The organism is Pseudomonas sp. ATCC PTA-122608 (assembly GCF_001952855.1).
GTDB lineage: Bacteria > Pseudomonadota > Gammaproteobacteria > Pseudomonadales > Pseudomonadaceae > Aquipseudomonas.
The window spans coordinates 111986-163568 of sequence record NZ_LPNO01000019.1 but is presented as its reverse complement, the minus strand read 5'-3'; the positions used below and the strand labels follow the sequence as shown (position 1 = coordinate 163568).

The 51583-nt window shown below is 60.6% G+C and carries 51 protein-coding genes and 2 pseudogenes (1 of these 53 only partly in view); 25 read left to right on the top strand and 28 right to left on the bottom strand.

The annotated features are described in order from the left end of the window. Nucleotides 1-18: 18 nt before the first annotated feature. From AU074_RS18185 to arcD (AU074_RS18175), 3 genes are read right to left on the bottom strand one after another with little or no spacing between them, the layout of a single operon-like run. Complete coding sequence (locus AU074_RS18185) at nucleotides 19-1029, bottom strand: ornithine carbamoyltransferase (protein ID WP_010169901.1); 1011 nt, start codon at nucleotides 1027-1029, stop codon at nucleotides 19-21. A gap of 11 nt (nucleotides 1030-1040) precedes the next feature. Then, a complete protein-coding gene (arcA, locus tag AU074_RS18180; RefSeq protein ID WP_017475703.1) occupies nucleotides 1041-2297 on the bottom strand; it encodes an arginine deiminase in 1257 nt (418 codons plus the stop codon). Nucleotides 2298-2321: 24 nt separating this feature from the next. After that, nucleotides 2322-3749: an arginine-ornithine antiporter gene (gene arcD, locus AU074_RS18175; RefSeq protein ID WP_076015889.1), complete on the bottom strand. Its 1428-nt coding sequence runs from the start codon at nucleotides 3747-3749 to the stop codon at nucleotides 2322-2324. Between the two features lie 450 nt (nucleotides 3750-4199). On the opposite strand from arcD (AU074_RS18175), the gene arcD (AU074_RS18170) reads away from it, so the two are divergent. Together arcD (AU074_RS18170) and AU074_RS18165 are read left to right on the top strand one after the other, a co-directional pair. Next, nucleotides 4200-5627: an arginine-ornithine antiporter gene (gene arcD / locus AU074_RS18170; RefSeq protein WP_076015888.1), complete on the top strand. Its 1428-nt coding sequence runs from the start codon at nucleotides 4200-4202 to the stop codon at nucleotides 5625-5627. 2 nt (nucleotides 5628-5629) lie between these two features. Further along, nucleotides 5630-6493, top strand: coding sequence for a DNA-3-methyladenine glycosylase (locus AU074_RS18165; protein WP_076015887.1), 864 nt, complete (start codon nucleotides 5630-5632; stop codon nucleotides 6491-6493). A 114-nt stretch (nucleotides 6494-6607) separates the two neighbouring features. Here AU074_RS18165 and AU074_RS18160 read toward each other — a convergent pair whose 3' ends face one another. The 7 genes from AU074_RS18160 to AU074_RS18130 all read right to left on the bottom strand — a co-directional run bounded on the left by AU074_RS18160 (nucleotide 6608) and on the right by AU074_RS18130 (nucleotide 12225). Continuing rightward, nucleotides 6608-7957 (bottom strand): CoA transferase, encoded by a 1350-nt coding sequence (locus AU074_RS18160; RefSeq protein WP_076015886.1) that lies wholly within the window; start codon nucleotides 7955-7957, stop codon nucleotides 6608-6610. Nucleotides 7958-7997: 40 nt separating this feature from the next. Beyond that, nucleotides 7998-9341, bottom strand: coding sequence for a HAMP domain-containing sensor histidine kinase (locus AU074_RS18155; protein ID WP_076015885.1), 1344 nt, complete (start codon nucleotides 9339-9341; stop codon nucleotides 7998-8000). Between the two features lie 65 nt (nucleotides 9342-9406). Further along, a complete protein-coding gene (locus AU074_RS18150; protein WP_076015884.1) occupies nucleotides 9407-9871 on the bottom strand; it encodes an LTXXQ domain protein in 465 nt (154 codons plus the stop codon). Between the two features lie 257 nt (nucleotides 9872-10128). After that, a complete protein-coding gene (locus AU074_RS18145) occupies nucleotides 10129-10806 on the bottom strand; it encodes a response regulator transcription factor (protein WP_076015883.1) in 678 nt (225 codons plus the stop codon). A 7-nt stretch (nucleotides 10807-10813) separates the two neighbouring features. Further along, nucleotides 10814-11221, bottom strand: coding sequence for a hypothetical protein (locus AU074_RS18140; RefSeq protein ID WP_003220067.1), 408 nt, complete (start codon nucleotides 11219-11221; stop codon nucleotides 10814-10816). Nucleotides 11222-11327: 106 nt separating this feature from the next. After that, a complete protein-coding gene (locus tag AU074_RS18135; protein WP_076015882.1) occupies nucleotides 11328-11627 on the bottom strand; it encodes a YciI family protein in 300 nt (99 codons plus the stop codon). Between the two features lies 1 nt (nucleotide 11628). Beyond that, complete coding sequence (locus AU074_RS18130) at nucleotides 11629-12225, bottom strand: septation protein A (RefSeq protein ID WP_076015881.1); 597 nt, start codon at nucleotides 12223-12225, stop codon at nucleotides 11629-11631. Nucleotides 12226-12312: 87 nt separating this feature from the next. On the opposite strand from AU074_RS18130, the gene AU074_RS18125 reads away from it, so the two are divergent. From AU074_RS18125 to rluB, 6 genes and pseudogenes are all read left to right on the top strand, one after another. Beyond that, on the top strand, nucleotides 12313-13176 hold the full coding sequence (locus tag AU074_RS18125) for a PHP domain-containing protein (protein WP_076015880.1): 864 nt from the start codon (nucleotides 12313-12315) through the stop codon (nucleotides 13174-13176). 13 nt (nucleotides 13177-13189) lie between these two features. Next, the gene (locus AU074_RS18120) at nucleotides 13190-13819 is read left to right on the top strand and encodes an L-threonylcarbamoyladenylate synthase (RefSeq protein ID WP_143503604.1); all 630 of its coding nucleotides are present in this window, start codon (nucleotides 13190-13192) and stop codon (nucleotides 13817-13819) included. A 120-nt stretch (nucleotides 13820-13939) separates the two neighbouring features. Further along, a complete protein-coding gene (locus AU074_RS18115) occupies nucleotides 13940-14638 on the top strand; it encodes a ScpA family protein (protein WP_173860391.1) in 699 nt (232 codons plus the stop codon). A gap of 12 nt (nucleotides 14639-14650) precedes the next feature. Then, nucleotides 14651-15610 (top strand): SMC-Scp complex subunit ScpB, encoded by a 960-nt coding sequence (scpB, locus tag AU074_RS18110; protein ID WP_076015877.1) that lies wholly within the window; start codon nucleotides 14651-14653, stop codon nucleotides 15608-15610. Further along, a pseudogene (locus AU074_RS34560) lies at nucleotides 15598-15720 on the top strand (outer membrane lipoprotein carrier protein LolA); the annotation flags it as partial. The gene scpB and the pseudogene AU074_RS34560, both read left to right, overlap by 13 nt. A gap of 177 nt (nucleotides 15721-15897) precedes the next feature. Then, the gene (gene rluB, locus AU074_RS18105) at nucleotides 15898-17148 is read left to right on the top strand and encodes a 23S rRNA pseudouridine(2605) synthase RluB (protein ID WP_076015876.1); all 1251 of its coding nucleotides are present in this window, start codon (nucleotides 15898-15900) and stop codon (nucleotides 17146-17148) included. 211 nt (nucleotides 17149-17359) lie between these two features. Here the strand turns inward: rluB and AU074_RS18100 are convergent, their stop codons facing one another. Both AU074_RS18100 and AU074_RS34185 read right to left on the bottom strand, forming a co-directional pair. Beyond that, nucleotides 17360-18319 (bottom strand): leucyl aminopeptidase, encoded by a 960-nt coding sequence (locus AU074_RS18100; protein WP_076015875.1) that lies wholly within the window; start codon nucleotides 18317-18319, stop codon nucleotides 17360-17362. Nucleotides 18320-18396: 77 nt separating this feature from the next. After that, on the bottom strand, nucleotides 18397-18534 hold the full coding sequence (locus tag AU074_RS34185; protein WP_003175756.1) for a hypothetical protein: 138 nt from the start codon (nucleotides 18532-18534) through the stop codon (nucleotides 18397-18399). A gap of 419 nt (nucleotides 18535-18953) precedes the next feature. Here AU074_RS34185 and AU074_RS18095 point away from each other — a divergent pair, with 419 nt between their 5' ends. Together AU074_RS18095 and arfB are read left to right on the top strand one after the other, a co-directional pair. Continuing rightward, the gene (locus tag AU074_RS18095) at nucleotides 18954-20366 is read left to right on the top strand and encodes an amino acid permease (RefSeq protein WP_076015874.1); all 1413 of its coding nucleotides are present in this window, start codon (nucleotides 18954-18956) and stop codon (nucleotides 20364-20366) included. A 908-nt stretch (nucleotides 20367-21274) separates the two neighbouring features. Further along, nucleotides 21275-21688, top strand: coding sequence for an alternative ribosome rescue aminoacyl-tRNA hydrolase ArfB (gene arfB, locus AU074_RS18090; RefSeq protein WP_042945196.1), 414 nt, complete (start codon nucleotides 21275-21277; stop codon nucleotides 21686-21688). Here arfB and AU074_RS18085 read toward each other — a convergent pair. The 3 genes from AU074_RS18085 to AU074_RS33455 all read right to left on the bottom strand — a co-directional run bounded on the left by AU074_RS18085 (nucleotide 21685) and on the right by AU074_RS33455 (nucleotide 23517). Further along, nucleotides 21685-22884: an MFS transporter gene (locus tag AU074_RS18085; RefSeq protein WP_076015873.1), complete on the bottom strand. Its 1200-nt coding sequence runs from the start codon at nucleotides 22882-22884 to the stop codon at nucleotides 21685-21687. The two genes, arfB and AU074_RS18085, sit on opposite strands and share 4 nt — an antisense overlap. 85 nt (nucleotides 22885-22969) lie before the next feature. Next, nucleotides 22970-23143: a hypothetical protein gene (locus tag AU074_RS34180; protein WP_173860390.1), complete on the bottom strand. Its 174-nt coding sequence runs from the start codon at nucleotides 23141-23143 to the stop codon at nucleotides 22970-22972. A gap of 80 nt (nucleotides 23144-23223) precedes the next feature. After that, a complete protein-coding gene (locus AU074_RS33455) occupies nucleotides 23224-23517 on the bottom strand; it encodes a hypothetical protein (RefSeq protein WP_143503602.1) in 294 nt (97 codons plus the stop codon). A 190-nt stretch (nucleotides 23518-23707) separates the two neighbouring features. On the opposite strand from AU074_RS33455, the gene AU074_RS18080 reads away from it, so the two are divergent. Further along, complete coding sequence (locus tag AU074_RS18080) at nucleotides 23708-24982, top strand: MFS transporter (protein WP_076015891.1); 1275 nt, start codon at nucleotides 23708-23710, stop codon at nucleotides 24980-24982. On the opposite strand, the gene AU074_RS18075 is transcribed toward AU074_RS18080, so the two are convergent. Then, nucleotides 24979-25563: an HD domain-containing protein gene (locus tag AU074_RS18075; protein WP_076015872.1), complete on the bottom strand. Its 585-nt coding sequence runs from the start codon at nucleotides 25561-25563 to the stop codon at nucleotides 24979-24981. The two genes, AU074_RS18080 and AU074_RS18075, sit on opposite strands and share 4 nt — an antisense overlap. A gap of 32 nt (nucleotides 25564-25595) precedes the next feature. Next, nucleotides 25596-25907: a DUF962 domain-containing protein gene (locus tag AU074_RS18070; RefSeq protein ID WP_076015871.1), complete on the bottom strand. Its 312-nt coding sequence runs from the start codon at nucleotides 25905-25907 to the stop codon at nucleotides 25596-25598. 161 nt (nucleotides 25908-26068) lie between these two features. Between AU074_RS18070 and AU074_RS18065 the strand changes: the two genes are divergently transcribed. Then, complete coding sequence (locus AU074_RS18065) at nucleotides 26069-27124, top strand: AraC family transcriptional regulator (RefSeq protein WP_076015870.1); 1056 nt, start codon at nucleotides 26069-26071, stop codon at nucleotides 27122-27124. Here the strand turns inward: AU074_RS18065 and AU074_RS18060 are convergent. The 7 genes from AU074_RS18060 to AU074_RS18035 form a co-directional block, all read right to left on the bottom strand. After that, on the bottom strand, nucleotides 27081-28535 hold the full coding sequence (locus tag AU074_RS18060; RefSeq protein WP_076015869.1) for a TrkH family potassium uptake protein: 1455 nt from the start codon (nucleotides 28533-28535) through the stop codon (nucleotides 27081-27083). The genes AU074_RS18065 and AU074_RS18060 overlap by 44 nt on opposite strands. Nucleotides 28536-28796: 261 nt before the next feature. Continuing rightward, on the bottom strand, nucleotides 28797-30134 hold the full coding sequence (locus AU074_RS18055; RefSeq protein ID WP_076015868.1) for an imelysin family protein: 1338 nt from the start codon (nucleotides 30132-30134) through the stop codon (nucleotides 28797-28799). 163 nt (nucleotides 30135-30297) lie between these two features. Then, entirely contained in the window at nucleotides 30298-32355 is a 2058-nt protein-coding gene (locus AU074_RS18050) for a bifunctional diguanylate cyclase/phosphodiesterase (RefSeq protein ID WP_076015867.1), read from the bottom strand. 219 nt (nucleotides 32356-32574) lie between these two features. Next, nucleotides 32575-32751 (bottom strand): hypothetical protein, encoded by a 177-nt coding sequence (locus AU074_RS34175; protein ID WP_167665475.1) that lies wholly within the window; start codon nucleotides 32749-32751, stop codon nucleotides 32575-32577. A gap of 153 nt (nucleotides 32752-32904) precedes the next feature. Then, nucleotides 32905-33501, bottom strand: coding sequence for a superoxide dismutase (locus AU074_RS18045; RefSeq protein ID WP_003212997.1), 597 nt, complete (start codon nucleotides 33499-33501; stop codon nucleotides 32905-32907). Between the two features lie 187 nt (nucleotides 33502-33688). Beyond that, a complete protein-coding gene (locus tag AU074_RS18040) occupies nucleotides 33689-34291 on the bottom strand; it encodes a LysE/ArgO family amino acid transporter (protein ID WP_076015866.1) in 603 nt (200 codons plus the stop codon). Between the two features lie 5 nt (nucleotides 34292-34296). Next, entirely contained in the window at nucleotides 34297-34698 is a 402-nt protein-coding gene (locus tag AU074_RS18035) for an ACT domain-containing protein (RefSeq protein WP_076015865.1), read from the bottom strand. Nucleotides 34699-34797: 99 nt separating this feature from the next. On the opposite strand from AU074_RS18035, the gene AU074_RS18030 reads away from it, so the two are divergent. The 10 genes from AU074_RS18030 (at nucleotide 34798) to AU074_RS17985 (ending at nucleotide 45898) form a co-directional block, all read left to right on the top strand. Beyond that, entirely contained in the window at nucleotides 34798-35691 is an 894-nt protein-coding gene (locus AU074_RS18030; RefSeq protein WP_076015864.1) for a LysR family transcriptional regulator ArgP, read from the top strand. A gap of 52 nt (nucleotides 35692-35743) precedes the next feature. Beyond that, a complete protein-coding gene (locus tag AU074_RS18025; protein ID WP_076015863.1) occupies nucleotides 35744-36742 on the top strand; it encodes an NAD(P)-dependent oxidoreductase in 999 nt (332 codons plus the stop codon). Nucleotides 36743-36860: 118 nt separating this feature from the next. Continuing rightward, nucleotides 36861-37688, top strand: a complete 828-nt coding sequence (locus AU074_RS18020) for an ATPase (RefSeq protein WP_076015862.1) — start codon at nucleotides 36861-36863, stop codon at nucleotides 37686-37688. A gap of 156 nt (nucleotides 37689-37844) precedes the next feature. Beyond that, nucleotides 37845-39104, top strand: coding sequence for an AGE family epimerase/isomerase (locus tag AU074_RS18015; RefSeq protein ID WP_076015861.1), 1260 nt, complete (start codon nucleotides 37845-37847; stop codon nucleotides 39102-39104). A gap of 106 nt (nucleotides 39105-39210) precedes the next feature. Continuing rightward, the gene (locus AU074_RS18010; protein ID WP_076015890.1) at nucleotides 39211-40497 is read left to right on the top strand and encodes an ABC transporter substrate-binding protein; all 1287 of its coding nucleotides are present in this window, start codon (nucleotides 39211-39213) and stop codon (nucleotides 40495-40497) included. Nucleotides 40498-40587: 90 nt separating this feature from the next. Next, entirely contained in the window at nucleotides 40588-41496 is a 909-nt protein-coding gene (locus tag AU074_RS18005) for a carbohydrate ABC transporter permease (RefSeq protein ID WP_010169866.1), read from the top strand. Next, on the top strand, nucleotides 41489-42334 hold the full coding sequence (locus AU074_RS18000; RefSeq protein WP_076015860.1) for a carbohydrate ABC transporter permease: 846 nt from the start codon (nucleotides 41489-41491) through the stop codon (nucleotides 42332-42334). The genes AU074_RS18005 and AU074_RS18000 overlap by 8 nt, the downstream gene beginning before the upstream one ends. A 2-nt stretch (nucleotides 42335-42336) precedes the next feature. Continuing rightward, nucleotides 42337-43497, top strand: a complete 1161-nt coding sequence (locus AU074_RS17995) for an ABC transporter ATP-binding protein (protein ID WP_076015859.1) — start codon at nucleotides 42337-42339, stop codon at nucleotides 43495-43497. A 105-nt stretch (nucleotides 43498-43602) separates the two neighbouring features. Further along, nucleotides 43603-44949, top strand: a complete 1347-nt coding sequence (locus AU074_RS17990) for a carbohydrate porin (protein ID WP_063027703.1) — start codon at nucleotides 43603-43605, stop codon at nucleotides 44947-44949. Between the two features lie 103 nt (nucleotides 44950-45052). Further along, entirely contained in the window at nucleotides 45053-45898 is an 846-nt protein-coding gene (locus AU074_RS17985; RefSeq protein ID WP_076015858.1) for a D-hexose-6-phosphate mutarotase, read from the top strand. 169 nt (nucleotides 45899-46067) lie between these two features. Here AU074_RS17985 and AU074_RS17980 read toward each other — a convergent pair whose 3' ends face one another. After that, nucleotides 46068-46928 (bottom strand): MurR/RpiR family transcriptional regulator, encoded by an 861-nt coding sequence (locus AU074_RS17980; protein WP_173406104.1) that lies wholly within the window; start codon nucleotides 46926-46928, stop codon nucleotides 46068-46070. Nucleotides 46929-47146: 218 nt separating this feature from the next. Between AU074_RS17980 and zwf the strand changes: the two genes are divergently transcribed. From zwf to AU074_RS17965, 3 genes are read left to right on the top strand one after another with little or no spacing between them, the layout of a single operon-like run. Further along, nucleotides 47147-48613, top strand: coding sequence for a glucose-6-phosphate dehydrogenase (gene zwf / locus AU074_RS17975; RefSeq protein ID WP_076015857.1), 1467 nt, complete (start codon nucleotides 47147-47149; stop codon nucleotides 48611-48613). Beyond that, nucleotides 48600-49313 carry a 6-phosphogluconolactonase gene (gene pgl / locus AU074_RS17970; protein ID WP_076015856.1) on the top strand — a complete coding sequence of 238 codons (714 nt, stop codon included), beginning with the start codon at nucleotides 48600-48602 and terminating at the stop codon, nucleotides 49311-49313. The genes zwf and pgl overlap by 14 nt, the downstream gene beginning before the upstream one ends. A gap of 17 nt (nucleotides 49314-49330) precedes the next feature. Next, the gene (locus AU074_RS17965) at nucleotides 49331-49996 is read left to right on the top strand and encodes a bifunctional 4-hydroxy-2-oxoglutarate aldolase/2-dehydro-3-deoxy-phosphogluconate aldolase (protein ID WP_076015855.1); all 666 of its coding nucleotides are present in this window, start codon (nucleotides 49331-49333) and stop codon (nucleotides 49994-49996) included. A gap of 99 nt (nucleotides 49997-50095) precedes the next feature. On the opposite strand, the pseudogene AU074_RS34555 reads toward AU074_RS17965, so the two are convergent. From AU074_RS34555 to AU074_RS17955, 3 genes and pseudogenes are all read right to left on the bottom strand, one after another. After that, nucleotides 50096-50185 (bottom strand): annotated as a pseudogene (locus tag AU074_RS34555) (outer membrane lipoprotein carrier protein LolA); the annotation flags it as partial. An 8-nt stretch (nucleotides 50186-50193) separates the two neighbouring features. Next, the gene (locus AU074_RS17960; protein ID WP_076015854.1) at nucleotides 50194-51375 is read right to left on the bottom strand and encodes an aminotransferase class V-fold PLP-dependent enzyme; all 1182 of its coding nucleotides are present in this window, start codon (nucleotides 51373-51375) and stop codon (nucleotides 50194-50196) included. Nucleotides 51376-51387: 12 nt separating this feature from the next. Next, a protein-coding gene (locus AU074_RS17955; RefSeq protein WP_003213031.1) for a DUF3820 family protein crosses the window boundary here: on the bottom strand, nucleotides 51388-51583 show its 3' portion. It continues 41 nt past the right edge of the window; only the last 196 of its 237 coding nucleotides appear in the window; the start codon falls outside the window, past its right edge — the gene reads right to left on this strand; the stop codon is at nucleotides 51388-51390.

Genomic DNA, 51583 nt, shown 5'->3' with positions numbered 1-51583 from the left:
GTGGGAGCGGTGTGAGGTTTAGATATCCGCCAACGCCGACACCAGGATCGCCTTGATGGTATGCATGCGGTTTTCCGCCTGCTCAAAGGCAATGTTGGCCGGGGACTCAAACACTTCTTCGGTCACTTCCACACCGTTGGCCAGGTTCGGATAACGCGCGGCGATGTCCTTGCCGACCTTGGTTTCGCTGTTGTGGAACGCCGGCAGGCAGTGCATGAATTTCACGCGTGGATTGCCCGAGGCCTTCATCATCTTGGCGTTGACCTGGTACGGCAGCAGTTGCTCGATGCGCTCGTCCCACGCTTCCACCGGTTCGCCCATGGACACCCAGATATCGGTGTGGATGAAGTCGACGCCTTTCACCGCTTCCTTCGGGTCTTCGGTGATGGTGATGCGCGCGCCACTTTCCTCGGCGAATTCCTGGCACTGCTTGATGAAGTCAGCATGGGGCCACAGGGCTTTCGGCGCGCCGATGCGCACGTCCATGCCCAGCTTGGCGCCGATCATCAGCAGCGAGTTGCCCATGTTGTAGCGGGCGTCGCCCAGGTAGGCGTAGCTGATGTCATGCAGCGGCTTGTCGCTGTGCTCGCGCATGGTCAGGGTGTCGGCGATCATTTGGGTCGGGTGGAATTCGGCGGTCAGGCCGTTGAACACCGGCACCCCGGCGAACTTGGCCAGCTCTTCGACGATTTCCTGTTCAAAGCCACGGTACTCGATGGCATCGAACATCCGGCCCAGGACGCGGGCGGTGTCTTTCATGCTTTCTTTGTGGCCGATCTGCGACGACACCGGGTCGATGTAGGTGACGTGGGCACCCTGGTCGTGGGCTGCGACTTCGAACGCGCAACGGGTGCGGGTCGAGGTTTTTTCAAAGATCAGCGCGATGTTTTTGCCCTTCAGGTGCGGACGCTCGGTGCCGGTGTATTTGGCGCGCTTGAGGTCGCGGGACAGGTCCAGCAGGTAGTGCAGTTCGCGGGTGGTGTGATGCATCAGCGACAGCAGGCTGCGGTTGCGCATGTTGAAAGCCATGATGGATCTCCTTAGTAGTCGATTGGGTCGCGAATGATCGGGCAGGTCATGCAGTGGCCGCCGCCACGGCCGCGGCCGAGTTCGCCGGCGCTGATGGTGATGACTTCCACACCGGCCTTGCGCAGCAGGGTGTTGGTGTAGGTGTTGCGGTCGTAACCGATCACTACGCCAGGCTCTACGGCCACCACGTTGTTGCCGTCATCCCACTGCTCGCGCTCGGCGGCGAAGCTGTTGCCACCGGTTTCCACCACGCGCAGGGCCTTGAGGTTCAGGGCGGCGGCGACGGTGTCGAGGAAGTTGGTTTTTTCGCGTTGGATATCGATGCCGCCGGGCTTGGTCTCGTCCGGGCGCAGGGTGAAGGCGACGATCTGGTTGACCACTTCCGGGAAGATCGTGACCAGGTCGCGGTCGCAGAAGCTGAACACCGTGTCGAGGTGCATCGCCGCGCGGGATTTCGGCAGGCCGGCGACGATTACGCGTTCTACGGCTTTGTGCTTGAACAGGTTCAGGGCGAGTTGGCCGATGGCCTGGCGCGAGGAACGCTCGCCCATGCCGATCAACACCACGCCGTTACCGATCGGCATCACGTCGCCGCCTTCCAGGGTGGCGTTGCCGTGTTCCTGGTCCGGGTCGCCGTACCACACCTGAAAGTCGGCGTTGGTGAACTCGGGGTGGAATTTGTAGATGGCGCTCGCCAGCAGGGTTTCCTGGCGTCGTGCCGGCCAGTACATCGGGTTCAGCGTCACGCCGCCGTAGATCCAGCAGGTGGTGTCGCGGGTGAACTGGGTGTTCGGCAGCGGCGGCAGAATAAAGCTGGAGTGGCCGAGAAAGTCGCGGAACATCTCGATGGTCTTGCCGCCGAAGCTGCTCGGCAGGTCATCGGCCGACACGCCACCGATCAGGAACTCGGCGACCTTGCGCGGCTCCAGGCTGCGCAGCCACGAGCTGACTTCATTGACCAGCCCCAGGCCGACCTGGTTGGCGGTGATCTTGCGCGCCAGAATCCAGTCCAGCGCTTCGGGGATGGCGACGATGTCGGTCAGCAGGTTGTGCATTTCCAGCACATCGATGTCGCGTTCGCGCATCTTGGTCACGAAGTCGAAGTGGTCGCGCTTGGCCTGGGCCACCCACAACACGTCATCGAACAGCAGTTCATCGCAGTTGTTGGGGGTCAGCCGCTGATGGGCCAAACCTGGGGAGCACACCATGACTTTGCGCAGTTTGCCGGCTTCGGAATGTACGCCGTACTTCACTTTTTCCGTGGTCATTACAGATCCTCCAGTGAACAATAATTACAGGGTCAGGAAGCCGTCGTAGAGCCCATAGGCCGCCACCAGGGCGCCAATGACTACTGCGGCGAAAATCAGCTTCTCGACATTGGTGAAAATCGGTTTGCCCAGTTCGTGCTTGGCCTTGGCGAACAGGATCGCGCCAGGTGCATAGAGCAGGGCGGAGAGCAGCAGGTATTTGGTGCCGCCGGCGTAGAGCAGCCACACCGCGTAGATCAGTGCGATCGCGCCGATGAACAGGTCTTTCTTGCGTTCGGCCAGGGCGTTTTCGTAGGTCTCGCCGCGCACCGCCAGCAGCAGCGCATAGGCCGCTGACCACAGGTAAGGCACCAGGATCATCGAGGTGGCGAGGTAGATCAGCGACAGGTAAGTGCTGGCGGAAAATAGCGTGATTACGAGGAAGATCTGCACCATCGCGTTGGTCAGCCACAGGGCGTTGACCGGCACATGGTTGGCGTTTTCCTTACGCAGGAATTCCGGCATGGTGTGGTCCTTGGCGGCGGCGAACATGATCTCCGCACACAGCAACACCCACGACAGCAGCGCCCCGAGCAAGGAAATGATCAAGCCGACGCTGATCAGCACCGCGCCCCAATGCCCCACCACATGTTCCAGCACGGCGGCCATCGACGGGTTCTGCAGCTTGGCCAGTTCCGGTTGGGTCATGATCCCCAGGGACAGCACGTTCACCAGCATCAGGAACAGCAGCACGGTGATAAAACCAATCACGGTGGCCTTACCGACGTCGGAGCGTTTTTCGGCACGGGACGAGAAGATGCTCGCGCCTTCGATGCCGATGAACACCCAGACGGTGACCAGCATCATGTTGCGCACCTGGTTCATCACGCTGCCCAGGTCCGGGTTTTTCACGCCCCAGATGTCAGCGGTGAAGATGTCCAGCTTGAACGCGAACACCGCGATCAATACGAACAGCACCAGCGGCACCACCTTGGCGACGGTGGTTACCAGGTTGATGAACGCGGCTTCCTTGATCCCGCGCAGTACCAGGAAATGCACGGCCCACAGCAGCACCGACGCGCCGATCACCGCCGCCGGGGTGTTGCCTTCGCCGAAGATCGGAAAGAAGTAACCGAGGGTGCTGAACAGCAGCACGAAGTAACCGACGTTGCCCAGCCAGGCACTGATCCAGTAGCCCCAGGCAGACGAGAAACCCATGTAGTCGCCAAACCCGGCCTTGGCGTAGGCGTAGACCCCGCCGTCGAGGTTAGGCTTGCGGTTGGCCAGGGTCTGGAACACGAACGCCAGGGTCAACATGCCCACGGCGGTGATCACCCAACCAATCAGTACCGCGCCGACATCGGCGCTGGCCGCCATGTTTTGCGGCAGTGAGAAGATCCCGCCACCAATCATTGAACCCACGACAAGTGCAACCAGTGCGCCTAATCGAAGTTTTCCGGGAGATTCAGACATCGCATGACTCCAATGCAGGAGAAGAGAGACCACAGAATAAATCCGTGGGCTAATCAAACAGCTGACTCAGATCACTTCATTGGCACATTCCATTGTGAATTAATGACTTATGATGAAAGGTCCGGGCGCTCTAGCGCCACGCAGAGGCTCGTTGTAGAGCGTTTCTACGTTTCAATCAGCAGGTTTTCTCATTAGCATGGACGTTTGAAGCTAGTTCGATTTTTCAGATATGCAAACTTTTTGGAAAGGGATTGCGCATCGCTTCACTGTCTGGAAAGTTCAATCATTATTTAAATTATAAATTTGCTCGAAGGTTGTTTACTGTCATGCCTTTAAGTTATGAGGCGTTAGGGTTTATTAGCTATATCTAATAAACGCTGCTGGCGTTAGATAAATTAGTTGAGTGCACGCTTGTTGCCTCAACAGCTGTTTCTTTATTCAGGAATACCCATGCCCCAAGCGTCAGAAAAGCTTCGCCTCAACGCCTTGATCGCCTTGGTCGTGGGCTCGATGATCGGCGGCGGGATCTTCTCGTTGCCGCAGAACATGGCGGCGCGGGCTGAAGTGGGCGCGGTGTTGATTGGCTGGGGAATTACCGCGGTGGGCATGCTGACCCTGGCCTTCGTGTTCCAGACCTTGGCCAATCGCAAGCCAGAACTGGATTCCGGGGTGTATGCCTACGCCAAGGCCGGGTTCGGCGACTACATGGGCTTTTCTTCGGCCTGGGGCTACTGGATCAGCGCCTGGATGGGCAACGTCGGTTACTTCGTGTTGCTGTTCAGCACCCTTGGCTACTTCTTCCCGGTGTTCGGCCAGGGCAATACCCCGGTGGCCATCGGCTGTGCGTCAGTATTGCTGTGGGCTGTGCATTTTCTGGTGATGCGCGGGATCAAGGAGGCGGCGTTTATCAATCAGATCACCACTGTGGCCAAGATCGTGCCGTTGGTGATGTTTATCGTGATCGCCGCCGTGGCATTCAAGGCCGACATCTTTACCCGGGATATCTGGGGCCTGAGCAACCCGAAGTTCGGCGGCGTGGTGAACCAGGTGCGTAGCATGATGCTGGTCACGGTGTTTGTGTTTATCGGCATCGAGGGCGCCAGTGTCTACTCGGCGCGGGCCGAGAAGCGCTCGGACGTGGGGCGGGCCACGGTGATTGGCTTTCTTGGCGTGTTGGCGCTGCTGGTGTTGGTCAACCTGCTGTCGCTTGGGATCATGAGCCAGCCGGAACTGGCCAACCTGCAAAACCCGTCCCTGGCCGGGGTGCTGGAACATATCGTCGGCCCGTGGGGTGCGCTGTTGATCAGCATCGGGCTGGCGGTTTCGTTGCTGGGTGCGCTGCTGTCGTGGGCGTTGCTCTGCGCCGAAATTCTCTACGCCACCGCCCATGACAAAACCATGCCCGCATTCCTGAAAAAGGAAAACGTCAACCAGGTGCCGGTCAACGCGTTGTGGCTGACCAATGTGATGATCCAGCTGTTCCTGGTGATCACGCTGTTTTCGGAAAGCACCTACACCACCCTGATCTACCTGGCGTCGTCGATGATTTTGGTGCCCTACCTGTGGTCGGCGGCTTATGCGGTGCTGTTGAGCGGGCGCGGTGAAACCTACGAAGGCGCTCATGGCGAACGCATGAAGGACTTGCTGGTGAGCCTGATCGCCCTGGCTTACGCGGTGTGGCTGCTTTACGCCGGAGGTTTGAAATACCTGCTGCTGTCGGCGCTGCTGTATGCGCCGGGGGTGATCCTGTTTGCCCTGGCCAAGCGCGAGCAGGGCCGGCCCTTGTTTACCCACCTGGAAAAAGGCATCTTCGCCTGCGTGTTCGCCGGGGCGAGCCTGGCGGCGTATGGGTTGTACAGCGGGGTGTTGTCGTTGTGAGGATGCAACTGGCGTATCAGGCGCCGTATGACTGGGCGGCGATGTTGGGCTTCTTGTCGGCGCGGGCGATCAGCGGGCTGGAGACGGTGGACGGCGGCGTGTACTCGCGCAGTATCAGTGTCGACGGTCAGCAGGGTTGGCTCAGTGTGTCGCCCGGGGCCGGTGATTGGCTTGAAGTAACGGTGGACGTCCCCGACCCGGCAGCGTTGCCGGAAATTGAGCGACGGTTACGTGACATGTTTGACCTGTCGGCTGACCCGACGCTGATCAACCGGCAACTGGCGAATGATCCCTTGATGGCGAGATTGATTGCGGCGCGTCCTGGCTTGCGGGTGCCTGGAACCTGGGATGGATTGGAGTTGGCGATCCGCGCGGTGTTGGGCCAGCAGATTACCGTGGTGGCGGCGATCAAGCTGGCGGGCAAGCTGGTGGCGCAGTACGGCACGCCGCTGGTGACGCCCCATGCCGGGGTGAGCCATGTATTTCCTTCAGGCGAGGTGCTGGCAGCAGCAGATTTGGCGACCCTCGGCATGCCGAAAAGTCGCGGGCGCACCTTGTCGGGTGTGGCCCAGGCCTTACTGGATGACCCGCAGATTTTCCAGCCGAAGGCGAGCCTGAAGGAAGGCGTGGCGCGGTTGGTCGCATTGCCCGGGATTGGAGACTGGACGGCGCAGTACATCGCCATGCGCCAGATGCGCGAGCAGGATGCGTTTGCCTCGGGGGATATCGGTTTGATCAATGCGCTGGTGGCGCTGGAAGGCGGGCCGGTAAGCCCACGCCAGTTGCTGGCGCGGGCCGAGGCCTGGCGACCGCTTAGAGCTTATGCGGCGCAGCATTTGTGGACATCACTGAGCCGGGTGGATTGATTCTGCATACCTGTGGCGAGGGAGCTTGCTCCCGCGGGGGCGCGAAGCGGCCCCAATAGCAGGGCCTGCTGCGCAGTCCAGCGGGAGCAAGCTCCCTCGCCACAGGATCTTCGCTCACCACTGAGGGCGGTGTGAGCCCAATTCCCCAGCGGGCAAATCCCATTGCAACGGTGTCCCGCTGATGGTCACCGGGGGCAGCAACCGGTGGGCCGGGCCCCAGGCTGTTTGCTCCACCACCAAGCCTTGATCGCCCGGTTCTTCGGCCCGCAGCGGTAGTTGTTCCGGGACTTGCCCTGCGTCCACCAACAGTTTTGCCGTGCGCGCGAGGGACAGCAGCGCCGAACCGCCGCGCCCGGATTTCAATCGTTCACTCAATGCCTGGATTGCACTGGCCGCCATCAAATACCCGGTGGCGTGATCCAGTGCCTGCAATGGCAGCGGCACCGGCTTGTCCGAGTTTTTCCACTGCTGGCCGGCCTCGGCAATCCCGGTACTCATTTGCACCAGGCTGTCGAACCCTCGCCGATTGCGCCACGGGCCGCTCCAGCCGTAAGCGTTCAGGCTGGCGTCGATCAGGCCGGGGGCGAGGGCTTGTAACGCGGCCTCACCGTAGCCCAACTGCTCCAATGCATCGGCGCGGTAGCCGTGCAGCAGAATATCGGCGTCCTTGAGCAGGTTTTCGAAGATTTGCCGGTCGTCGGCATTTTTCAGGTCCAGGCGGGCGCAGCGTTTGCCCAGGGTCATTTCCGGTACCACGCCGGGTTCGTTCCAGTCAGGGGAATCGATGCGCAGTACATCGGCGCCAAGGCCTGCCAGGAAACGACTGGCAGTGGGGCCGGCCAATACACGCGTCAGGTCCAGCACCTTGATGCCCGCCAGCGGCCTTGCCACCGAGCCCAGCCAGGTTTTGTCGCTGAGGGCTGCAAAGGTCTGGCGATGGACCAGCGGTTCCTGATTGACCGCCAAACCTTGTGGATGCACCTGCCAGTCTTGCCACGAGCGCATCTGCGCCGCACAGCCGTTGGCTTCGACGATCGCCTGTTCCAGCTCGGCAGCGTTCCATGGTGCAACCTTCGCGGCCATCGCGTTACGGTCAGCGACCTGACCGAGTACGCGCTCGGCGGCGGCGCGGTGATGCGGTGCATTGGTGTGCAGGCGAATCCAGCCGTCGGCGCAGGCGTAGTCGCCGGCAATCGGGTCCCACAGCGGCGGTGTGGTCCAGCCATCGGGACGCAGGGACGAGGAGAACCAGAATGAGGCGAGGCGCCGGTCTACGGTCACCGAGGGCAGGCGCCCGGTTTGCTGCAGCAGCAACTGGGCAACTGCCTGGCCCGCCGCACCGATGCTGGCGCTGGCCAGTTCGGTGACGGCAAAGGTCGAGGGCAGGGCGCCGGCCTCGGTGAAGGTCAGCGGGGTGATGGGTAAGTCGAGTGCTTCCTGGATGGGGGTGAGCAGATCAGTCATCAAAGGCCCTCCTTATGAGAAGGACCATCATAGAAGATCATCAGGGTTGAATGACAACCCCGGGCTCCAGCGGCAAATCCACACTGGCGATAAAACCGCCGTCAGGATGATTCGCCAGGATCAGGCTGCCGCCATGCCGTTCTGCGGCGCGCCGCGCGATGGCCAGGCCCAGGCCGTGGCCTTGGGCGGTTTGCCCAGGGGCGCGGTAAAACGGCTCGCCCAGTTGCTTCAGGTGTTCGGCGTCCACACCCGGGCCGTGGTCGCGCACGCTGATCACAATGCGTTCGCCCTGGTGTCTGGCGTCCAGTTCAATCGGTTGGCCCGGCGGGTTGAAGCGTTGGGCGTTGCGCAGCAGGTTGTCCACCGCGCGTTCGATCATGGTCGGCCAGCCCTTGAGGTGCAGCCCGGCCTCGGCATTGAGCTGTACGGGTTGGTCCGGCGCGCCGAGCAAGGCATCTTTTTGCAGGGTTTTGAGCAGTGGGTTGAGGTCGATGTCTTCGGCGCTGGCGTTGTCGGCATCCACCCGGGCGAGTACCAGGATCTCGCTGATCAGTGCTTCCAGGCGGTCGCATTCGCGGGTCAGGCGCGGCCAGAGTTTCTCCCGTGCCTCGGGTGTGGCGCGTTCTGCCAGGGCCAGGGCAATCCGCAGGCGGGCCAGGGGCGAGCGCAGTTCGTGGGACACGTCCCGCAGCAATTGGCGCTGGCTGCCGATCAGGCTTTGCAGGCGGGCGCCCATGCGGTTGAAGTCGGTAGCGAGCACGCCGAATTCATCGCGGCGGTTGGCCAGCCGCGCCAGGCTGTTTTGCTGGTAGGTAGTCTGGCCCAGGTCATGCACTGCGCTGCGCAGGCGGCTGAGGGGGCGGGTGATGGACAGCGTCACCAGCAGGCTGAACAGGGTCAGCACCACCAGCGCGATTGCCAGGGCACTCAACGGCCAAAGCAGGCTGCTGCGGTGCCAGGCGTCCAGCTCCGGGTGGGGAATGCGGTAGATCAGCAGGTAAGTGTCGCCGGTTTTTTCGCTGGTGTACTCGGCGGTCAGGCGTCGCCAGGGCAGGTGGCGGTCCTGGCTGTCGTTTTGCCGGGCTTCGAGGGCGGCGGCGCGGCGCGGGAAAGTGCCGCGTACCACGGGCTCGCCACTTTCATTAAGCACTTGCACGTCGATGTGGTACTGACGCTTGCGCTGCTGCAGCAACTCCTGGGCGGCGTCCTCACCTTGGGCCTCATAGAGCTGCGTCCATTCCTGCGCGAGGTTATTGAGCCCGGGGTGGCGGCTGAGAATCCAGGCGTCCTGGTTGAGCATATGCCCAAGCAGGATCGACAACCCGGCAACCAGGGCGATGGCCAGCCAGAAGCTGGCTAGGACGCGCCAGAACAATGAACGCACAAGAAACCCTCAAACAGGAAAAGCCCAGCGGCGTTGGCCACTGGGCTGGGAGTGAAGCTAGATCATTATTGCGCTTTTTGCGGCTGCTGGGCTTTCCAGGCCTGGAATTCCTTCCACTCGGCGCGGCGCTCGGCTTGTTTCTTGGCGATCTCGTCGAATTTCTTCTGTTGATCGGGTTTCAGCACGGCACGGATGTCGGCCTGGGTTTTCTGTTTGCCGGCAGCCATTTCGTCTTGCATGGCTTTCTGGTCAGCGGCCGGGAGTTTATCCAGGTACTTCTTGACCAGCTCTTTGCGAGCGTGCCACTGCTGGCCCATCAATTTGCCGATCTGCTGACGCTGTTCAGGGCTCAGGTCCAGCTGGCTGAAAGGGCCACCTTTGCCCCGCATGCCGTGTTCACCACCGTGGCCTGGGCCACCCATCATGTGGCCTTCAGGGCCGCCCATCGGGCCCGGGCCTTCTGGCATGGCCGCCATGGCAACGGTGGGCAGGGCAGCGGCGAACATCAGAGCGATAAGGGTCTTGCGCATGGTGATTCTCCTGTCTCTATTCCGGTGAGTCCGGATGTGAGTAGATTACGGAGAACAAGGTCAGCGGCAGTCAGGGGACGGTAAAGCTTGGGTAAAGAGGATTTTGGGCAGGGCTGACAAAACTATTGGCGACCGTAGCAGCTGTGAAGCCTTGGCGAGGCTGCGATGCAGGCACCGCGGTCTATCCGTTGCACCGGGGTGATGCCATCGCAGCCTCGCCAAGGCTCGACAGCTCCCACAGGGGACAGGTGTTGTGCTTAGAGGCTGTAGTAGTAGCCGCGGCTACGCAGCGCCACGATCCGTGGCCGGCCATCCGGGTGCGGGCCGATCTTCTTGCGCAGGTTGCTGACGTGCATGTCCAGGCTGCGGTCATACAGGGTCAGCTTGCGGCCCAGGGCGATTTGCGCCAGGTCCTGCTTGTCCAGCGGCTCGCCCGGCTGGCGCAACAAAGCTTCCAGCAGACGGCTTTCGGAAACGGTCAGGGCAAACTCCTGTTCATCGATAGTGACCACGCCACGCACCGGGCTGAAGCACAGGTCACCCAGCTCCAGCTGTGTAGACACAGCGGCCGGGTGACTGCGGCGCAGCACGGCACGCAGGCGGGCGGTCAGTTCGCGAGGGTCGCAGGGCTTGGCCAGGTAGTCGTCGGCGCCCAGCTCCAGGCCGAGGATCCGGTCCAGCGGTTCGCCGCGAGCCGAGAGCATCAGCACTGGCAGCTCCGGGTGGTCGTTGCGCAATTGCTTGAGCAGCTCCAGGCCGCTGCCGTCGGGCAGCATCACGTCGAGCACTACGGCCGCCGGGGCGGCTTCGGCCAAAGCCTTGCGGGCGCTCAAGCCGTCATGGCAGGCGCGCACCTGGAAACCTTCCTGGCTCAACCAACTGGTCAGCAGCTCACAGAGCTCCTGGTCATCATCTATCAGTAACAGCTCGCTCATGACTCACTCAATTTAGCCATTGTCGACGGCGCCGGTGCCCGCCACTGGCGAAGATCCCGCACAGCAGGGCGATCAGCGCGACTGCTCCACCGGTCACGAACCATTGCTGTTGCTCGGTAAGCCAGCGTGGCAAGGCACTGCCCTGTGCTTCTTTGAGTTGCTGGACCAGGCGTTGGTTCTCCTGGCGCAGTTTACTCAGTTGGGTACTTTCCCGGGTGGCGTCAGCACTTTGCAATTGCTTGCTCAGTTCATCCCGCTGCCGTTCGCTTTCTTTCAAACGTTGCTGCAAATCGGTGATCTGGCTGCCGGCACTCAAGGACAGGGGCGTGGAACTGCCGGTGTTCGAGGTTTCTTCAGCGTGGGCCGTAGCCCCGATCATTAACACTGCCAACAGACACAACTGACGTAAGCGCATCGGAACTCCTGATTCCACACGAATATTCAGAACGTTGTCGGCAGGTTACCGGGAATAATGAGCGTTTAGGAGTGCGCTGAAGCCATTTGGTTCAGCGCGCAACGAATCAAGGCAGGACTTGCTTGAACGGCTTGACCAGAACATGGGCATACACGCCGGCCGCGACATATGGATCAGCGTCGGCCCAGGCCTGCGCCGCCGCCAGGGAGGCGAACTCGGCGACGATCAGGCTACCGGTGAAACCGGCGTCTCCCGGGTCATTGCTGTCGACTGCCGGGTGCGGGCCGGCGAGCACGATACGGCCTTCGGCTTGCAGTTGCTTCAGGCGCTCAACGTGGGCCGGGCGCACGCCCAGGCGTTTTTCCAGGGAGTTGGCGACGTCGGTGGCAATGATGGCGTAGAGCATGTCAGTCCTCGGTTTTCGGCGTGGTAGGGTCGGTGTCATGCAGGTGGCGCGACAGGTAGATACCCTGGCCGACCAGGAACAGCACGGTCATGCCCAGGCTGCCGAACACCTTGAAGTCCACCCAGTAGCTCTGGAAGGTGAAGGCGACGAACAGGTTGGCGGCGCCGCAGAACAGGAAAAACACGATCCAGGCGATGTTCAGGCGCACCCAGATCGGGTCCGGCAAGCTCAGCGCGTGGCCCATGATCCGCTTGATCAGCAAGCGGTCACCGATAAAGTGGCTGCCGATAAAGGCCAGGGCGAACAGCCAGTTGACCACCGGGGCTTTCCATTTAAGGAAGGTTTCGCTGTGGAAGGCCAGTGTCAGGCTGCCGAAGACGAGGCAGGCGATCAGGGTCAGCCATTGGCTTTTTTCCAGCTTGCGCTGGGAGATGAAGAGCGCGCCGTAGACCACCACGGAGCTGATGATCAGCACCGCCGTGGCACTGTAGATGCCACCGACTGTCAGCTCGTGGCCGGCAATATCGATAACGCGAGGGTCGATTTTGTAAACGATGAAAAACAGCAACAGCGGGATGAAGTCGATGAATTGTTTCACAGTAAGAGCCAGAAGCTGGATGTGGCGGCATAATAACAAACATCCTTGGTAGCGAAAGCGCCAGCTGACTTGAGGTTACACACTCCCGTGAATGTTGATTTGCACTGCCATAGCACAGCCTCCGACGGCGCCCTGGCGCCCGCGGTCCTGGTTGCGCGTGCGTTTGAAAAAGGCGTGCGAGTCCTGTCGTTGACCGACCACGACACCCTCGAAGGCCTGGCAGAGGCCCGTGAAGCGGCGGATGCGTTGGGCATGCAACTGGTCAACGGGGTTGAATTGTCCTGCACCTGGGGCGGCGCAACCATCCACGTATTGGGCTACGGTTTCGACGTCAACGCGCCGCCGCTGGTGGAGGCCATCGCCAAATTGCACGATGGCCGCTGGCTGCGGTCCGAAGAAATAAGCCGCAAGCTGGCCCTCAAGGGCATGCCCAACGGTCTGGAAGGCGCCCGCGCGATCCAGCAGGAGCTGGGCGACAGCGGCAACGCCCCGGCCCGTCCGCACTTTGCCGACTGGATGGTGCGTGAAGGTTTTGTAAAGGATCGCGCCGAAGCGTTCCGCAAATGGCTGGGTGCCGGCAAGCTGGGGGACGTCAAGCAACACTGGCCAACCCTGGAAGACACCGTCGGCACATTGCGGGCAGCAGGTGCCTGGGTCAGCCTGGCGCACCCGTGGCATTACGATTTCACCCGCAGCAAGCGCCGCAAGTTGATTGGCGACTATATTGGAGCGGGCGGCCACGCAATTGAAGTGGTCAACGGGCATCAACCCGCCGAACAGGTGGGTAGTTTGGCGATTCTTGCCCGCGAATTTGGTCTGCTGGTCAGCGCCGGCAGTGATTTTCATGGCCCTGGCGGCTGGTCCGAGATTGGCGAGTACCGCGCCGTCCCGGAAGATTTGCCGCCCCTTTGGTGTCGCTTCAAACATGACCCCATTATTGCCACCGTCTGAACAGGTAGAACACGTGAGTCAATTCTTCCAGATTCATCCGGAAAACCCGCAGGCGCGCCTGATCAAACAGGCCGTGGAGATCATCCGTGCCGGTGGCGTGGTGATCTACCCCACGGACTCCTCCTACGCAATCGGTTGCCAGATCGGCGACAAGAATGCAGTTGAGCGCGTAAGACGCTTGCGTGACCTGGACAAGAACCATAACTTCGCACTGATTTGCAGCGACCTGTCCCAACTGGGGCTATTCGCCAAGGTCGACACCGGCACCTTCCGCCTGCTCAAGGCCCACACGCCGGGGCCCTACACCTTCATCCTCAACGCCACCCGTGAAGTGCCGCGCCTGCTGCTGCACCCGAAGAAGCGCACCATCGGCCTGCGGGTGCCGGAACACCCGATCGCCCTGGCGCTGCTGGCCGAACTCGGTGAGCCGCTGATGAGCGTGTCGCTGATCCTGCCGGGTGAAACCGAGCCGTTGTACGACCCTTACGAAATGCGCCGCCTCCTGGAAAAGCACGTCGACCTGATCATCGATGGCGGCTACGGCGGCAACAAGGCCTCCACCGTGATCAACCTGGCCGACGGCGAGCCGGAAGTGGTGCGCGTGGGTTGTGGCGACCCGGCACCGTTCATGGTCGAGGCCTGAATGTCGGCCGTGGAAGCCGTCGACAGCCAGGCGGGCGCCCAGCAGGAACTGCCATTTGCCATGGTCTACGGCCAGGCCGTCATGGAAATGCCGCTGGACCTGTACATCCCGCCGGACGCCCTGGAAGTCTTCCTCGAAGCCTTCGAAGGCCCGCTGGACTTGCTGCTGTACCTGATCCGCAAACAGAACATCAACATCCTCGACATCCCGGTGGCGGAAATTACCCGCCAATACATGGGCTATGTCGAGTTGATGCAGACCGTGCGCCTGGAACTGGCCGCCGAGTACCTGGTGATGGCCGCCATGCTCGCGGAGATCAAGTCGCGCATGTTGCTGCCGCGCTCGGAAAGCATCGAGGCGGAAGAGGATGACCCGCGCGCCGAACTGATCCGCCGCCTGCAGGAGTACGAACGCTTCAAGGCCGCTGCCGAAGGCATCGACGGCCTGAGCCGGGTCGGTCGCGATGTGGTGGTGCCCAAGCTCGACGCTCCGGAAGCCCGGGCGCGCAAACTGCTGCCAGACGTAAGCCTGGAAGAATTGCTGATGTCCATGGCCGAAGTACTGCGCCGTGGCGATATGTTTGAAAGCCACCAGGTCAGCCGTGAGGCGCTGTCCACCCGCGAGCGCATGAGCGATGTGCTGGACCGCCTCAAGGGCGGCGGGTTTGTGCCTTTCGTCGAACTGTTTACCAAGGAAGAAGGGCGCCTGGGGGTGGTGGTGACCTTTATGGCGGTCCTCGAACTGGTCAAGGAATCCTTGGTCGAGCTGGTCCAGAATGAGCCTTTTGCGGCTATCCACGTGCGGGCGCGAGCCGAATAAAGAGCTGAATCGATGAATCTGACTGAACCCCGCGAACTGGCCCCGCTGCTGGAGGCCTTTCTCCTGGCCTCGGGCAAGCCGCAATCCCTGGAACGCCTGTTCGAACTGTTTGAAGAAGCCGAGCGCCCTGAGCCGCCGGTGTTCAAGAAGGCGTTGGAGATTCTGCGCAAGTCCTGCGACGGCCGTGCTTTTGAGCTGCGGGAAGTGGCTTCCGGGTATCGCCTGCAAATCCGCGAGAAGTTTTCGCCGTGGGTTGGCCGCCTCTGGGAAGAGCGCCCGCAACGTTATTCCCGGGCGATGCTGGAAACCATGGCGCTGATCGCCTATCGCCAGCCGATCACCCGGGGCGAGATCGAAGACGTACGGGGCGTGGCGGTCAATAGCCATATCGTCAAGACGTTGCTGGAGCGTGAGTGGATTCGTATCGTTGGCTACCGCGACGTGCCCGGTAAGCCGGCGATGTTTGCTACCACCAAGGTGTTCCTCGACCACTTCAACCTGAAAAACCTCGACGACTTGCCCCCGTTGGCCGAACTGCGGGAGATGGAGCCGGACCCTGTCCTGGACTTCGACGATGCCCCGGTGCCGGCCAGTTTGCAGGAGCTGGCCGACGCCAGCGCCGAGCCGGAAGAGCCGAAGGACGAAACCAGCTTCCATACGCTGTTGCTGGAACTGGACGACATGGAGCAAGGCATCAAGACCGACTTCGACGATTTGCTGCGTGATGGCGCGGTGGGTGAGGGTGAGCCGGAGCCTGCGCTGCAACTGAACGTTGAGGTTGAGCCGCCAGTCGAAGTTGAAGATGAGCCCGAGCCTGAACCCGAGGAGGACATCCTTGGCGTCGCCGAAGCCCGTACCAAACTCCTGGCCGCCGTCGCGGCGCTCAAACAACCGCCGCTGAGCGACGAAGAAGACGAAGCCCGCGCCCTGGCCGAAGCCATCGAAAACGAACGCCGCCAATTCGAAGACTGACACGCTGCCCTGTAGGAGCGAGCTTGCTCGCGAAGGTCGTGAACGATAACGCGGGGAATCAGATGCCCAACGGCGCCCTCAGGTTTTTCGCGAGCAAGCTCGCTCCTACATATGGGCACCACTGGTCGGCGCAATGCCGCGTGAGCCACTACTTATCGACTAGTCTCTGATGCGCAACGCGCGGCTTACGCGTATGATTCGCGACCCTTTGGCGATGCGTTCGCCAAAAGCCCAGCTTTTACTATCTTCAGGCCAAGCCTGAATCGACACACCGGGAGGTGCTTAAGATGAGTGACCAAGACCAGAAAGACAGCCAGGAAATCGGCCCCGCAGGTGAAAAACTGCAGAAAGTCCTCGCCCGTATCGGCGTAGGTTCGCGCCGCGACGTAGAAGCCTGGATCACCCAGAAGCGCATCAAGGTCAACGGCGTTGAAGCCACCCTTGGCCAGCGCGTCGACCTGCACGACGCCATCACCATTGATGGCAAGGTCATCAAGCGTGAAGAGGCCGCCGAATCGGTGCGCCGCGTCATCATGTACAACAAGCCTGATGGCGAAATCTGCACCCGTGACGACCCGGAAGGCCGTCCAACCGTATTCGACAAGATGCCGCGCCCTAAAGAAGGCCGCTGGATCAACATCGGTCGTCTCGACATCAACACCACCGGTTTGCTGATGTTCACCACCGACGGTGAACTGGCCAACCGCCTGATGCACCCTTCCTACGAGATGGACCGTGAATACGCCGTCCGTGTGCGTGGCGAAGTCGATGACGAAATGATCGAGCGCCTGAAAGCCGGCGTCGTGCTGGAAGACGGCCCGGCCAAGTTCACCGACATCAAGCAGGCTCCAGGCGGCGAAGGCTTCAACCATTGGTACCACTGCGTGGTGATGGAAGGCCGTAACCGTGAGGTACGTCGCCTGTGGGAATCCCAGGGCCTGGTGGTCAGCCGCCTGAAGCGCGTGCGTTTCGGCCCGGTGTTCCTCAACTCCGACCTGCCGATGGGCCGCTGGCGCGAAATGAGCCAGTTCGAAGTCGACATCCTGAGTGCCGAAGTTGGCCTGACGCCGGTGGCCATGCCGCAGATGAACGCCAAGAGCAAAGACAAGCTCGAGCGTATGCAGCGTAAATCGTCGCGTCCTGTGGCACGTACCGACCGTGTTGCCCGCACCCTGCGCCCTGCGCTGGATGCACCGGCCACTGGCGGTCGTATCTCCCGCGAGCCGCACATCGAAGGCGAGCGTCGTCCTTCGGCCCCGGCTCGTCAGGATGGCGAACGTGCGCCGCGCGCACCGCGTCCAGCGGGTCGTGGTGGTGATGCCCCAACGGGCGGTCGCGGTAACCGTGGCGAGTCTGGCCGTGGTGCTCCGGCTGCGGGCCGTCCCGACGACAGCGCCAGCACCAAACGCCCAGCCAAGCCATCGCCGAAAAAGCGCCCGGGCTTGAAACTGGTCGATGACGCGCCATCGGGCAAGCGTCGTGGTGCACCGGCCGGTTCCGGCCAGCGTCCAGGTTTTGGTCGCAAGAAGCCGCAGTGATTCGTTAAGCGCTGCATAAAAACGCCAACCCTCGGGTTGGCGTTTTTTTTGGTCTGGATTTGGAACCTGCTCTATAAAGCAAAGCAGGTCCATTGTGGGAGCGGGCTTGCTCGCGAATACGGTGTGTCAGTTGATACATCTGATGACTGACCCACCGCATTCGCAAGCAAGCCAGCTCCCACATTTGATCTTCATTGTTTTGGCGGACGTGTCAGAACATGAAAGCCCCATCGAACACGGGTTTATCGTCGAGGGCTAGCACGCCACTGGCGAAGATCAGGTCCAGATGATGGCTGCCTTTCTGCCCGCCACCCAAGCCCAGGTGCAGCCCGCAATGGCGCTCTTCAAAGCCGGCATTGCGCGCATACAAATCCTTCACGCCTTCATTGGTGCCAATGCCCAGTTCCTCCACCCGACGGTTGGACGGGTTGGCATTCAGGTATTTGTTGAAGTCATCCGCCAGCCCCGGCACTTCACTGGCCACGGTGCAGATGGTCGAGTTCTCGATCCACAGTTCCAGCGGTGATTGCAGCACGCCGTATTTGCGCGCAAAGGGAATGGTGCTGAGGAAGGTGCCTACAAACCGCACCTGGCCATTGATGGCTTCGCTATGGGTCGCGATCTCGCCGGGCGCCAGGTCGTGGTTGCCGACGCCGTTGATATTGGTCCACTTCTTGATGCTGCTCATGGGCGCTTCAAGGCGCGAGCCATGCTGGTCGGTGAAACTCAACATGCTGGCCTGGGACATGCGCCGGATCAACGTGGCGTTAAGGTCGGCAATCCGCTGTGGGGCGACGCTGAAGGTGTCGTAGAAATAGTCGCCGTAGTCCTTGAGCAGCAGGGATTTTTTCCAGTGCTCGGCCATCACGCCTTGCAGCGCGCGGATAAAGTCCGGGCCCTCGGCACGTGGGTTGGGCAAGGTCGAGGAATCGTAGAGAAACATGTACAGGTCGCAGTCTTCGATGGCCTTGGCCAGCGCTTCGCTGGGGGCATGGTCCAGGCGTTGTACCTGGAAGTCAAAACGGGCGGCGCTGCCTTGGGTGATCGATTGCGCGATGGCGTCGTAGCGTTCGGTATGGCCGAGCAGAATGGTGGGGCGGTGCAGGCCGGTGAGGGCCGGGTGATGGGCGAGGTAATAGAGAAAATGTTCGACGGCGCGGGCCTTGTCCATGACGTCCTTCCTTCAAAGCCTTCGGTAGGAGCAGTGGCAGGTGCGGCGTCCCGCACCTGCCGGGGTGCCTGATCAGATTAGAAAGGCCACATCGCGGTGCCGAACGGCACAACGGCATCGGCTTGCATCATTTCAACGGCGGCCTCGTGGGTCGGCGCTTCAAACCAATCGTCGAGTTGCAGTTCGGTTTCCAGGTCATTTTCCAGTGCTTGCATGGTGAATCTCCTAGATGACGGTGTCTGAGACGAATTTGCCAGCGGGCTGCGCTGGGCAAGTGGATGAACCTAGAAGAGTGTGTTTGGGAATGCAAAATTTTTATTGACACGGTTTCATTTGGATTTTTTATTCTGTTTTGATGGCGATTTGGTTTATGTCGACGAAACAGTCAGTTGGTTGCGTCTTCCTGTCGGAAAGGTCTCACCGTCAATTTCTCGATATCTGAAAGAATTTTCCCAATGTCCCTGCTCTCCGCCGCATCGCATCCTGTCGGCCCAGACAGGTTTGGCGGTGTACAATGCCCCGCGTTTTACTGTGATCCCACTATTCAGGGCTATCCGCCCCGTGCACTCCGCCTGGCCACAAGCCAGCCGGCTTCGATTTCGTCACAGATCAAACCTTGCGTGAGACCCTTTCCATGAGTGAAGCCAACTCGCATTCAGGCGAGCTGAAGCGCGGCCTGAAAAATCGTCATATTCAACTTATCGCCCTCGGTGGCGCGATTGGCACCGGGTTGTTCCTGGGTTCGGCTGGCGTGCTGAAATCCGCCGGGCCGTCGATGATCCTCGGTTATGCCATCTGCGGTTTTATCGCCTTCATGATCATGCGTCAGCTGGGCGAGATGATCGTCGAAGAGCCGGTAGCCGGTTCCTTCAGCCACTTTGCCCACAAATACTGGGGCGGTTTCGCCGGCTTTCTGTCGGGCTGGAACTGCTGGATCCTGTACATCCTGGTGGGCATGTCGGAGCTGACGGCCGTCGGCAAGTACGTGCATTACTGGTGGCCCGAGATCCCGACCTGGGTGTCGGCGGCGGCGTTTTTTGTGCTGATCAATGTGATCAATCTGTCCAACGTCAAAGTCTTCGGCGAGGCCGAGTTCTGGTTTGCGATCATCAAGGTGGTTGCCATTGTTGGCATGATCGCCCTGGGCAGTTATCTGCTGGTGAGCGGCACCGGCGGGCCGCAGGCTTCGGTGACCAACCTGTGGGAGCACGGTGGGTTCTTTCCCCATGGTGTGGGTGGTTTGGTGATGGCCATGGCGATCATCATGTTCTCGTTTGGTGGTCTGGAGATGCTCGGGTTTACCGCGGCTGAGGCGGACCAGCCGCGCACGGTGATTCCGAAGGCGATCAATCAGGTGATCTACCGGATTCTGATTTTCTACATCGGTGCGTTGGTGGTGCTGTTGTCGTTGACGCCTTGGGACAGTTTGCTGGAGACCCTGAACGCTTCGGGTGACGCTTATAGCGGCAGTCCGTTTGTGCAGGTGTTTTCGATGTTGGGCAGTAATACGGCGGCGCACATTCTCAACTTTGTGGTGTTGACGGCGGCGTTGTCGGTTTACAACAGCGGCACTTACTGCAATAGCCGGATGTTGTTGGGGATGGCCGAGCAGGGTGACGCGCCTCGCGCATTGGCGAAGATCGACAAGCGTGGGGTGCCGGTGCGGTCGATCCTCGCTTCGGCGGCGATTACGTTGGTGGCGGTGTTGATGAATTATCTGATTCCGCAGCATGCGCTGGAGTTGCTGATGTCGCTGGTGGTGGCGACCCTGGTGATTAACTGGGCGATGATCAGCTTTTCGCATTTCAAGTTTAGGCAGCATATGGACCGTACCGGGCAGGTGCCGTTGTTCAAGGCGCTTTGGTATCCGTATGGCAATTATGTTTGCCTGGCGTTTGTGGTGTTTATTCTTGGGGTGATGCTGCTGATTCCGGGGATTCAGGTGTCGGTGTATGCGATTCCGGTTTGGGTGGTGTTTATGTGGGTTTGCTACGGGATCAAGAACAGGCGTAAGGCTCGGGATGGGGTGGCCTTGGACCGGGGGTGATCTTGAGTACATATCCGTTGCTGCGGTAACGGCTACTTATGGTTCCGCTCTTACAGCGGGTCACTTTTGGCAAACGCCCCAAAAGTAACCAAAAGGTCTTTGCCCCACCACTCGGTGCCTCGCCCAGGCTCGGCATGCCCGCACTCCGGCCCGGTTCCGCGGGCCGCCGCGACGGGCCATCCATGGCCCGGCGCGGCTAAATCGGCTTCCCTGCCGATTTACCCGCTCCACCGTGCCTGCTTGCGGCCATCGTGGTTGACGGGGCCCGCAGATCAAGATCACAAGCAGATCAAAAGCAAGAGCACAGCGGCCTCCCGGCCGGCTTGAGTGTTAGAAGCAGAGGCAAGATCCAGAGCGAAAGCAGAGCTGCTTTTCTGTGGGAGCGGGCTTGCTCGCGAAAAACCTGAGACCGCCGCGTTCATCCAGAATGCCCGAGTCATCGTTAACGACCTTCGCGAGCAAGCCCGCTCCCACATTTGGACTGTACCCGCTCTTGATTTCGCTGTTGCTCCTGCTGTTGCTTCACCACACTCAAGCCGGCCTGTAGGCCGCTGTGCCCTTGATCTGCTTTTGATCTTGATCTTAGGCGCCCCGTTAAACCACGCTGGCCGAACGTAGGCAGTACGGAGCGGGTAAACCGGCAGGACGCCGGTTTAGCCGCGACGGGGCAGGGACGCCCCGTCGCGGCGGCCCGCTTCGTGCTGCCGGAGTGAGGGCACTCCGAGCCTAAGCGAGGAGCCGAGTGGTGGGGCAAGAGCGTTTTGCTTACTTTTGCGCTTTTCAAAAGTGAGCCGCTGTAAGAGCGGAACCCATAGTCGCCATTACAAAAATAACGGATATGCCCCCAGGCCCAGCAGCCCACCACATTGGCGTATCCTTACCCACCACCCCCAAGGCCCGATCAAAAAATGCTGGTGATTTCCAACAACGTGCACCTCCCCGACGCCGAGATCGAGCTGACAGCCATCCGCGCCCAAGGCGCCGGCGGTCAAAACGTCAACAAAGTCTCCAGCGCCGTGCACCTGCGTTTCGACATCCCGGCCTCGTCCCTGCCTGACTTCTACAAGGAACGCCTGCTCGCCCTGCGCGACAGCCGCATCACCAGCGACGGCGTGCTGATCCTCAAGGCCCAGCAATACCGCACCCAGGAACAAAACCGCGCCGACGCCCTCGAGCGCCTGGTCGAGCTGATCCTCAGCGCCACCAAGGTCGAAAAGAAACGCCGCCCCACCAAACCCACTCTGGGCTCAAAGAAGCGCCGCCTCGAATCCAAAACCAAACGCGGCAGCATCAAGGCCGGCCGCGGCAAGGTTGATTTCTAAGCCGCCTCCCGCTCCTCGCGGTATTTAGGCGCCTGCCGATACAAATACAGACTCAACAGCAACCCGCCAAACGCCGCGATCGCCGCAAACAGGAAGATCGAGGCAAACCCGAACCCCGCCGCAATCGCCCCGGCCAACGGCCCGGTGATCCCCAGCGACAAATCAATAAACAGCGAATACGCCCCCACCGCCGCGCCTCGGCTCGAGGCGGGCACCAGGTTGACCGCCTCCACACCCAAGGCCGGAAACACCAGGGAAAACCCAAACCCGCTCAACGCCGCACCCGCCAACGCCAAATGAGGATCCGGCGCCAGCCACAACAGCAGCAGGCCCAGGGTCTCCACCGACAGGCAGGCAATCGCCACGCGAAACCCGCCAATACGGTTGATCAAATTCCCGAACAACAACCGCGCCCCGATAAAGCTGGCACCGAACAGGCTCAGGCACAGCACTGCGTTGTCCCAGTGCTGGGTCGCGTAATACAGGGTGATGAAGGTCGCAATGGTGCCAAAGCCGATCGAGCCCAGCGCCAGGCCGCAGCCGTGTGGCAGCACACGCCCGAGCACATGCATGAACGGCAGACGCTCGCCCACCACGATCGGCGCGGCGACTTTCGGCCAGGCCAGCAGCAGCCCCAGCACCGCCAGCAGGATGATGCTGACACCCATGCTCCACAGCCCGAAATGACTGACCAGCAACACCCCCAGCGGCGCGCCGATGGCCAGGGCGCCGTAGCTGGCGATGCCGTTCCAGGAGATGACCTTGGCGGTATTCGCCGCGCCCACCCGGCCGATGCCCCAGCCAATGGAGCCCGAGCCCACCAGGCTTTCAGCGCTGCCCAGTACCAGGCGGCCGATCAGCAGGCTGGTCAGGCTCAATGCCGGCAAGTGCGAAAACCACGCCGAGAGCAACATGAACACGCCGCTCAACCCGCAACCCGCCAGGCCGTACATGACGGCGCGCTTGCTGCCGCGGTTATCGATGATGCGTCCGGCATAGGGCCGGCTCAGCAGGGTGGCCAGGTATTGCACGCTGATCACCAGGCCCGCGATCACGGCGCCAAAGCCCAGGTCGCTGTGCACATAGCCCGGCAACACGGCCAGGGGAATGCCGATATTCAGGTAGCCGATGAAGGTGAATAGAACGATGGAAACGACTTGCAGCGTGACCGCCATGGGGCGCTGGGTATCTGGCATGGGAGAGGTCCACTGTCGCAGCAGGAAAAGATAGGCTGCTTATGATACCGATGCTGGGCGCGTGCGGGGGCGGGAAACCAAACTTTTAGCGATCGGCGGGGCTGAGCAGTTGCGTGGTCACCAACGCGGCGAGGGCGTTTTCCTGGGTGCCGAAGCGCTTGAGCAGGAGTGCCTGTTTTTCCGGGGTGAGGCGGTTCCATACGTCGACCATCTGCAGGGCAGTGTCGAGCAGGGCGGTATCGGGGGTGGTGTCGGTCATGGCGGGGCTCACGGTGTTCAGGCGGTGTGGAAAGCGCGCAATGTCACGCTTTCCACACGGTCTGGGTACGGCTCTCAGTCTTAGCGCTTGCGGTCGACCGGTTTTGCCTCTTTGGGCTCGGGCTTGGTGGCGCCGGCCTGTTGCGGGGTTGGCTGCTCAGTTTCGTGCAGGCTTGGGAAGGGGAGATTAGGGATTTCGTGCATCGTCGTCGCTCCTCGCAAGATCTGTTTATCAATCGCAGGTGATTCCGCGCGTTCAAAAAGCTTGTGCAGGATACAGCACTGTAAATGACAGAAAGATTTTATCTCGAAAAATGAACACCCCTTCATCCCGCCGCGCAAGTGACGTGGCGCCACAGGTGGATCAATTGTCATCGTACAACATCACCCATAACGGATTGACATCGCGCTGCGGACTGAATATAACGCTATCAGTTGTATGACGACATATGTCGTTACAGTTTTATAGCGCCCGTAATACGGGTGCTGCTGGTCGCAGAACGTACGCCTCAAATCTAAAAATAATTAAGGTGAAGCGATGAAAATCAAAGGCATCCGTTGGTGGATGGTCGGGCTGATGACGGTCGGCCTGATTATTAACTACCTGGCCCGCAACACGCTGTCCGTCGCAGCCCCCACGCTGATGACCGACCTGAGCATCTCCACTGAGCAGTACTCCCATATCGTTGTTGCCTGGCAGGTGTGCTATGCCCTGATGCAGCCGATCGCCGGTTATGTGATTGATGCAATTGGCACCAAGATGGGCTTCGCGATCTTCGCCATTTCCTGGTCGGTAGTGTGCGCGCTGGCGGCGTTCGCCACTGGCTGGCAGAGCCTGGCCGTGGCTCGTGGCGCGCTGGGACTGACGGAATCGGCGGGCTTCCCCGGCGGCGTCAAGGCGATTACCGAGTGGTTCCCGGCCAAGGAGCGCTCCGTCGCCATCGGCTGGTTCAACTTTGGTTCGTCGTTTGGTGCGTTGCTGGCGCCGCCGCTGGTGGTCTGGGCGATTCTGCACAGCGGCTGGCAGTTGGCGTTCTTGATTGTCGGTGGTATCGGCCTGATGTGGAGCGGGCTGTGGCTGCTGCTGTACAAGCACCCGCGTGACCAGCGCCTGCTGGCTGAGGCCGAACGTGAGTACATCGAAGCCGGCCAGGAAACCCACCTCAAGGAAGGCGTGCAGAAGAAAGCCAGCTGGAAGCGCATCCTCAAAAGCCGCAACTTTTTCGCCATCGCCTCGGCGCGGATGCTCTCGGAGCCGGCCTGGCAGACCTTCAACGCCTGGATTCCGCTGTACCTGATGACCGAGCGGCACATGAACATCAAGGAAATGGCGCTGTTCGCCTGGCTGCCATTCCTGGCCGCCGACATCGGCTGCGTGCTGGGTGGCTACCTGAGCCCGCTGTTTCACCGCTACTTCAAGGTCTCGCTGTTCACCTCGCGCAAGCTGGTGATGTTGCTCGGCTGCCTGTGCATGATCGGCCCGGCGTGTATCGGCCTGGTGGACAGTGCCTACACCGCGATTGCCCTGCTGTGCGTGGGCGGTTTCGCGCACCAGACCTTGTCGGGCGCGCTGTTTTCCATCGCCTCGGACTCATTCGGCAAGAACGACGTGGCCACCGCGACCGGTGGCGGGCAGATGTGCGGCTTTATCGGTGCCGCGGCGTTTACCGCGGTGTTCGGTGTGCTGGTGACCAAGGTCGGCTACAGCCCGCTGTTTGTGGTGCTGGCGATTTTCGACATCATCGCGGCCATCGTGATCCTGACGGTCGCCCGGGAGATTGTTAAAGACCCGGAGCCGGCCACTCAAACCGGTCACGGCGGCACCTTGTTGCCGGTTTAACCCTGGCGCTCCATCGCCGCCTTGTAGAGCGAGTTCTTCGGCTGGGCAAACACCCGCGCCAGCATCGGTTCGAAGAAGCTCAACGGTAGGGTGTCGTAGGACGGATCGAACGCTGCCGCGTCGTATTGCGCGCAGAACTCGATGGTTTGCCGGTACTGCGGATGGTCGCCAAATTGCTCACGCAGGTGGCGGTCCATCCCCAGGTGATGGAAGAAGTAGTAGCCCTGGAAAATCCCGTGCTTCTCCACCATCCACAGATTTTCGGGGCTCACAAATGGCTTGAGGATCGCGGCGGCGATGTCCGGGTGGTTGTAGGAACCCAGGGTGTCGCCGATGTCGTGGAGCAGGGCGCACACCACGTACTCTTCATCCCGGCCATCGTGCCAGGCGCGGCTGGCGGTTTGCAGCGAGTGGGTCAGGCGGTCCACCGGGAAGCCGCCAAAGTCGCCCTCCAGCAGTCGCAGATGCGCCACGATCCGGGTTGGTAGTTGCCGGGCATAGGCGCTGAAATCCTTGGCGATGATCGCCCAGTCTTCCTGGGTGCCGTCCTGCATATGGGTAAAGCGGGCCTGCTGGTTCATCAAAGGCGCTCTTATTGTTTTTGAAGGGCAGGCTAGAACGGCACTTTGCCCAGAATCATGTCGCGGTACATCACAAAATCCCCCAACAGGCTGTAAAGCGGATGCTGGAAGGTTGCCGGGCGATTCTTTTCAAAGAAGAAGTGGCCGATCCAGGCAAAGCTATATCCTGCCACTGGCACCGCCAGCAGCAGCCACCAGGCGCCTTTGCCGATCGCGAACGCCAGAATGAAGATCACCAGACTGGTGCCGATAAAGTGCAGGCGACGGCAGGTGCTGTTGCCGTGTTCGCTCAGGTAATACGGGTAGAAATCAGCGAAGCTATTGAATTGTCTGACATTTTCCACAGTATCCGGCCCTCTGATTATTGTTCTGCCCGACAGATGTTCGGCGGGGAGCTTATTTGAGTCTAGAGTCATCAGTGGTAACAGCCAGTGACAATAGATGCCACTTTAGTATCCTTCGGATTCCTGGCTGTCGTTTCAGCCTTCCTTGTTAAGAAAACGCCATGAGCGAACGAACGACTTCTGCAAGCTGGGCGATGGGGATAGTCAAGGCGCTGGAGATGGACGGCCTGGATTGCCGCGCCTTGTTCAAGCAGCTTGGCCTGGAATACGCCGCGCTGAATGACCCGGATGCGCGCTTCCCCCAGGACTCCATGACGCGCCTCTGGCAGCGCGCGGTCGAGCTGTCGGGCAACCCGGCGATCGGCTTGAACATGGGCAAGGTGGTGCGCCCGGCGTCGTTTCATGTGGCTGGCTACGCCTTGATGTCCAGTAACACCCTGGCCGAAGGTTTCATGCGGCTGGTTCGTTATCAGCGAATCATCGCTGAAAGTGCCGACTTGAGTTTCCGACTGTTACCCGAAGGTTATGCGCTGATTCTTACCGTGCACGGCGACCACCTGCCGCCCACCCGGCAAAGCGCCGAAGCGTCCCTGGCGAGTGCCCTGGCGTTATGCGGCTGGCTCACCGGACGTACCCTGCAACCGCGCAAAGTGCTGGTGCAGGGCGATCAACCGGCGGATCTGGCGCCCTACAAGCAGGCCTTCCATGCACCGTTGGTGTTCAACGCTCCGTATGACGCGCTGATCTTCGAGCGGGCGGATATGGAGGCGCCGTTGCCCACGGCGAACGAGGCGATGGCGTTGTTGCATGATCGTTTTGCCGGGGAGTATCTGGCGCGGTTTTCCGAGAGCCGGGTGACCCACAAGGCGCGGCAGGTATTGTGCCGATTGCTGCCGCAAGGCGAGCCCAAGCGCGAGGTGGTTGCGCAGACCTTGCACCTGTCCCAGCGCACCTTGCAGCGCCGCTTGCAGGAGGAGGGCACCAGTTTCCAGACCTTGCTCGACGACACCCGCCGCGAACTGGCCGAGCAATACCTGGCGCAGCCGAGCATGACCCTGCTGGAAATTGCCTACCTGTTGGGGTTTGCCGACCCGAGCAACTTTTTTCGCGCGTTCCGCCGCTGGTTCGATGCCACGCCCGGCGAGTACCGGGCGCGGTTGCAGGAAACTCCGGTCAGTGACGCCAAAACGCCGGAATGCACAGCACAAACACCGTAATGATCTCCAGCCGGCCCAGCAGCATGCCGAGGGACAGGATCCACTTGGCGGCGTCCGGCAGGGTGGAGAAATTCCCGGCCGGGCCGATGGTTTCCCCCAGGCCCGGGCCCACGCCGGACACGGTGCTGGCGGCGCCGGTCAGCGCGGTCATCCAGTCCAGGCCCAGCAGTGACAGGGCCAGGGCGATGGCGCAGATGGTGATGGCGAAGAAAAACGAGAAGGTCAGGATCGAGCGCACGATTTCTTCATCGAGGCGATGGCCGTTGTACTTCTGCTTGATCACCGCCCGTGGGTGAATCAGCTGGTTCAAGTTGGCCTTGAGCAGGATATAGGCGACCTGGAAACGGAAAATCTTGATCCCGCCAGCCGTGGAACCGGAGCAACCGCCCACAAAGCCCAGGTAAAAGAACAGCATCAGCGAGAAATTGCCCCAGATGCTGTAGTCCCCCAGCGCAAAACCGGTGGTGGTCACGACCGACGTGACGTTCACCGCTACGTGGCGCAGCGCCTCCAGCCAATGCAGATTGGTGGTCCACCAATACCAGGTGCCGAGCACCAGCCAGGTCACCACCAGCAAACCGAGCATGCCCTGCACCTGCTGGTCCTTGATCAGCGCCCGGCGGTTGCCGCGCATCGTGGCCACATACAGGGTGAACGGCAGGCTGCCGAGAATCATCACTACTACCGCCACCCAGTGCACGGCTGGTTGTTTCCAGTGAGCCAGGGATTCATCGGAGGTGGAGAAACCGCCGGTGGAAATTGCCGACATCGCATGGTTGATCGCGTCAAACAGGCCCATGCCCGCCCACCAGAACGCCAGGCTGCCGAGGATGGTGATGCCCACGTACGCCGCCACGATCAGGCGCGCCACCATGTGGGAGCGGGGCATGACCTTTTCTGAGCGGTCGGAGGACTCGGTCTGGAACAGGCGCATGCCACCGATGCGCAGCAGCGGCAGGATCGCCACCGCCATGCCGATAAAGCCGATGCCGCCGAGCCAGTGCAGCAGCGAGCGCCAGATGAGGATGCCCGGGGACATGGTGTCCAGGCCGCTGAGCACCGTGGAGCCGGTGGCGGTGATGCCGGACATGCTTTCGAAGAACGAGTCGGTGTAGCTGATGTGCTGGGTCAGCAGGAACGGCAGTGCGGCGAAGATGCACACTACTAGCCAGCTGGAGACGGTCAGCAGGTACATGTCCCGCGGGCGCAGGTGCACGTGTTCCGGGCGGCCGGGGATCACCAGCGCCAGGCCGGCAATGAAGGTGATCATGCTGGCCCAGAGGAACGATGGCAGGTCGCTGGTGCGTTCGAAAAACACCAGGGTCGCCATGGGGATGACCATGGCGATCGCTAGGGTGATCAGGAAGATGCCGATAATGAAACCGATTATCCGTAAGGTCGGCAACGCCATGAGGTCCGCTCGGTGTGACAGGAAAGGCGCCATTCTACCTGCGGTGCAGGGCAAGTAAACCGGGGGCTGGAAGGCGACGCCGGGCAAATGTGGGAGCGGGCTTGCTCGCGAAGGCGGTGTTCCAGTCAACGGATGCATTGGCCGACCCACCGCTTTCGCGAGCAAGCCCGCTCCCACAGGGGTTTTTCGGTGGTTAATGGACCTTGAAGGGCAGGCACAAAAAAGGCGACCCGAAGGTCGCCTCATTCAACGCGGCACGGATCAGAAATCGTGATCAGCGTTATCCGGGTTCAAGTCACTGATGCCCAGCTTGCCAGCGGCCTGTTCGATCGAACCGGTCTGCTTGACCAAGGCTGCGATCGCATCACGCACGATCTGGTTGCCTTTGTCGTTACCGGCAGCGATCAACTGGTCGTAATGCTCGCCGTTGTTGGCGTGGTCGACCATCACCTGGATCTTCGCTTCGGTCGACGCCAGGTCGGCTTTCAGCGTTGCGTCGGCAGTTGGGTCAGCCTTGGCCACCAGGGACGACAGGCTGGCGCCGGTCATCTTGGTACCGTCGGTGCGGGTGTACTCACCCAGGTAAACGTTACGAATACCCTTGGCGTCATAGAAGTGCGAGTTGTGGGTGTTGTCGCTGAAGCAATCCTGTTCGTCTTCCGGCGAGTTGGCTTCCAGGGAAACCTTCATGCGCTCACCGGCCAGTTCGCCCAGGGACAGGCTACCCATGCCGAACAGCATTTTGCGCAGGCCATCGGTCGGCGCCTCGGCTTCCAGGGTGGCGCGGTAGTTGTCTTCGACGTTGGGTTTCCAGTTGCCGACCATTTCTTCCAGGTCGCTGACCAACAGTTGAGTCACGGCGCGCAGGTAGGTGCGGCGACGCTCGTTGTGGCCGCCAGTAGCACCATCACCGGTCATGTAGTCCGATGCTGGACGGTTGCCGGCGCCCGGGCCGGTGCCGTTCAGGTCCTGGCCCCAGAGCAGGAATTCAATCGCGTGGTAACCGGTGGCCACGTTGGCCTCGGAACCGCCCAGCTCGTTCAGGCTGGCGAGTTTTTCCGGGGTGATGTCTTTCACATCGACCTTGTCTTCGCCGACCTGGATTTCGTTGTTGGCGATGATGTTGGCGGTTGCGCCAGGGTTGCCCAGGGCGTGTTCGTAGGTCTTGTCGACGTAATCGATCAGGCCTTCGTCCAGGGGCCAGGCGTTCACTTGGCCTTCCCAGTCGTCAATGATGGTGTTGCCGAAGCGGAACACTTCACTCTGCAGGTACGGCACGCGAGCGGCGGTCCAGGCGGTACGGGCCGCTTTCAGGGTGTCGTCGTTCGGGTTGGCGAGGAAGGTGTCGATCGCGGTTTGCAGGGTTTTCGCGGTGGACTCGGCATCGCTGTATACGGCGAAGACCATGTCAGCGTAATGCGCGACCACGGCCTTGGCAGCGGCCTCGTCGACCTGGCCTGCCGGTGCAGCCGCGGGGGCTGGAGTGCTGGCGGCGGCCGGGGCTTGAGGCGCGGCGGCCTTGTCTTTGCCTTCACCGCAACCGGCAAGAGAAATGGCAATGGCGAGAAGGCTGGCGGTGGCCAGGGGCATACGAATCATGGCGAACATCCTGCTTCGGTTGAGGGTGGGTCACGCGGGGGGACGCGCAAAACTGCGACATAATGCGAAAGATTTGCATTTTGTGTAAAGGGATATAAGCAGGAAATATTTTGTATCGGTGTGCCGGCCGCCGGCGCGGGTGCTCGCGGTGGCCAGCATTGTTTCAGAGAATGGCGGCGTTATTGCGTTGGGCCTGTTTCAAGTAGGCCACCAACTCCCGTGCCGGCAGCGGTTTGCTGTAGTAGTAACCCTGACCTTCGTGGCAACCCTCGGAGATGATGTACGCCTCCTGTTCGGCGGTCTCCACACCTTCGGCGATCACCTGCATGCCGAGGCTTTTGCCGAGCTGGATGATCGCCCGCACGATGGTTGCGTCGTCGTCATCATCCAGCAGGTCCTGGACGAAGCTCTTGTCGATCTTGATCTTGTCCAGCGGCAGGCTTTTCAGATAGCTCAGGGACGAATAGCCCGTGCCGAAGTCATCAATTGCAATCAGCGCCCCGGAGCGGCGCAGGCTCAGCAGGTGCTGGGCGGCGGTGCTGATGTCTTCCATCAGGCCGGTCTCGGTGACTTCCAGCTCCAGGCTGCGGGGCGGCAGGCGGTAGATTTGCAGCAGGTTGTTGACCACCCGTGGCAGCTCGGCGTGGTGCAACTGTACGGTCGACAGGTTGACCGCCATGCGCAGTTCGGTGAAGCCCAGGTCGTGCCACTCCCGAAGTTGCCGGCAGGCCTGGTCCAGCACCCATTCGCCGATGGCAATGATGGTGCCGTTCTGTTCCGCCAGGGGGATAAACAGGTCGGGCGGCACCAGACCGTGTTCCGGGTGCTGCCAGCGAATCAAGGCTTCGACACCCACCACGCGATGGTCGAGATAGCTGATCTGTGGCTGGTACACCAGGTGGAACTGCTCGCGGCTCAAGGCGTCGCGCAAATCCTTTTCCAGCTCGCGGCGGCGGCGCATTTCGCTGTCGACGCTGGCGATGTAGAACTGGTACCGGTTGCGCGAACGGCTCTTGGCCAGGGTCATGGTCTGTTCGGCTTTTTGCAGCAGCTTCTCGGTGCTGTCGCCGTCTTCCGGAAACAGGGTGATGCCGATGGTGGCGCGCAGGCGGATCTGCTCGTGCCCATCGTCGAGGGCGAATTCCGCTTCCAGGTCATCAAGAATGCTTTGTGCCAGCTCGGCGGCTTCGTAGGGTTGCTCGATATCGGCTTGCACCAGGGCGAATTGGTCGCCACCCAGGCGGGCGAGGGCGCCGAGGCGGCCGCTGTGGGCCCGCAGACGGTCGGCCAGAGCCAGCAGCAATTGGTCGCCGGCCTGATAGGTGAACTGCTCGTTGACGCTTTTGAAGTCATCCAGCCCCACGCACAGCACTGCGACGCTACGTTGGCGTCGGCCGGCGTCGATCAGGATCTTGTCCAACTGCTCCTGCAGCTTCTGGCGGTTCGGCAGGCCAGTGAGAAAGTCGTACTGAGCCATGCGCAGCAGGCTGTTTTCCGCCTCATGGCGCAAGTGCGTGTTGCGCTCGATGGATTCGAGCAACTGGTTGGCGGTGTTGATCCAGAGCCCCAGTTCGTTTTTCTCGTGGCCCCTGAGCTGCGGGATCTTGTGCTCGCTGGGGCGGTCGGGGTTGATCGAACTCAGGTGCTCGATGATGCGCGACAGCGGCTTGGTCAACAGCCAGTGATAGACCAGGTACAACACCAGGCCCATGGCCAGGGCCCGCAGTACGCCGGAGATGAAAATGATCACCGAGCTGACGAGAAACCCTTTGCCATAGGTGGCGGTGTCGAGGGTGATGCTCAGGTCGCCGTAGTACTCGCTATAAGGCCCGCGCCCCACCAGCGGCGTGGTGAAGGTGCGTTCCTGGCCCAGGATCAGGTCAGTCAGCCAGCGGGTCGGGGATTGCTGCAGGTCGCGGGTTTTTTCCGCGAGCATGGTTTCGTTGGGGTGGCCGATGGAGGCCATGCGCACGGCATCGTCCTGGAACAGACCTTCGATGACCTGCATGCCCATCTCCCGGTCCAGGCTGTAGACGGCCTGGGTGGACGGGTCGCGAAACATGTCGAGGATACGCTGGGCATCGCCAGCCACGGCCTGACGCGTCTTGTAGGCGTCAAAGACGATCTGCGCCGCGCTAAGTACCACGCCCACCGCCAATGCCGAAAGCAGCACCACCCGTAGCAACTTCACCGACAAGCTGTTTTTGAGTTCCAGCTTCAAAGGGGTATTCCTTGTTCCATGCGGGTAGCCTCAATATGCCATGAGTATTGGCAATCCCGTGAGGGCAGTCAAAGGAACATTGGGCCCGCAGAGCCTGAATATTAACAAGTGAAGGTCGGGAAGGAGGAGGGCGGACCCAGTCCGCCGTCCTCTGGTACTGCGCGGGGAGCGTAGGCGAATGCCTTTTTTATAGCTCGCGAGAGGTTGCCGAGGGTTTTGTTAGCCGAAAGTAATCTGCGCGGAGGATTTCTGGTGGGCATCTTCGCCGATTTTGCCCGGCTCCTCACCAGCTCCCTGACTTTTTGAATCCATGAGCTTGCTCAGCAGGTCCATGCCTTTTTCTGCCAGCGGCATGGCTGTTGAAGCGGCTGACATTCCCATCGATAAAGGATCCATTGCGGACTCTCCTAACTGAAATGAGAGAGTTATTTCTCTCACTTGTTGGGTGGCCAGTTCATCGCCTTGAGTTCCACGCGTCCTGCATTACGCTTTTGTAACCCCCACAAAAAAGCCCGGCAATCGCCGGGCTCTTTCTACTGCAAGTAGTACTTAAGCAGTGAAGGTTTTGCCTTCGAACTGCTCAGCCACGAACTTCCAGTTGACCAGGTTCCAGAACGCTTCCACATACTTTGGACGCACGTTGCGGTAGTCGATGTAGTAAGCGTGTTCCCAGACGTCGCAGGTCAGCAGCGGGGTGTCGCCGCTGGTCAGCGGGTTGCCGGCGCCGATGGTGCTGGCCAGGGCCAGGGAACCGTCAGCCTTTTTCACCAGCCAGCCCCAACCGGAACCGAAGGTGCCGACGGAAGTCTTGGTGAATTCTTCTTTGAACTTGTCGAACGAACCGAAGGCTGCGTTGATCGCCTCAGCCAGCGCGCCGGTAGGTTGACCGCCGGCGTTTGGCGCCAGGCAGTTCCAGTAGAACGTGTGGTTCCAGACCTGAGCGGCGTTGTTGAAGATGCCGCCCGAAGAAGACTTGACGATTTCTTCCAGGGTCTTGCCTTCGAACTCGGTGCCAGGCACCAGGTTGTTCAGGTTCACGACATAGGTGTTGTGGTGCTTGTCGTGGTGATACTCCAAGGTTTCCTTGGAAATGTGCGGCTGCAGGGCATCGTGTGCGTAGGGCAGCGGCGGCAATTCGAAAGCCATGATGATTCTCCTAATCAGGTCAGTTGCGGTGAGCGCAAGGCCGATCACGGGCGGCCAAACAAGCGCCGGGGAGTTTGTACTCTTTGCGGCGCAGGGGCTGGATCATAGCACCGGGGGTGCGGCAAAACCACGCAACAACTGTGTGGGATAGAGGTTCCAGAGGGTTTTGGCTTCTGTTGAAAAAAGTTTATGCGGCGCTGATTAATTGATAAGCCACGCTGAACATCATGGCGGCCACCAACAGGTCCAGAATTCGCCAGGTGGCAGGGCGCGCCAGCCACGGTGCCAGCCACGCGGCGCCCAGGGCCAGGGTCATGAACCACAGGAATGAAGCGCTTGCGGCACCGGCCACATACGCGCCCGGTTCGGTCTGCTGGGCGCCGAGGGAGCCGATCAACAGAACGGTGTCCAGATACACGTGGGGATTGAGCAAGGTCACCGCGAGGGCGCTGAGCATCACCGCCTTCAGGGAGCGCACCTTGAGGTTCTCGCCCTGGCCCAGGCTTTGCTTCGAGCAGGCCCGGCGCAGGGCAAGGGTGCCGTACCACAACAGGAACGCCGCGCCGCCCCAACGGGCAACCGCCAGCAATATGGGGTTATGCGCCAGCACGGTCGCCAGGCCGAACACGCCGGCGGCCACCAGGATCGCATCGCACACCACGCACAAGGCCGCCACGGGCAGGTGATGTTCGCGCCGCAGGCTCTGCGCCAGGACAAAGGCGTTCTGGGTGCCGATCGCCATGATCAAACCAAAGGCCACCAACAGGCCGTTCGTATAGCTCTGCCACATAGGATTTACTCCGCGCCCGCCGCCAATTGCTGCAACACCTTCATCGCGCGCTCAGCATCGGCGCGGCCAACAAACAAGTGATCGTGGTAGTAGCCGGCAATCACGTTGCAACTGATCCCGGCTTTGCCCAAGGCGGTGGCGAACGCCGCGGTCAGGCCGACGGCTTTCAGGGCCGAATGCACATTCAGGGTGATCCACGCCGCTACGTATTCGAAGGCCAGTCCGGCGCGTTCGGCCTGCTGGCGCTCGACGATCAGCGTCAGGCCTTCTTGCTCGCGGAAGCTGCCGATTACTTCGCAACCTTCGGGGATGCGGCTGTCGGCCAGGGTGCAGAACACGTAGTCGCCGTCGTTGAGCTGTGGGCTCATGCTGCGCAGCAGGGTTGCCAGGGCGGTTTCGCCAGCCATGTGGAAGGTCCTTGAATAAGAAGAAGCGATGCTGGCTATTCTCCCGTCCAAGGCTGTATAAGAAAAACCAATATTGCTGATCGCTCATTAGGAAAACTGATGTTCGACTATAAATTGCTTTCCGCCCTGGCAGCGGTGGTGGAACAGGCCGGTTTCGAACGGGGCGCCCAGGTGTTGGGAATCTCGCAATCGGCGATTTCCCAACGCATCAAGCTGCTGGAAGCGCGTATCGGCCAGCCCGTACTGGTGCGCGCCACGCCGCCGACGCCCACCGAGATTGGCCGCCGTTTGCTCAACCACGTGCAACAGGTGCGGCTGTTGGAGCGCGACCTGCAAAGCCAGGTGCCTGCGCTGGATGAAGAGGGCATGCCGGAGCGTCTGCGCATCGCCTTGAATGCCGACAGCCTCGCCACTTGGTGGGCCGAGGCCGTGAGTGACTTCTGCGCCGAGCAACACCTGCTGCTGGATTTAGTCGTAGAAGACCAGACCGTCGGCCTCAAACGCATGCGTGCCGGCGAAGTGGCGGCGTGTATCTGCGCCAGCGAACGCCCGGTGGCCGGTGCCCGCAGCCTGTTGCTCGGTGCCATGCGTTATCGGGCGCTGGCCAGCCCGGCGTTTGTCGCGCGGCACTTTCCCGATGGCGTACGCGCCGATCAACTGGCCCGCACCCCGGCGCTGGTGTTCGGCCCGGATGATTTTCTGCAGCATCGCTACCTGGCTTCCCTGGGTGTCGACGGTGGTTTCGAACACCATTTATGCCCGTCGTCCGAAGGTTTTATCCGTCTGACGGAAGCCGGATTGGGCTGGGGCTTGGTGCCCGAATTGCAGGTGCGCGACCAACTGGAAAGGGGCGTGCTGGTGGAGTTATTGCCAGATAAGCCGATCGATGTGCCGCTGTACTGGCATCATTGGCGCAGTGGTGGACAATTGCTGGGGTTGCTGACGGATCATCTGGCACACACAACGGGGCAATGGTTGGTGCCGTTGGCGTGATGGCCAGCGTCAAGGCAACAGCGATGAAAAACGAAAGAATGCGGAGTAAGTCATGAAAATTCTGGTCACCGGCGCAAGCGGCTTCATTGGCGGGCGTTTTGCGCGTTTCGCCCTAGAGCAGGGCCTGGACGTGCGGGTCAACGGGCGGCGGGCCGAAGGTGTGGAGCACCTGGTACGGCGCGGCGCCGAGTTTATCCAGGGTGATTTGAATGATCCGGACCTGGTGCGCGAGCTGTGCCGCGACGTCGAGGCCGTGGTGCATTGCGCCGGGGCCGTGGGGCTGTGGGGGCGCTATCAGGATTTCCATCAGGGCAATGTGCTGGTCACCGAAAACGTGGTGGAGGCCTGCCTCAAGCAGCGGGTCGGGCGCCTGGTGCACCTGTCGTCGCCGTCGATCTACTTCGACGGCCGCGATCACTTGGGTTTGACCGAAGAGCAAGTGCCCAAGCGCTTCAAGCATCCCTATGCGGCCACCAAATACCTGGCGGAACAAAAGGTATTTGGCGCCCAGGAGTTCGGCCTCGAAGTGCTGGCCCTGCGCCCGCGTTTTGTCACCGGTGCCGGTGACATGAGTATCTTCCCGCGCCTGTTGAAGATGCAGCGCAAGAACCGCCTGGCGATTGTCGGTGACGGCCTGAACAAGGTGGATTTCACCAGCGTGCACAACCTCAATGAAGCCCTGCTCAGCGGTTTGCTGGCGACGGGTTCGGCGTTGGGCAAGGCCTACAACATCAGCAACGGCACGCCGGTTCCGGTGTGGGATGTGGTGAACTACGTGATGCGTCAAATGGACCTGCCCCAGGTCACCCGTTACCGCTCCTACGGCGTGTCCTACAGCGTTGCGGCGCTTAACGAGGCCTTCTGTGCGATGTGGCCGGGGCGGCCGGAACCGTCTTTGTCACGGCTGGGCATGCAGGTCATGAACAAAGATTTCACCCTCGACATCACCCGCGCACGGCATTATCTCGACTACCAGCCCAAGGTCAGCCTGTGGGCGGCCCTCGACGAGTTCTGCAGTTGGTGGAAGGCCCAGGACGCAGCACTTAAATAACCGGCAACACTCCGGGAACCGAATTTGCGACCCAGGGTCGATCAGTGCGGCAGGTCGGGGGTTTATACTCCGGCGCTTGGCTATTCATATGCCACCTCAAAGGTTTGAAGGTTGATTCATGCGTAACGATGCTAACGACGACTTTGACAACGTTCCCAGCCTGCGGGCTGACACCTCGGACGACGATGATTTCGAGCCTACGCCGGCCACGTCCGTGCGTTCCCGGCCAACGCCTGTGGTCAAGGTCAAAAGCGCCAGTACCGGGCCGTTGTGGGCATTGGTCGGCGCGCTGCTGTTTGCCTTTGCCGGCCTTGCCTGGTGGAGCTTCCAGCAGATTTCCCTGATGGGCCAGCAACTGGTGGCCACCCAGGAAAGCTTCGCGCGTATCAGCGAGGAAGCGGCGGGGCGCCTGCAGGATATTTCCGGCAAGGTGGTGGCCAGCGAGGCCAGCGTGAACAACGGCAGTGAAGCCCTCAAACTGCAGATCAAGCAGTTGGAAACCCAGCTGCTGGAGCAGGGCAAACAGCAGTTGGGCGTGGCCGGCCAGGCCACTGACCTGGACAAGCGCCTGGAGCAAATGACTACCAGCACCACGCAACTGTCCAGTGCCAATGCGCAACTGCAAGGCCAGGTCCAGGCGCTGACGGATGCGGTGGCAACCCTCAAGTCCCGGGATAACGAGTTCAAGGAGCTCTCCGCCGACGTCGCCGCCCTGAAAAAGCAGGGCAACCCAGCGGCCGCCATCGCCCGCCTGGAGCAGGACCTTGTGGTCCTCAAAAGCGAACAGGACAGCCGCCCGGCCGCCTCCGACGGTCCGTCCAACAAGGAGTTCGACGTGTTCCGCATCCAGACCACGCGTAACGTCACCACCTTGCAAAGCCAGGTGCAGAACCTGCAGCAACAGATCAACCAGCCGGCACGGATCACCCCTCTCGGGCAGCAATGATCTTGGGGCCCTGTAGGCTTCATACACATAGCTCCTACAGGGCCTAGCACAATCAATGTCACCACTCGGTGACATTTCCTACCTCCTTCGTTACTTGCCCTCGTCTCGCCCTTGTTTAGACTCCCGTCATCCCGCACATAATAAAAAGGGCTAATCATGACCACGCAACCACTGCCTGCCAGTAGTTGGCTGAACGCTCCTGCCCACCACGCCTGGCTTGCCGCTGAAGGCCAGCGCCTACTGTCATTCGCCAAGGCTTCCAAGCTGCCTGAAGGCTTCGGCAACCTCGACGATCAGGGCGTTTTGCCGCCCGATGCCGTCGCTGAAACCATGAACACCGCCCGCATGACCCACAGCTTCGCCATGGCCCATAGCCTGGGCCTGCCAGGTTATGCCGACCTGGTGGAACACGGGGTTGCGGCCCTCAGCGGCCCGCTGCGCGATGCCCGGCACGGCGGCTGGTTTGCCACGCCCAATGCCCGCGATGGCAACACCGGCAAGGCCGCCTACCTGCACGCCTTTGTGGCCCTGGCTGCCAGCTCCGCAGTAGTGGCCGGCGCGCCCGGTGCACAAACCTTGCTCAACGACGCGACCCACATCATCGACCAGTATTTCTGGAGCGAAGAGGAGGGCGCCATGCTCGAGTCCTTTGCCCAGGACTGGAGCGGTGTAGAAGCCTACCGCGGCGCCAACAGCAACATGCACGCCACCGAAGCCTTCCTGGCCCTGGCCGATGTCACCGGTGAAACCGGTTGGCTGGACCGCGCGCTGCGCATCGTCGAACGGATTATTCATACCCATGCGGCGGAAAACCGGGACATGGTGATCGAGCATTTCGACAGCCACTGGCAACCCTTGCGCGGTTACAACGAAGACAACCCGGCCGATGGTTTTCGCCCCTACGGCATCACCCCCGGCCACGGCTTTGAGTGGGCACGGCTGGTGCTGCACCTTGAGGCTGCGCGCCTGGACGCGGGGCTCGTTACCCCTGAGTGGCTGGTCACCGATGCCAAGGGTCTGTTCGCCAGCGCCTGCGAGTACGCCTGGGCCGTCGACGGCGCCCCCGGCATTGTCTACACCCTCGACTGGAGCCAGTGCCCCGTGGTGCGCGAGCGCCTGCACTGGACCCATTGCGAAGCCAGCGCCGCTGCCCAAGCGCTGCTCAAGCGCACGGGTGAGCTGCATTACGAAATCTGGTACCGGCGCTTCTGGGAGTTCTGTGAAAGCCATTTCATTGACCGCACCCATGGCAGCTGGCACCACGAACTGAGCCCGAAAAACCAGCCCGGCAGCAAGATCTGGGGCGGTAAACCGGACCTGTATCACGCCTGGCAGTCTATCTTGCTACCGGGTTTACCCTTGGCACCGAGCATGGCCAGTGCCGTGGCTGCCGGGCGTTATGTCACCAAATGGTGACATTTTGGCGTCCCTTTGTTACCTGCACCTGAAAAATCCCTGTTTAAACTCGTTTGCAGCGCAAGCACCGACTTGCATGCATAACAACAAGAAAAAAGGTACTCAGATGAAAGCGATCAGTCGCCTCGCCGTTGCTATTTCCGTTGCCTCGTTGTTTCCCCTCAGTGCTTTTGCTGCCGACTCGAAAGGGACGGTTGAAGTTGTGCATTGGTGGACCTCGGGTGGCGAGAAAGCGGCAGTAGATGTCCTGAAGGCTCAAGTTGAAAAAGACGGTTTCACCTGGAAAGACGGTGCCGTTGCCGGCGGTGGTGGTTCGACTGCCATGACCGTACTGAAAAGCCGTGCCGTTGCTGGCAACCCGCCAGGCATGGCCCAGATCAAAGGCCCCGACATCCAGGAATGGGCGTCCACCGGGCTGCTCGACACCGACGTCCTGAAGGCTCCTGCCAAAGAAGAGAAGTGGGACAGCCTGCTGGACAAGAAAGTCTCCGATACCGTGAAGTACGAAGGTGATTACGTCGCCGTGCCGGTGAACATCCACCGCGTCAACTGGCTGTGGATCAACCCGGAAGTCTTCAAGAAAGCCGGTATCACCAAGAACCCGACCACCCTCGAAGAATTCTACGCAGCGGGCGACAAGCTCAAGGCCGCGGGCTTCATTCCGCTCGCCCACGGTGGCCAGCCTTGGCAGGACAGCACTGTCTTCGAAGCGGTCGTGCTCTCCGTCATGGGGGCTGACGGTTACAAGAAAGCCCTGGTCGACCTGGACGAAAAAGCCCTGACCGGCCCTGAAATGATCAAGTCCCTGACCGAGCTGAAGAAAGTCGCGACCTACATGGACGCCGACGGCAAAGGCCAGGACTGGAACCTGGAAGCGGCCAAAGTCATCAACGGCAAGGCCGGCATGCAGATCATGGGTGACTGGGCCAAGAGTGAATGGACCGCCGCCAAGAAAGTCGCCGGCAAAGACTACGAGTGCGTAGCCTTCCCGGGCACCGACAAGGCGTTCACCTACAACATCGACTCCCTGGCGGTGTTCAAGCAGAAAGACAAAGGCACTGCTGCTGGCCAGCAGGACATCGCCAAAGTCGTGTTGAGCGAAAACTTCCAGAAAGTCTTCAGCATCAACAAGGGCTCGATCCCGGTTCGTATCGACATGTTGAAAGACATGGGCAAATACGGCTTCGACTCCTGCGCCCAGACCGCTGCCAAGGACTTCCTGGCAGACGCCCAGACTGGCGGCCTGCAACCGAGCATGGCGCACAACATGGCGACCACGCTGGCCGTACAAGGCGCGTTCTTTGACGTCGTCACCAACTACATCAACAACCCGTCCGCTGATCCGGCAACCACCGCGAAGCAACTGTACAGCGCGGTCAAGTCGGCCAAGTAACGGTTAGTACTGAATGGTCTTGTGGGGGGACCCCTAACCCCCACAAGGCATGTTCCTGTAGTCCTTTTTTTCCCTGTACTGGATTTTCCCATGAGTTCTGTTGCTGTGTTCAGCAAAGCCTCGCCGTTCGATGCACTGCAGCGCTGGCTACCCAAACTGGTGTTGGCGCCGAGCATGTTCATCGTTCTGGTGGGCTTCTATGGCTACATCCTGTGGACGTTCGTGCTGTCGTTCACTAACTCGACGTTCCTGCCGACCTACAAGTTCGTAGGCCTGGCTCAATATGCGCGCTTGTTCGACAACGACCGTTGGTGGGTGGCGAGCAAGAACCTTGCGGTGTTCGGTGGCATGTTCATCGGCATCACCTTGGTAATCGGCGTTACCCTGGCGATTTTTCTCGACCAGAAAATCCGTCGTGAAGGCTTCATTCGCACCATTTACCTGTACCCGATGGCGCTCTCTATGATCGTTACTGGTACTGCCTGGAAATGGCTGCTCAACCCGGGCATGGGCCTGGACAAATTGCTGCGAGACTGGGGCTGGGAAGGCTTTCGCCTGGACTGGCTGATCGACCCGGACCGTGTGGTGTACTGCCTGGTGATCGCCGCTGTATGGCAAGCCTCGGGCTTCATCATGGCGATGTTCCTCGCCGGCCTGCGCGGTGTTGATCAATCGATCATCCGTGCCGCACAGATCGACGGCGCGAGCATGCCGCGCATCTACTGGAAAGTGGTGCTGCCAAGCCTGCGTCCGGTGTTTTTCAGTGCGGTGATGATCCTGGCGCACATCGCGATCAAGAGTTTCGACCTGGTGGCGGCAATGACCGCGGGTGGTCCGGGTTATTCCTCCGACCTGCCGGCGATGTTCATGTACTCCTTCACCTTCAGCCGCGGCCAGATGGGCATGGGTTCGGCCAGTGCGATTCTGATGCTCGGTGCGATTCTCGCAATCATCGTGCCTTACCTGTACTCCGAGCTAAGGACCAAGCGTAATGACTAGTCTCGCCGGCAAACCTGCCATCAGCCTGAGCCGCGTCGCGATCTACGCGGTGTTGATCCTCGCTGTCCTGCTGTACCTGGTGCCGTTGGTGGTCATGTTGCTGACCAGCTTCAAGACCCCGGAAGACATCAGCACCGGCAACCTGCTGAGCTGGCCCACCGTGGTCACCGGCATTGGCTGGGTGAAAGCCTGGGCCACGGTTGACGGTTACTTCTGGAACTCGATCAAGATCACCGTTCCGGCGGTACTGATCTCTACCGGCATCGGCGCGTTGAACGGCTACGTGCTGTCGATGTGGCGGTTCCGCGGTTCGCAGTTGTTCTTCGGCCTGTTGCTGTTCGGCTGCTTCCTGCCGTTCCAGACCGTGCTGCTGCCAGCCTCGTTCACCCTCGGCAAGATGGGCCTGGCCAGCACCACCACGGGCCTGGTGTTCGTGCACATCGTCTATGGCCTGGCCTTTACGACACTGTTCTTCCGTAACTACTACGTCAGCATTCCCGATGCACTGGTGAAAGCGGCACGCCTGGATGGCGCGGGGTTCTTCACGATCTTCCGGCTGATCATCCTGCCGATGTCGACACCCATCATCATGGTGTGCCTGATCTGGCAGTTCACGCAGATCTGGAACGACTTCCTGTTCGGCGTGGTGTTCTCCAGCGGTGATTCGCAGCCCATCACGGTGGCGCTGAATAACCTGGTCAACACCAGCACCGGGGTCAAGGAATATAACGTTGATATGGCGGCGGCGATGATCGCCGGGCTGCCGACCCTGCTGGTCTATGTGGTCGCAGGCAAGTATTTCGTGCGCGGCCTGACGGCCGGCGCGGTCAAGGGGTAATCATGGCAACGCTTGAACTTCGTAACGTAAACAAGACCTACGGTACCGGCTTGCCGGACACCCTGAAGAACATCGAACTGTCGATCAAGGAAGGTGAGTTCCTGATCCTGGTCGGGCCTTCGGGTTGCGGTAAATCGACCTTGATGAACTGCATTGCCGGCCTGGAAAACATCACCGGTGGCGCGATCATGATCGGCGACCAGGACGTCAGCGGCATGAGCCCCAAGGATCGTGACATCGCCATGGTGTTCCAGTCCTACGCGCTGTACCCGACCATGAGCGTGCGCGAGAACATCGAGTTCGGCCTGAAAATCCGCAAGATGCCCCAGGCGGCGATCGACGAAGAAGTGGCGCGAGTGGCCAAGCTGCTGCAGATCGAGCACCTGCTCAATCGCAAGCCGGGCCAGCTCTCCGGCGGCCAGCAACAGCGTGTGGCCATGGGCCGTGCATTGGCGCGTCGACCGAAGATCTACCTGTTCGACGAACCACTGTCCAACCTCGACGCCAAGCTGCGGGTCGAGATGCGTACCGAAATGAAGCTGATGCACCAGCGTCTGAAAACCACCACCGTCTACGTCACCCACGATCAGATCGAAGCGATGACCCTGGGCGACAAAGTGGCGGTGATGAAGGACGGCATCATCCAGCAGTTCGGCACGCCGAAAGAAATCTATAACGACCCGGCCAACCTGTTTGTGGCAAGCTTTATCGGTTCACCACCGATGAACTTCATTCCGCTGCGCCTGCAACGCAAGGACGGCCGCCTGGTGGCGCTGCTGGACAGCGGCCAGGCACGCTGTGAATTGCCGTTAAGCATGAGCGATGCCGGCCTTGAAGACCGCGAAGTGATCCTTGGCCTGCGTCCGGAGCAGATCGTGCTGGCCGCCGCCGAAGCCACTGGCGCGCCGACCATTCGCGCCGAGGTGCAAGTTACCGAGCCGACTGGTCCGGACACCCTGGTGTTCGTGCAAATCAATGACACCAAGGTCTGCTGCCGCCTGGCGCCCGATGTGGCACCGCAAGTGGGCGAGACCCTGACCTTGCAGTTCGACCCGGCCAAGGTGTTGCTGTTCGACGCCAAGACGGGCGAGCGCCTGGGCACTGCCACTTCGTTGCCGGCACAGGACCGTGCGGACAACGTTGCTCAATTCAAGGGACGCTGAAGTTTCAAATGATGTGTAGGGGCTTTTGTGAGAGTCCTGCTCTCACAAAGAAGTAAACCGCGTTAGATAAAAACAGTTAATAACAATAAAGACGAGGATGTAGGGATGAAAAAGCACCACAACAACACCCGGCTGATCTGCCAACTGTCAGCAGCAGCCGCCCTGGTACTGTCCGCCAATGCGATGGCGGACGACGCGTTCAGCGCCGATTCCAAGTGGATGACCGGCGATTGGGGCGGCGAGCGTACCAAGCTGATCGAGCAAGGTATCGACATCAAGGCGGATTACGTCGGTGAAGTCGGTGGCAACCTCAGCGGTGGCTACAACAACGACAAAACTGCCCGTTACGCCGACCAGTTCGGTCTGGGCGTGGCACTGGACCTGCAAAAGCTGTGGGGCTGGGATAACACCCAGGCCAAGATCCAGCTGACCAATCGTAATGGCGCAAACATCTCCAACGACCGTATTGGTGACCCGCGTGCCGGCACCTTGAGTTCGTCTCAAGAAGTCGACGGCCGAGGCCACATGGTGCGTCTGACCCAGTTCTGGATTCAGCACCAGATGTTCGACAACAAGCTGGACGTTAAACTCGGTTACTTCGGTGAAGGCGAAGACTTCAACACCTTCCCGTGCGACTTCCAGAACCTGTCGTTCTGTGGCTCGCAGGTCGGTAACTATGTAAACACCTGGTACAACTGGCCCGTCAGCCAGGCGGCTATCCGCGTGAAGTACAACATCACGCCTGAACTGTATGCTCAAATCGGTGCGTACAACCAGAACCCGTCGCAACTGGAGCACGGCAACGGCTTCAAACTCAGCGGCAGTGGCACCAAGGGCACCGTATTGCCGGTTGAATTGGTCTGGTCGCCGAAGGTCAATGGCCTGCCGGGCGAATACCGTGTGGGTTACTACAAGAGCACCGCCGACGCTACCGACGTACGTGAAGACGTCAACGGTAACGATGCTGGCACCACGGGCGCAGCCTTCCGCGTTCGCAGCAGCAAAAGCGGTTACTGGGGCGTTCTGCAACAGCAACTCACCACCCACAATGGCGATGCTTCCCGCGGCTTGAACATCGCGGCCAACGTCACCTTCCACGACAAAGACACCAACCTGGTCGACAACTACCAGTCGCTGATGCTTGTGTATAAAGGTCCATTCGACGCACGTACAAAAGATGACGTGGGTATCGGTGTATCCCGTATCCATGCCAACAGTGACGTGAAGAAAAACGCTGAGTTGCTCAACGCAGCGGGCGGTTTCACGGATTACGACCAGTCGGGTTACGCGCCGCTGCGTAACACTGAGTACAACGTCGAACTCAACTACGGCTTCCACGTCACCAACTGGCTGACCGTGCGTCCTAACCTGCAATACATCGCCAACCCAGGTGGTGTTAAGCAAGTCGACAACGCGGTAGTAGCGGGCCTGAAAATTCAGTCTACGTTCTAACGCTGTTGCGATAAGCTCCTTCTCTCTGTGCGCATTTTGCGGATAGCCATGGCTATCCGCTTTTTTTTGGGCAGCATTGTGAAGATATTCAGGACCGTGGCACATGCATGAGCATCCGCTGCAACGCTTTTTCATATCCCTGCGCGAGCGGCCGGTATTCGCCTGGGAGCGCTTCCAGATGCGCGATGTGCTGGTGATCGATCACCCGCTCTGCCAGGCGGTGTTCAGTCGCCAGGGCGCGCAATTGCTGCATTTTCAGCCCACGGGTCAGAAACCCTGGCTGTGGTGCGCGGCCAAGTGGCCGCAGGTCGGCGCCATTCGTGGCGGCGTGCCGGTGTGTTGGCCGTGGTATGGCCGCCATCCCAGCGAAAACGCCTGGCCGTCCCATGGCTGGGCACGGCTGATCGACTGGAAACTGCTGGACAGCAGCACCGACGACGACGGCGTGCGTTTGCACTGGCAATTGCAGCTATGCGATTGGCAAGTGGACCTGCACGCGCACCTGGGGGAAACCCTGGAATTGCGCCTGGCCACCGAGCACCAGGATGAACTGCCGTGCCAACTGAGCCATGCGTTGCACGCCTATTGGCGGATTGGCAACGTGGGTGAGGTAGCGCTGTCTGGGCTTGATGGAGCGCAGGGCTACGACCAGCTCAATCGCCAGGCGTGCCAGCAGGAAGGTGAGTTGCGGGTGGATGGCGGCTGTCAGCGGGTGTTCCAGCACGAGGGCGAATTGCACCTCAAGGACCACGCCTGGCAGCGTGAGTTGTGCATCGACACCGGCGAGAGTGCCGACACGGTGGTGTGGCATCCGGGGACCCGGCCGTTGCTGGGGGTGAGCTTCAATGAGGCGTCGGGGTTTGTGTGTGTGGAGTCGGCGATGGCTGCTGCGAGCCTGGCGCCGGGGGAGAGGGCGCATTTGAGTTTGCAGGCGCGGGCCGGGGTTTAGCGCTGCGGCAAATGGCTCATTGTGGCGAGGGAGCTTGCTCCCGCTGGGGCGCGAAGCGCCCCCTTGACCAGGCAATTGAGTTCTTTTTGAAAGACCGCGATGGACCTGTTGGGGCCGCTTCGCAGCCCAGCGGGAGCAAGCTCCCTCGCCACAAAAGGCGTTCAACTGCCTAGTTGAATTCATCCCCAACCGGATACCGGCTGTCGTTCAAACTCTCTTTGATCTTGCGCAAATGAGGCTGGAAATCCACCCCGCGACGCAAGGTCATGCCTGTCGCCAACACATCCAGCACCGTCAACTGAATGATCCGCGAGGTCATCGGCATGTAGATGTCGGTGTCCTCCGGCAACGGAATGTTCAGGCTCACCGTGCTGGCTTTGGCCAGCGGCGAATTCTCGGCGGTCACGCCCAGCACCGAGGCACCGTTCTCCCGGGCAATGCGCGCCACTTCCACCAGCTCGCGAGTACGCCCGGTGTAGGAAATGATCACGAACAATTCCCCGGTGTGAGCCACCGAGGCAATCATCCGTTGCATCAACACATCAGCATGGGCCGTGACCGACAGGTTGAAACGGAAAAACTTGTGCAGGGCGTCCATGGCCACCGGCGCCGAAGCACCCAGGCCAAAGAAGTGGATCTGCCGGGCCTGGATCAGCAGGTCGACGGCCTTGCTGATCAGGTTCGGGTCCAGGGCCTGGCAGGCGCTGTCGAGGGACGCGATGGCACTGCCAAAGATCTTCTGGGTGTAGGCCTCGGGGTTATCATCGGCCTCCACCGCGCGGCTGACATACGCCGCGCCACTGGCCAAACTTTGCGCCAGCTGCAATTTAAGTTCAGGGTAACCACTCACGCCGAACGAGCGGCAGAAACGGTTCACTGTAGGTTCGCTGACCGAAGCGGCCTGGGCGAGGGCGGCGATAGAGAAGCGGGTCGCCTGCTGCGGGTTGAGCAGGATGACCTCGGCGACTTTACGTTCAGCCTTGTTCAGTTCTTCGAGGCGTTTCTGGATCTGTTCCAGTAGATTTCGCACGCGGTCCATTCATGTTTCCTTAGGGCGACGATGCAAATAAGGGTCGTCAACCAATCGACGAGCGGCCCTTTGCGGTGGCCTATCCTACTGAGGGTAGTTGAACACCACCACTCGGAATACGTTTTTCGGGAAAATGTTGTGGTTATTACTACATTTTTCCTTGAGTGATGCCTTAAAAAAAGGTATTTGTAGCTTAACTTGATAAAAGAACAAACATCATGCCTTCGATAACCGTAGAACCCTGCACCTTTGCCCTGTTTGGCGCCTTGGGTGATCTGGCGCTGCGCAAGTTATTTCCTGCCCTCTATCAACTTGATGGCGCGGGTCTCCTGCACGAAGACACGCGCATCCTGGCACTGGCCCGCGAGGCCGGTTCCGAGCAACAGCACCTGGCACACATCGAAAAAGAATTGCGTAGCTACGTCGGCAAGGAACTCGACGAAACCGTCGCCCAGCGTTTCCTGGCTCGCTTGACGTACCTGCACGTCGATTTCCTCAAGGCTGACGACTACGTCGCCCTGGCCGAAAAAGCCGGCACCGAACAACGCCTGATTGCCTACTTCGCCACCCCGGCGGCGGTGTACGGCGCAATCTGCGAGAACCTGTCCAAGGTTGGCCTGGCGGAAAACACCCGCGTGGTCCTGGAAAAACCCATCGGCTCGGACCTGGATTCGTCGCGCAAGGTCAACGACGCCGTGGCGCAGTTTTTTCCGGAAAACCGCACCTACCGCATCGACCACTACCTGGGCAAAGAAACCGTCCAGAACCTGATCGCCTTGCGTTTTGCCAACAGCCTGTTTGAAACCCAGTGGAACCAGAACTACATCTCCCACGTAGAAATCACCGTGGCCGAGCAGGTAGGCATCGAAGGTCGCTGGGGCTATTTCGACAAGGCCGGGCAACTGCGGGACATGATCCAGAATCACCTGCTGCAGCTGCTTTGCCTGATCGCCATGGACCCGCCGGCCGACCTGTCTGCCGACAGTATTCGTGACGAGAAGGTCAAGGTGCTCAAGGCCCTGGCGCCCATTAGCCCGGACGGCCTGACCACCCAGGTGGTGCGCGGCCAATACATCGCCGGCTACAGCGCCGGCAAGCCGGTGCCGGGTTACCTGGAAGAAGAGAACTCCAACACCCAGAGCGACACCGAAACCTTCGTCGCCCTGCGTGCCGATATTCGTAACTGGCGTTGGGCCGGGGTGCCGTTCTACCTGCGCACCGGCAAGCGCATGCCGCAAAAGCTGTCGCAGATCGTCATCCACTTCAAGGAACCGTCCCACTACATCTTCGCCCCCGAGCAGCGCTTGCAGATCAGCAACAAACTGATCATCCGCCTGCAACCGGACGAAGGTATTTCCTTGCGCGTGATGACCAAGGAGCAGGGCCTGGACAAGGGCATGCAACTGCGCAGCGGGCCGCTGCAACTGAATTTTTCCGACACCTATCGCAGCGCACGGATTCCCGATGCCTACGAGCGGTTGTTACTTGAAGTCATGCGTGGCAACCAGAACCTGTTTGTGCGCAAAGATGAAATCGAAGCCGCGTGGAAGTGGTGTGACCAGTTGATCGCCGGGTGGAAAAAATCCGGTGATGCGCCCAAGCCGTATGCGGCGGGGTCCTGGGGGCCGATGAGCTCGATTGCACTGATCACGCGGGACGGGAGGTCTTGGTATGGCGATATCTGATATGAAACTGCCTCAGGGCGTGACGGCCCACGAGTACCGCAACCCGGTGCTGCTGGCCGACGGTTTGGCCAATGATGTGGCCGAGCAACTGCGCACGGCCATCAGTGCCCGTGGCGAAGCGACCCTGGTAGTGTCCGGTGGCCGCAGCCCGGTGGCGTTCTTCCAGAACCTTGCCAAGCAAGGCCTGGACTGGTCCAAGGTGACCATCACCCTGGCCGACGAGCGTTGGGTGCCGGTAGAGCATGCCGACAGCAATGCTGGCCTGTTGAAGAAGTATTTACTGCAAGGCCCGGCGGCCAAGGCGAAGTTCCTGAGCCTGTACAGCGTTGCCGCCAGCCTTGATGACGCTGCCGAGCAGGCCGATCGCCTGCTGGCCGAGTTGCCGGCGATTGACGTGCTGGTACTGGGCATGGGCGACGACGGCCACACCGCGTCGCTGTTCCCCAACAGCCCGAACCTGGCTGAAGCACTGAAGCCCGATGGCAGCCGTCGTTGCTGGCCGATGCTGGCCCCGACCGTACCGCACCAGCGCCTGACCATGAGTCGCGCGTTGCTGGCTACCGCCCACTACACCGTGCTGTCGATTTCCGGCAGTTCGAAATTGACCACCTTGAGCGCCGCGCTGGCCAGTGACGACGTTGCTGCCATGCCGATACGCGCGTTTTTGCAACCTACTTTAGAGATTTACTGGTGCCCATGAGCCAAGGATCAGCCGCGATGAACAGCCCTCAACCTACCGTTTCCATGGCGGACAAAGTTGCCTTGATCGACAGCCTCTGCGCCAAGGCGCGGATCCTGCCGGTGATCACCATTGCCCGTGAACAGGACATTCTGCCTTTGGCCGATGCCCTGGCTGCCGGTGGTTTGACCGCACTGGAAGTGACCCTGCGTTCGCAGTTCGGCCTCAAGGCCATCCAGGTGTTGCGCGAGCAGCGTCCGGAGCTGTGCACCGGTGCCGGTACCGTGCTGGATCGCCAGATGCTCGAAGCGGCCGAAGTGGCCGGTTCGCAGTTTATCGTCACCCCCGGGATTACCCGTGACCTGCTGGAAGCCTCGGTACACAGCTCGATTCCGCTGTTGCCAGGCATCAGCAATGCTTCCGGGATCATGGAAGGTTATGGCCTGGGTTATCGCCGCTTCAAACTGTTCCCGGCTGAGGTCAGCGGTGGCGTGGCGGCTATCAAGGCCTTGGGCGGCCCGTTTGGCGAAGTGAAATTCTGCCCGACTGGCGGTGTTGGCCCGGCCAACATCAAGAGCTACATGGCCTTGAAGAATGTGATGTGCGTGGGCGGTAGCTGGATGCTGGACCCAGAGTGGGTCAAGAATGGCGACTGGGCACGTATCCAGGAAACCACCGCCGAGGCGCTGGCCCTGCTGGACTGATTGGATTTACCGAATCGTTGTTGCTGTGTTCTACGGCATTTTTGCGGCGCACTTGGTCGGTGTGCCGCTTTTTTTTGCCTGCGGAAAATGGCCCACTCCCACTGTAGGAGCGAGCTTGCTCGCGAAAAACCCGAGAGCACCGCTGGGTGTCAGGTTTCCCGTGTCATCGTTAACGACCTTCGCGAGCAAGCTCGCTCCTACAGTGAGATCGCGCTCAGTTCGGTGATGGCTTTGATCAGCACATGAATGTCTGCCGCTGACGTCAAAAAGCCGGGTGTCACCCGAATACAACTGCCGAACGACGCCCCGCTGCGGGTTGTGGTGAAGAGGTTGTATTCCTTGAGCAGTCGGTCCGCCATCACCTGCTGATCCGGCTTATCAGTGAACTTGAACGAGGTGATCGCGCAGTACAGCCGTGGATCATCCGGCGTCAGCACTTCAATCCCCGGCAACTGCCGCACCTCACTCACCCACAAATCTCGCAGGTAGTTGAGTCGGGCACCCTTGGCCTTTGAGCCGCCCAACAAGCGATGTTCTTCGAACACCAGCGGCAAGGTCATCAGTGCCGGGAAATTCGGCGTGCTGTACGGCGTACGTGCGCGAACGTCGGTGGCCGGGTAATGAAACTCTCCCATGTCCGGATCGATGTCTGCCAAGCGTCGCGGGTCGATGTAGATAAAGCCCAGGGTCAACGGCGCGCCAATCCACTTGTGCAGATTGAAGCCGGCAAACGCGATGCCCAGTTGCGCCAGGTTGAATTCGATCTGCCCCAACGCATGGGCGCCATCCAGGATCACATCAATCCCGTGTTCCTTGGCCGCGCTGGCAATCGCCTCCACCGGCATCACCAGCCCGGTGCGGTGGGTGACGTAGGTCAGCGCGAGCAATTTCAGGCGCGGGTAGCGCGTGAAGGCTTCGCGATACGTCTGCACCAGGCTGTCGAAACTTACCGGGTGCTCGTGGGCAATCTCGATCACCTCCACCCCGCGGTGCTGCGCCAGCCAGCGCATGGCGCCCTTGACGGTGTCGTACTCCAGGTCGCTGATCAGCACCTGGTCGCCGGGCTGCAAGCGGTTGTAGTTGCGAATCAGCGACTGCAACGCATCCGAGGCGCAGCGGGTGAGGGCGATGGCTTCAGGATCTGCGTCCATTAATTGCGCCAACTGATTACGAATCTCGACGTTTTCACCCTGCTCGAAACGCTGGCGCACATGGATCGAATTGCTGCGATTGATGAACGCTACGTTGTCCTGATACTGCTCCAGTACCGCGCGGCTCATGCGCCCGAAGTAACCGTTTTCGAGGTTGATCGGGCCGGGTTCCAGGTCGTAGCGCCGGGCGATTTCGTGCCAGTGTTGTTCGTCGCGGGTACTGTCCATGTGCGTGCTCTATTAATGACGAGGGGCGGGCTTGCCGTGTTTGGCGCGTAGGGGTTCCAGCAATTCGGATAAGCCGTTGTGGTCGATTTCCTGCATCAGGGCCAGCAACCCACCCAACTCACCGTGGGGAAAACCTTCACGGGCAAACCAGTTGAGGTAGGGGCCGGGCAGGTCGGCAATGATCCGGCCCTTGTACTTGCCGAAGGGC

What these genes read in the sequence shown, in the direction of transcription:
- AU074_RS18185 (WP_010169901.1), bottom strand. Translation starts at nt 1,029, where the DNA reads ATGGCTTTCAACATGCGCAACCGCAGCCTGCTGTCGCTGATGCATCAC.
- arcA (WP_017475703.1), bottom strand. Translation starts at nt 2,297, where the DNA reads ATGACCACGGAAAAAGTGAAGTACGGCGTACATTCCGAAGCCGGCAAA.
- arcD (WP_076015889.1), bottom strand. Translation starts at nt 3,749, where the DNA reads ATGTCTGAATCTCCCGGAAAACTTCGATTAGGCGCACTGGTTGCACTT.
- arcD (WP_076015888.1), top strand. Translation starts at nt 4,200, where the DNA reads ATGCCCCAAGCGTCAGAAAAGCTTCGCCTCAACGCCTTGATCGCCTTG.
- AU074_RS18165 (WP_076015887.1), top strand. Translation starts at nt 5,630, where the DNA reads ATGCAACTGGCGTATCAGGCGCCGTATGACTGGGCGGCGATGTTGGGC.
- AU074_RS18160 (WP_076015886.1), bottom strand. Translation starts at nt 7,957, where the DNA reads ATGACTGATCTGCTCACCCCCATCCAGGAAGCACTCGACTTACCCATC.
- AU074_RS18150 (WP_076015884.1), bottom strand. Translation starts at nt 9,871, where the DNA reads ATGCGCAAGACCCTTATCGCTCTGATGTTCGCCGCTGCCCTGCCCACC.
- AU074_RS18145 (WP_076015883.1), bottom strand. Translation starts at nt 10,806, where the DNA reads ATGAGCGAGCTGTTACTGATAGATGATGACCAGGAGCTCTGTGAGCTG.
- AU074_RS18140 (WP_003220067.1), bottom strand. Translation starts at nt 11,221, where the DNA reads ATGCGCTTACGTCAGTTGTGTCTGTTGGCAGTGTTAATGATCGGGGCT.
- AU074_RS18135 (WP_076015882.1), bottom strand. Translation starts at nt 11,627, where the DNA reads ATGCTCTACGCCATCATTGCCACCGACGTCGCCAACTCCCTGGAAAAA.
- scpB (WP_076015877.1), top strand. Translation starts at nt 14,651, where the DNA reads ATGAATCTGACTGAACCCCGCGAACTGGCCCCGCTGCTGGAGGCCTTT.
- rluB (WP_076015876.1), top strand. Translation starts at nt 15,898, where the DNA reads ATGAGTGACCAAGACCAGAAAGACAGCCAGGAAATCGGCCCCGCAGGT.
- AU074_RS18100 (WP_076015875.1), bottom strand. Translation starts at nt 18,319, where the DNA reads ATGGACAAGGCCCGCGCCGTCGAACATTTTCTCTATTACCTCGCCCAT.
- AU074_RS34185 (WP_003175756.1), bottom strand. Translation starts at nt 18,534, where the DNA reads ATGCAAGCACTGGAAAATGACCTGGAAACCGAACTGCAACTCGACGAT.
- AU074_RS18095 (WP_076015874.1), top strand. Translation starts at nt 18,954, where the DNA reads ATGAGTGAAGCCAACTCGCATTCAGGCGAGCTGAAGCGCGGCCTGAAA.
- arfB (WP_042945196.1), top strand. Translation starts at nt 21,275, where the DNA reads ATGCTGGTGATTTCCAACAACGTGCACCTCCCCGACGCCGAGATCGAG.
- AU074_RS18085 (WP_076015873.1), bottom strand. Translation starts at nt 22,884, where the DNA reads ATGCCAGATACCCAGCGCCCCATGGCGGTCACGCTGCAAGTCGTTTCC.
- AU074_RS34180 (WP_173860390.1), bottom strand. Translation starts at nt 23,143, where the DNA reads ATGACCGACACCACCCCCGATACCGCCCTGCTCGACACTGCCCTGCAG.
- AU074_RS33455 (WP_143503602.1), bottom strand. Translation starts at nt 23,517, where the DNA reads ATGACAATTGATCCACCTGTGGCGCCACGTCACTTGCGCGGCGGGATG.
- AU074_RS18080 (WP_076015891.1), top strand. Translation starts at nt 23,708, where the DNA reads ATGGTCGGGCTGATGACGGTCGGCCTGATTATTAACTACCTGGCCCGC.
- AU074_RS18075 (WP_076015872.1), bottom strand. Translation starts at nt 25,563, where the DNA reads ATGAACCAGCAGGCCCGCTTTACCCATATGCAGGACGGCACCCAGGAA.
- AU074_RS18065 (WP_076015870.1), top strand. Translation starts at nt 26,069, where the DNA reads ATGAGCGAACGAACGACTTCTGCAAGCTGGGCGATGGGGATAGTCAAG.
- AU074_RS18060 (WP_076015869.1), bottom strand. Translation starts at nt 28,535, where the DNA reads ATGGCGTTGCCGACCTTACGGATAATCGGTTTCATTATCGGCATCTTC.
- AU074_RS18055 (WP_076015868.1), bottom strand. Translation starts at nt 30,134, where the DNA reads ATGATTCGTATGCCCCTGGCCACCGCCAGCCTTCTCGCCATTGCCATT.
- AU074_RS34175 (WP_167665475.1), bottom strand. Translation starts at nt 32,751, where the DNA reads ATGGATCCTTTATCGATGGGAATGTCAGCCGCTTCAACAGCCATGCCG.
- AU074_RS18045 (WP_003212997.1), bottom strand. Translation starts at nt 33,501, where the DNA reads ATGGCTTTCGAATTGCCGCCGCTGCCCTACGCACACGATGCCCTGCAG.
- AU074_RS18040 (WP_076015866.1), bottom strand. Translation starts at nt 34,291, where the DNA reads ATGTGGCAGAGCTATACGAACGGCCTGTTGGTGGCCTTTGGTTTGATC.
- AU074_RS18035 (WP_076015865.1), bottom strand. Translation starts at nt 34,698, where the DNA reads ATGGCTGGCGAAACCGCCCTGGCAACCCTGCTGCGCAGCATGAGCCCA.
- AU074_RS18030 (WP_076015864.1), top strand. Translation starts at nt 34,798, where the DNA reads ATGTTCGACTATAAATTGCTTTCCGCCCTGGCAGCGGTGGTGGAACAG.
- AU074_RS18025 (WP_076015863.1), top strand. Translation starts at nt 35,744, where the DNA reads ATGAAAATTCTGGTCACCGGCGCAAGCGGCTTCATTGGCGGGCGTTTT.
- AU074_RS18020 (WP_076015862.1), top strand. Translation starts at nt 36,861, where the DNA reads ATGCGTAACGATGCTAACGACGACTTTGACAACGTTCCCAGCCTGCGG.
- AU074_RS18015 (WP_076015861.1), top strand. Translation starts at nt 37,845, where the DNA reads ATGACCACGCAACCACTGCCTGCCAGTAGTTGGCTGAACGCTCCTGCC.
- AU074_RS18010 (WP_076015890.1), top strand. Translation starts at nt 39,211, where the DNA reads ATGAAAGCGATCAGTCGCCTCGCCGTTGCTATTTCCGTTGCCTCGTTG.
- AU074_RS18005 (WP_010169866.1), top strand. Translation starts at nt 40,588, where the DNA reads ATGAGTTCTGTTGCTGTGTTCAGCAAAGCCTCGCCGTTCGATGCACTG.
- AU074_RS18000 (WP_076015860.1), top strand. Translation starts at nt 41,489, where the DNA reads ATGACTAGTCTCGCCGGCAAACCTGCCATCAGCCTGAGCCGCGTCGCG.
- AU074_RS17995 (WP_076015859.1), top strand. Translation starts at nt 42,337, where the DNA reads ATGGCAACGCTTGAACTTCGTAACGTAAACAAGACCTACGGTACCGGC.
- AU074_RS17990 (WP_063027703.1), top strand. Translation starts at nt 43,603, where the DNA reads ATGAAAAAGCACCACAACAACACCCGGCTGATCTGCCAACTGTCAGCA.
- AU074_RS17985 (WP_076015858.1), top strand. Translation starts at nt 45,053, where the DNA reads ATGCATGAGCATCCGCTGCAACGCTTTTTCATATCCCTGCGCGAGCGG.
- zwf (WP_076015857.1), top strand. Translation starts at nt 47,147, where the DNA reads ATGCCTTCGATAACCGTAGAACCCTGCACCTTTGCCCTGTTTGGCGCC.
- pgl (WP_076015856.1), top strand. Translation starts at nt 48,600, where the DNA reads ATGGCGATATCTGATATGAAACTGCCTCAGGGCGTGACGGCCCACGAG.
- AU074_RS17965 (WP_076015855.1), top strand. Translation starts at nt 49,331, where the DNA reads ATGAACAGCCCTCAACCTACCGTTTCCATGGCGGACAAAGTTGCCTTG.
- AU074_RS17960 (WP_076015854.1), bottom strand. Translation starts at nt 51,375, where the DNA reads ATGGACAGTACCCGCGACGAACAACACTGGCACGAAATCGCCCGGCGC.